The sequence below is a fragment of the Amycolatopsis suaedae genome (genome assembly GCF_004214935.1).
In the GTDB taxonomy this organism is placed as follows: domain Bacteria; phylum Actinomycetota; class Actinomycetes; order Mycobacteriales; family Pseudonocardiaceae; genus Amycolatopsis; species Amycolatopsis suaedae.
In genome coordinates this window covers 55,788-111,926 of sequence record NZ_SFCC01000001.1, presented here as the reverse complement: position 1 = coordinate 111,926, position 56,139 = coordinate 55,788, and the positions used below count along the sequence as shown (strand labels likewise).

57 protein-coding genes (1 of these 57 cut by a window edge) are annotated in these 56,139 nt (G+C 71.3%); 15 read left to right on the top strand and 42 right to left on the bottom strand.

The features are described 5' to 3' along the window. Positions 1 to 18 precede the first annotated feature (18 nt). Genes pyrF through pyrR form a run of 7 tightly spaced genes read right to left on the bottom strand, consistent with a single transcriptional unit; the run spans position 19 to position 8,601 of the window. Positions 19 to 840: an orotidine-5'-phosphate decarboxylase gene (pyrF, locus tag EWH70_RS00585; RefSeq protein WP_130473201.1), complete on the bottom strand. Its 822-nt coding sequence runs from the start codon at positions 838 to 840 to the stop codon at positions 19 to 21. Next, positions 837 to 4,160, bottom strand: coding sequence for a carbamoyl-phosphate synthase large subunit (carB, locus tag EWH70_RS00580; protein WP_130473200.1), 3,324 nt, complete (start codon positions 4,158 to 4,160; stop codon positions 837 to 839). Before carB ends, pyrF begins: the two co-directional genes overlap by 4 nt. Then, positions 4,160 to 5,284 (bottom strand): glutamine-hydrolyzing carbamoyl-phosphate synthase small subunit, encoded by a 1,125-nt coding sequence (gene carA / locus EWH70_RS00575; protein ID WP_130473199.1) that lies wholly within the window; start codon positions 5,282 to 5,284, stop codon positions 4,160 to 4,162. Before carA ends, carB begins: the two co-directional genes overlap by 1 nt. Before the next feature lie 2 nt (positions 5,285 to 5,286). Continuing rightward, positions 5,287 to 5,787, bottom strand: coding sequence for a PH-like domain-containing protein (locus tag EWH70_RS00570; protein WP_130473198.1), 501 nt, complete (start codon positions 5,785 to 5,787; stop codon positions 5,287 to 5,289). Then, positions 5,787 to 7,079 (bottom strand): dihydroorotase, encoded by a 1,293-nt coding sequence (locus EWH70_RS00565; RefSeq protein WP_130473197.1) that lies wholly within the window; start codon positions 7,077 to 7,079, stop codon positions 5,787 to 5,789. The genes EWH70_RS00570 and EWH70_RS00565 overlap by 1 nt, the downstream gene beginning before the upstream one ends. Further along, positions 7,076 to 8,011 (bottom strand): aspartate carbamoyltransferase catalytic subunit, encoded by a 936-nt coding sequence (locus EWH70_RS00560; RefSeq protein WP_130473196.1) that lies wholly within the window; start codon positions 8,009 to 8,011, stop codon positions 7,076 to 7,078. The genes EWH70_RS00565 and EWH70_RS00560 overlap by 4 nt, the downstream gene beginning before the upstream one ends. Continuing rightward, positions 8,008 to 8,601, bottom strand: a complete 594-nt coding sequence (pyrR, locus tag EWH70_RS00555) for a bifunctional pyr operon transcriptional regulator/uracil phosphoribosyltransferase PyrR (protein ID WP_130473195.1) — start codon at positions 8,599 to 8,601, stop codon at positions 8,008 to 8,010. The genes EWH70_RS00560 and pyrR overlap by 4 nt, the downstream gene beginning before the upstream one ends. A 258-nt stretch (positions 8,602 to 8,859) precedes the next feature. Between pyrR and bldD the strand changes: the two genes are divergently transcribed. Continuing rightward, complete coding sequence (bldD, locus tag EWH70_RS00550) at positions 8,860 to 9,348, top strand: transcriptional regulator BldD (protein WP_003096372.1); 489 nt, start codon at positions 8,860 to 8,862, stop codon at positions 9,346 to 9,348. A gap of 43 nt (positions 9,349 to 9,391) precedes the next feature. On the opposite strand, the gene nusB is transcribed toward bldD, so the two are convergent. Genes nusB through EWH70_RS00535 form a run of 3 tightly spaced genes read right to left on the bottom strand, consistent with a single transcriptional unit; the run spans position 9,392 to position 11,548 of the window. Then, complete coding sequence (nusB, locus tag EWH70_RS00545; RefSeq protein ID WP_130473194.1) at positions 9,392 to 9,844, bottom strand: transcription antitermination factor NusB; 453 nt, start codon at positions 9,842 to 9,844, stop codon at positions 9,392 to 9,394. Then, complete coding sequence (efp, locus tag EWH70_RS00540) at positions 9,841 to 10,404, bottom strand: elongation factor P (RefSeq protein WP_130473193.1); 564 nt, start codon at positions 10,402 to 10,404, stop codon at positions 9,841 to 9,843. The genes nusB and efp overlap by 4 nt, the downstream gene beginning before the upstream one ends. A gap of 37 nt (positions 10,405 to 10,441) precedes the next feature. Then, positions 10,442 to 11,548 (bottom strand): M24 family metallopeptidase, encoded by a 1,107-nt coding sequence (locus tag EWH70_RS00535; protein ID WP_130473192.1) that lies wholly within the window; start codon positions 11,546 to 11,548, stop codon positions 10,442 to 10,444. 29 nt (positions 11,549 to 11,577) lie between these two features. On the opposite strand from EWH70_RS00535, the gene EWH70_RS00530 reads away from it, so the two are divergent. Then, the gene (locus EWH70_RS00530) at positions 11,578 to 11,997 is read left to right on the top strand and encodes a B-4DMT family transporter (RefSeq protein WP_205669007.1); all 420 of its coding nucleotides are present in this window, start codon (positions 11,578 to 11,580) and stop codon (positions 11,995 to 11,997) included. On the opposite strand, the gene EWH70_RS00525 is transcribed toward EWH70_RS00530, so the two are convergent. The 10 genes from EWH70_RS00525 to EWH70_RS00480 all read right to left on the bottom strand — a co-directional run bounded on the left by EWH70_RS00525 (position 11,967) and on the right by EWH70_RS00480 (position 20,622). Then, positions 11,967 to 13,493 carry a glycoside hydrolase family protein gene (locus EWH70_RS00525; RefSeq protein ID WP_130473190.1) on the bottom strand — a complete coding sequence of 509 codons (1,527 nt, stop codon included), beginning with the start codon at positions 13,491 to 13,493 and terminating at the stop codon, positions 11,967 to 11,969. The two genes, EWH70_RS00530 and EWH70_RS00525, sit on opposite strands and share 31 nt — an antisense overlap. Before the next feature lie 105 nt (positions 13,494 to 13,598). Next, positions 13,599 to 14,513, bottom strand: a complete 915-nt coding sequence (locus tag EWH70_RS00520) for a GNAT family N-acetyltransferase (protein WP_130473189.1) — start codon at positions 14,511 to 14,513, stop codon at positions 13,599 to 13,601. Further along, positions 14,510 to 14,938 (bottom strand): type II 3-dehydroquinate dehydratase, encoded by a 429-nt coding sequence (gene aroQ, locus EWH70_RS00515; protein WP_130473188.1) that lies wholly within the window; start codon positions 14,936 to 14,938, stop codon positions 14,510 to 14,512. The genes EWH70_RS00520 and aroQ overlap by 4 nt, the downstream gene beginning before the upstream one ends. Further along, complete coding sequence (aroB, locus tag EWH70_RS00510) at positions 14,935 to 16,041, bottom strand: 3-dehydroquinate synthase (RefSeq protein WP_130473187.1); 1,107 nt, start codon at positions 16,039 to 16,041, stop codon at positions 14,935 to 14,937. The genes aroQ and aroB overlap by 4 nt, the downstream gene beginning before the upstream one ends. Further along, positions 16,038 to 16,571: a shikimate kinase gene (locus EWH70_RS00505; protein ID WP_130473186.1), complete on the bottom strand. Its 534-nt coding sequence runs from the start codon at positions 16,569 to 16,571 to the stop codon at positions 16,038 to 16,040. Before EWH70_RS00505 ends, aroB begins: the two co-directional genes overlap by 4 nt. Then, the gene (gene aroC, locus EWH70_RS00500; protein WP_130473185.1) at positions 16,568 to 17,755 is read right to left on the bottom strand and encodes a chorismate synthase; all 1,188 of its coding nucleotides are present in this window, start codon (positions 17,753 to 17,755) and stop codon (positions 16,568 to 16,570) included. The genes EWH70_RS00505 and aroC overlap by 4 nt, the downstream gene beginning before the upstream one ends. Positions 17,756 to 17,784: 29 nt before the next feature. After that, positions 17,785 to 18,429: a prepilin peptidase gene (locus tag EWH70_RS00495; protein WP_240686719.1), complete on the bottom strand. Its 645-nt coding sequence runs from the start codon at positions 18,427 to 18,429 to the stop codon at positions 17,785 to 17,787. Positions 18,430 to 19,103: 674 nt separating this feature from the next. Further along, a complete protein-coding gene (locus EWH70_RS00490) occupies positions 19,104 to 19,733 on the bottom strand; it encodes an anti-sigma factor family protein (protein ID WP_130473184.1) in 630 nt (209 codons plus the stop codon). Further along, complete coding sequence (locus tag EWH70_RS00485; RefSeq protein WP_240686764.1) at positions 19,730 to 20,215, bottom strand: sigma-70 family RNA polymerase sigma factor; 486 nt, start codon at positions 20,213 to 20,215, stop codon at positions 19,730 to 19,732. The genes EWH70_RS00490 and EWH70_RS00485 overlap by 4 nt, the downstream gene beginning before the upstream one ends. A 23-nt stretch (positions 20,216 to 20,238) precedes the next feature. Then, complete coding sequence (locus EWH70_RS00480; RefSeq protein WP_130473182.1) at positions 20,239 to 20,622, bottom strand: hypothetical protein; 384 nt, start codon at positions 20,620 to 20,622, stop codon at positions 20,239 to 20,241. A gap of 116 nt (positions 20,623 to 20,738) precedes the next feature. On the opposite strand from EWH70_RS00480, the gene EWH70_RS00475 reads away from it, so the two are divergent. Continuing rightward, the gene (locus tag EWH70_RS00475; protein WP_130473181.1) at positions 20,739 to 21,152 is read left to right on the top strand and encodes a Rieske (2Fe-2S) protein; all 414 of its coding nucleotides are present in this window, start codon (positions 20,739 to 20,741) and stop codon (positions 21,150 to 21,152) included. Positions 21,153 to 21,156: 4 nt separating this feature from the next. On the opposite strand, the gene EWH70_RS00470 is transcribed toward EWH70_RS00475, so the two are convergent. Both EWH70_RS00470 and EWH70_RS00465 read right to left on the bottom strand, forming a co-directional pair. Next, the gene (locus EWH70_RS00470) at positions 21,157 to 21,612 is read right to left on the bottom strand and encodes a PTS sugar transporter subunit IIA (protein ID WP_130473180.1); all 456 of its coding nucleotides are present in this window, start codon (positions 21,610 to 21,612) and stop codon (positions 21,157 to 21,159) included. Then, on the bottom strand, positions 21,609 to 21,845 hold the full coding sequence (locus EWH70_RS00465; RefSeq protein WP_130473179.1) for a PTS sugar transporter subunit IIB: 237 nt from the start codon (positions 21,843 to 21,845) through the stop codon (positions 21,609 to 21,611). Before EWH70_RS00465 ends, EWH70_RS00470 begins: the two co-directional genes overlap by 4 nt. A gap of 206 nt (positions 21,846 to 22,051) precedes the next feature. On the opposite strand from EWH70_RS00465, the gene EWH70_RS00460 reads away from it, so the two are divergent. The 5 genes from EWH70_RS00460 (at position 22,052) to EWH70_RS00440 (ending at position 28,160) form a co-directional block, all read left to right on the top strand. Further along, complete coding sequence (locus EWH70_RS00460; protein WP_130473178.1) at positions 22,052 to 22,840, top strand: GntR family transcriptional regulator; 789 nt, start codon at positions 22,052 to 22,054, stop codon at positions 22,838 to 22,840. Next, positions 22,837 to 24,078 (top strand): PTS transporter subunit EIIC, encoded by a 1,242-nt coding sequence (locus EWH70_RS00455; protein WP_130473177.1) that lies wholly within the window; start codon positions 22,837 to 22,839, stop codon positions 24,076 to 24,078. Before EWH70_RS00460 ends, EWH70_RS00455 begins: the two co-directional genes overlap by 4 nt. Before the next feature lie 23 nt (positions 24,079 to 24,101). Further along, entirely contained in the window at positions 24,102 to 24,368 is a 267-nt protein-coding gene (locus EWH70_RS00450) for an HPr family phosphocarrier protein (protein WP_130473176.1), read from the top strand. A gap of 1,511 nt (positions 24,369 to 25,879) precedes the next feature. Further along, the gene (locus EWH70_RS36670; protein WP_130473175.1) at positions 25,880 to 27,259 is read left to right on the top strand and encodes a glycosyltransferase; all 1,380 of its coding nucleotides are present in this window, start codon (positions 25,880 to 25,882) and stop codon (positions 27,257 to 27,259) included. An 88-nt stretch (positions 27,260 to 27,347) separates the two neighbouring features. Beyond that, positions 27,348 to 28,160, top strand: a complete 813-nt coding sequence (locus EWH70_RS00440; protein ID WP_130473174.1) for a serine hydrolase domain-containing protein — start codon at positions 27,348 to 27,350, stop codon at positions 28,158 to 28,160. Here EWH70_RS00440 and EWH70_RS00435 read toward each other — a convergent pair. From EWH70_RS00435 to EWH70_RS00385, 11 genes are all read right to left on the bottom strand, one after another. Continuing rightward, positions 28,152 to 28,985 carry an alpha/beta fold hydrolase gene (locus EWH70_RS00435; RefSeq protein WP_130473173.1) on the bottom strand — a complete coding sequence of 278 codons (834 nt, stop codon included), beginning with the start codon at positions 28,983 to 28,985 and terminating at the stop codon, positions 28,152 to 28,154. The genes EWH70_RS00440 and EWH70_RS00435 overlap by 9 nt on opposite strands. A gap of 47 nt (positions 28,986 to 29,032) precedes the next feature. After that, positions 29,033 to 29,974 (bottom strand): D-2-hydroxyacid dehydrogenase family protein, encoded by a 942-nt coding sequence (locus EWH70_RS00430; RefSeq protein WP_130473172.1) that lies wholly within the window; start codon positions 29,972 to 29,974, stop codon positions 29,033 to 29,035. Beyond that, on the bottom strand, positions 29,971 to 31,167 hold the full coding sequence (locus tag EWH70_RS00425; RefSeq protein ID WP_130473659.1) for an endonuclease/exonuclease/phosphatase family protein: 1,197 nt from the start codon (positions 31,165 to 31,167) through the stop codon (positions 29,971 to 29,973). The genes EWH70_RS00430 and EWH70_RS00425 overlap by 4 nt, the downstream gene beginning before the upstream one ends. Positions 31,168 to 31,266: 99 nt before the next feature. Continuing rightward, on the bottom strand, positions 31,267 to 31,851 hold the full coding sequence (locus tag EWH70_RS00420) for a GrpB family protein (RefSeq protein ID WP_130473171.1): 585 nt from the start codon (positions 31,849 to 31,851) through the stop codon (positions 31,267 to 31,269). A 35-nt stretch (positions 31,852 to 31,886) separates the two neighbouring features. Beyond that, on the bottom strand, positions 31,887 to 32,711 hold the full coding sequence (locus tag EWH70_RS00415; protein ID WP_130473657.1) for a shikimate dehydrogenase: 825 nt from the start codon (positions 32,709 to 32,711) through the stop codon (positions 31,887 to 31,889). A gap of 7 nt (positions 32,712 to 32,718) precedes the next feature. Next, complete coding sequence (gene mltG, locus EWH70_RS00410; RefSeq protein WP_240686717.1) at positions 32,719 to 34,281, bottom strand: endolytic transglycosylase MltG; 1,563 nt, start codon at positions 34,279 to 34,281, stop codon at positions 32,719 to 32,721. After that, positions 34,278 to 34,769: a Holliday junction resolvase RuvX gene (gene ruvX / locus EWH70_RS00405; RefSeq protein WP_130473170.1), complete on the bottom strand. Its 492-nt coding sequence runs from the start codon at positions 34,767 to 34,769 to the stop codon at positions 34,278 to 34,280. The genes mltG and ruvX overlap by 4 nt, the downstream gene beginning before the upstream one ends. Then, positions 34,766 to 37,432: an alanine--tRNA ligase gene (alaS, locus tag EWH70_RS00400; protein ID WP_130473169.1), complete on the bottom strand. Its 2,667-nt coding sequence runs from the start codon at positions 37,430 to 37,432 to the stop codon at positions 34,766 to 34,768. Before alaS ends, ruvX begins: the two co-directional genes overlap by 4 nt. Before the next feature lie 82 nt (positions 37,433 to 37,514). Then, on the bottom strand, positions 37,515 to 37,814 hold the full coding sequence (locus tag EWH70_RS00395; RefSeq protein ID WP_130473168.1) for a hypothetical protein: 300 nt from the start codon (positions 37,812 to 37,814) through the stop codon (positions 37,515 to 37,517). Next, complete coding sequence (locus EWH70_RS00390) at positions 37,811 to 38,212, bottom strand: DUF948 domain-containing protein (RefSeq protein ID WP_130473167.1); 402 nt, start codon at positions 38,210 to 38,212, stop codon at positions 37,811 to 37,813. The genes EWH70_RS00395 and EWH70_RS00390 overlap by 4 nt, the downstream gene beginning before the upstream one ends. 117 nt (positions 38,213 to 38,329) lie before the next feature. Next, positions 38,330 to 38,887, bottom strand: coding sequence for a GNAT family N-acetyltransferase (locus tag EWH70_RS00385; protein WP_240686716.1), 558 nt, complete (start codon positions 38,885 to 38,887; stop codon positions 38,330 to 38,332). 71 nt (positions 38,888 to 38,958) lie between these two features. Between EWH70_RS00385 and EWH70_RS00380 the strand changes: the two genes are divergently transcribed. Both EWH70_RS00380 and EWH70_RS00375 read left to right on the top strand, forming a co-directional pair. Continuing rightward, positions 38,959 to 39,582 carry a DUF3558 domain-containing protein gene (locus EWH70_RS00380; RefSeq protein ID WP_130473166.1) on the top strand — a complete coding sequence of 208 codons (624 nt, stop codon included), beginning with the start codon at positions 38,959 to 38,961 and terminating at the stop codon, positions 39,580 to 39,582. A gap of 52 nt (positions 39,583 to 39,634) precedes the next feature. After that, positions 39,635 to 41,719, top strand: coding sequence for a phosphocholine-specific phospholipase C (locus EWH70_RS00375; protein ID WP_130473165.1), 2,085 nt, complete (start codon positions 39,635 to 39,637; stop codon positions 41,717 to 41,719). 463 nt (positions 41,720 to 42,182) lie between these two features. Here EWH70_RS00375 and EWH70_RS00370 read toward each other — a convergent pair whose 3' ends face one another. Next, entirely contained in the window at positions 42,183 to 43,550 is a 1,368-nt protein-coding gene (locus EWH70_RS00370; protein WP_130473164.1) for a replication-associated recombination protein A, read from the bottom strand. 89 nt (positions 43,551 to 43,639) lie between these two features. Here EWH70_RS00370 and EWH70_RS00365 point away from each other — a divergent pair, with 89 nt between their 5' ends. Next, positions 43,640 to 44,374 (top strand): metallophosphoesterase family protein, encoded by a 735-nt coding sequence (locus tag EWH70_RS00365; protein WP_130473163.1) that lies wholly within the window; start codon positions 43,640 to 43,642, stop codon positions 44,372 to 44,374. A 14-nt stretch (positions 44,375 to 44,388) separates the two neighbouring features. After that, positions 44,389 to 45,492 (top strand): hypothetical protein, encoded by a 1,104-nt coding sequence (locus tag EWH70_RS00360; RefSeq protein ID WP_130473162.1) that lies wholly within the window; start codon positions 44,389 to 44,391, stop codon positions 45,490 to 45,492. Here EWH70_RS00360 and EWH70_RS00355 read toward each other — a convergent pair. The 8 genes from EWH70_RS00355 to EWH70_RS00320 form a co-directional block, all read right to left on the bottom strand. Further along, positions 45,458 to 46,261, bottom strand: a complete 804-nt coding sequence (locus EWH70_RS00355; RefSeq protein ID WP_420809027.1) for a GDSL-type esterase/lipase family protein — start codon at positions 46,259 to 46,261, stop codon at positions 45,458 to 45,460. The genes EWH70_RS00360 and EWH70_RS00355 overlap by 35 nt on opposite strands. A 77-nt stretch (positions 46,262 to 46,338) precedes the next feature. Then, complete coding sequence (locus EWH70_RS00350; RefSeq protein WP_130473160.1) at positions 46,339 to 47,556, bottom strand: phosphotransferase; 1,218 nt, start codon at positions 47,554 to 47,556, stop codon at positions 46,339 to 46,341. A gap of 19 nt (positions 47,557 to 47,575) precedes the next feature. Then, positions 47,576 to 48,517, bottom strand: a complete 942-nt coding sequence (locus tag EWH70_RS00345) for a DUF389 domain-containing protein (RefSeq protein WP_130473159.1) — start codon at positions 48,515 to 48,517, stop codon at positions 47,576 to 47,578. Between the two features lie 3 nt (positions 48,518 to 48,520). After that, positions 48,521 to 50,290 (bottom strand): aspartate--tRNA ligase, encoded by a 1,770-nt coding sequence (aspS, locus tag EWH70_RS00340; protein WP_130473158.1) that lies wholly within the window; start codon positions 50,288 to 50,290, stop codon positions 48,521 to 48,523. A gap of 72 nt (positions 50,291 to 50,362) precedes the next feature. Next, positions 50,363 to 51,373 carry an Rv2578c family radical SAM protein gene (locus EWH70_RS00335; protein ID WP_130473157.1) on the bottom strand — a complete coding sequence of 337 codons (1,011 nt, stop codon included), beginning with the start codon at positions 51,371 to 51,373 and terminating at the stop codon, positions 50,363 to 50,365. Positions 51,374 to 51,491: 118 nt separating this feature from the next. Further along, on the bottom strand, positions 51,492 to 52,268 hold the full coding sequence (locus EWH70_RS00330; protein ID WP_130473156.1) for a hypothetical protein: 777 nt from the start codon (positions 52,266 to 52,268) through the stop codon (positions 51,492 to 51,494). A gap of 130 nt (positions 52,269 to 52,398) precedes the next feature. Then, complete coding sequence (locus EWH70_RS00325; protein ID WP_130473155.1) at positions 52,399 to 53,064, bottom strand: permease prefix domain 1-containing protein; 666 nt, start codon at positions 53,062 to 53,064, stop codon at positions 52,399 to 52,401. Beyond that, positions 53,055 to 53,321, bottom strand: coding sequence for a PadR family transcriptional regulator (locus EWH70_RS00320; RefSeq protein WP_130473154.1), 267 nt, complete (start codon positions 53,319 to 53,321; stop codon positions 53,055 to 53,057). Before EWH70_RS00320 ends, EWH70_RS00325 begins: the two co-directional genes overlap by 10 nt. Before the next feature lie 114 nt (positions 53,322 to 53,435). Here EWH70_RS00320 and EWH70_RS00315 point away from each other — a divergent pair, with 114 nt between their 5' ends. The 3 genes in view from EWH70_RS00315 to cydD are tightly spaced (at most 7 nt apart) and all read left to right on the top strand, a layout consistent with a single transcriptional unit that may run on beyond the window. After that, complete coding sequence (locus tag EWH70_RS00315) at positions 53,436 to 54,575, top strand: cytochrome ubiquinol oxidase subunit I (protein ID WP_130473153.1); 1,140 nt, start codon at positions 53,436 to 53,438, stop codon at positions 54,573 to 54,575. Between the two features lie 2 nt (positions 54,576 to 54,577). Beyond that, complete coding sequence (locus tag EWH70_RS00310; RefSeq protein ID WP_130473152.1) at positions 54,578 to 55,546, top strand: cytochrome d ubiquinol oxidase subunit II; 969 nt, start codon at positions 54,578 to 54,580, stop codon at positions 55,544 to 55,546. 7 nt (positions 55,547 to 55,553) lie between these two features. Then, positions 55,554 to 56,139: the beginning of a thiol reductant ABC exporter subunit CydD gene (cydD, locus tag EWH70_RS00305; RefSeq protein WP_130473151.1), read on the top strand. The gene runs 1,004 nt beyond the window's last position; 586 of the gene's 1,590 nt are visible here — the first part of the coding sequence; its start codon is at positions 55,554 to 55,556; the stop codon falls past the right edge of the window.

Here is a 56,139-nt window from a genome sequence, read left to right as displayed (position 1 = left end):
ACCGTTTCCGGCGGTGTTCTAGGGCCGCAGTTCCCGTTGTGCCCGCGACACCGCCGCACGTAGCGCGGCGGGATCGGGACCATGCTTGAGGATATCGCGCGAGGACGCGGGCAGAACCCCCGAAAGACCTGCTCCGAACAGGCGTTTCAGGTCGTCCGCCGTCGCTCCCTGCGCGCCGTATCCGGGGGCCAGCACGGGACCGTTCAGCGCACTCAGATCGAGTTCGCCGGACCCGATCGTCGCACCCACCACGACCCCGGTGTCGCCCAGCGGTGACAGGCCCGCGTTGCGGGCCGAAACCGCGTCCACGATTCCCTGCGCCACACTGGTCCGTTCGGCGGACACGGCGTTCTGCAGCCCCGCCGCCTCCGGGTTGGAGGTGCGGGCGAGCACGATCACGCCGCGCCCGCCTGCCCGTGCCAGCTCCAGTGTCGGCTCCAGGGAGCCGAAACCGAGGTAGGGCGACACCGTGATGGCGTCGGCCGCCAGCGGGGCGCCGTCGGCCAGGTAGGCGGCCGCGTAGGCGGCCATGGTGGAGCCGATGTCGCCGCGCTTGACGTCCAGCAGCACCAGCGTGCCCGCCTGTCTCGCCAGCGCGACGACCCGCTCCAGCACGGCGATCCCGGCGGCACCGTAGGCCTCGAAGAACGCCGACTGCGGCTTGAGCACGGCCACCTCGGGCGCGATCGCCTCGGTGGCGGTCAGCGCGAAGCGCTCCAGGCCGCTCGCGTCGCGGGGCAGGCCCCACGCGTCGAGCAGGCCGGGATGCGGGTCCACCCCGGCACACAGCTGGCCGCGCTGCCCGGTCAGCGCGGCCAGCCGCTGCCCGAAGTGCGTCACGACTCGCCCCGCAGGCCGCCCAGCGCCGCCTGGAGCTGTTGCAGCGACCGGACCCCGATGTCACCCCGGATGAGCGCCTCGATGCCGTGTACGGCCGCGGCGGCGCCCTGGATCGTGGTGATGCACGGGATGTCCCTGGCGACCGCGGCGGTGCGGATCTCGTAGCCGTCCACGCGCGGGCCGCTGTTGCCGTACGGCGTGTTGATCACCATGTCCACGCCGCCGGCCAGGATCAGCTCGACGATGTTCGGCTCGGACTCCGTGCTGCCCTCGAAGTGCTTGCGCACCACGGTGCAGGCGATTCCGTTGCGCCGCAGCACTTCCGCCGTCCCCGACGTCGCCAGCACCTCGAACCCGAGGTCGGCCAGCCGCTTGACCGGGAACACCAGCGACCGCTTGTCCCGGTTGGCCACCGACACGAACACCCTGCCCTCGACGGGCAGCGATCCGTAGGCACCGGACTGCGACTTGGCGAACGCCTTGCCGAACGAGACGTCCACGCCCATGACCTCGCCGGTGGACTTCATCTCCGGGCCCAGCAGGGAGTCCACGCCGTGCCCCTCCGGGGTGCGGAACCGGTGGAACGGCAGCACGGCCTCCTTGACCGACACCGGCGCCTCGGCCGGCAGGTCCCCGCCGTCGCCGTTGGCCGGCAGCACGCCGGAGGCCCGCAGGTCCTTGATCGTGGAGCCGGTCATGATCAGCGAGGCGGCCTTGGCCATCGGCACGGCCGTCGCCTTGGACACGAACGGCACGGTGCGCGAGGCCCGCGGGTTGGCCTCCAGGACGTAGAGCACGTCGTCCTTGAGCGCGTACTGCACGTTGAGCAGCCCGCGCACGCCGACACCGGCCGCGATGGCCTCGGTGGAGCGGCGGACGGCCTCCAGGTCGGTGCGGCCCAGGGTGATCGGCGGCAGCGCGCAGGACGAGTCGCCGGAGTGGATGCCGGCCTCCTCGATGTGCTCCATCACACCGCCCAGGTACAGCTCCTCGCCGTCGTAGAGCGCGTCGACGTCGATCTCGATCGAGTCGTCGAGGAACCGATCGACCAGCACCGGGTGCTCGGGCGAGACCTCGGTGGCCCGGCGGATGTAACCGGCCAGCGACTGCTCGTCGTAGACGATCTCCATCCCCCGGCCGCCGAGCACGTAGGACGGCCGGACCAGCACCGGGAAGCCGATGTCGGCCGCGATGCGCCGGGCGCCCTCGAACGAGGTGGCCGTGCCGTAGCGCGGCGCGGGCAGCCCGGCCTCGCGCAGCACCTCGCCGAACGCTCCGCGGTCCTCGGCCAGGTGGATGGCCTCCGGCGGCGTCCCGACGATCGGCACGCCCGCGTCGGCCAGCCGCTGCGCCAGTCCCAGCGGCGTCTGGCCGCCGAGCTGGACGATGACCCCGGCGACCGTGCCGGACTCCTGCTCGGCGTGGACGACCTCCAGGACGTCCTCGAACGACAGCGGTTCGAAGTACAGCCGGTCGGAGGTGTCGTAGTCGGTGGAGACGGTCTCCGGGTTGCAGTTGACCATCACCGCCTCGAACCCGGCCTCCCGCAGCGCCAGCGCGGCGTGCACGCAGGAGTAGTCGAACTCGATGCCCTGCCCGATCCGGTTGGGCCCGGAGCCGAGGATGAGCACCTTGCGCTTGTCCGTCTGCGCCGTCACCTCGCTCTCGGCGGCGGGGTCGGACTCGTAGGCCGAGTAGTGGTAGGGCGTACGCGCGGCGAACTCGGCCGCACAGGTGTCGACGGTCTTGAACACCGGCCGCACCCCCAGCCGGTGCCGCAGCGACCGCACGCCGTCCTCACCGGCCAGTTCCGGCCGCAGCGCGGCGATCTGGCGGTCGGACAGCCCGGTGCGCTTGGCCCGGCGCAGCAGCGCGCCGTCGAGCACCGGGGCGTCGCGCACCTCGGCGCCGACCTCGCCGATCAGCGCGATCTGGTCGATGAACCACGGGTCGAGGCCGCTGGCGTCGTGCACCTGCTCGACGGTGGCACCCAGCCGCAGCGCCCGCTCGACGGCGTAGAGCCTGCCGTCGTGGGGCGAGCGCAGGCTGTCCAAAGTGGACTCCAGCGTGGCGCCCTCGGGGTCGGGCACCGTCCAGAACCCGGACGCCTTGGTGTCGATCGAGCGCATGGCCTTGCCCAGCGCCTCGGGGAAGCTGCGGCCCAGCGCCATCGCCTCGCCGACGCTCTTCATGGTCGTGGTCAGCGTCGGGTCGGCGCCGGGAAACTTCTCGAACGCGAACCGCGGCACCTTCACCACGACGTAGTCCAGCGTGGGCTCGAACGAGGCCGGCGTCTCGCCGGTGATGTCGTTGCGGATCTCGTCCAGCGCGTAGCCGATGGCCAGCTTCGCGGCGATCTTGGCGATCGGGAAGCCGGTGGCCTTCGACGCCAGCGCACTGGACCGCGACACCCGCGGGTTCATCTCGATGACGACCATGCGCCCGGTGTCGGGGTTGATGGCGAACTGGATGTTGCAGCCGCCGGTGTCGACGCCGACCTGGCGCAGTACGGCGATGCCGACGTCCCGCATGTGCTGGTACTCGCGGTCGGTCAGCGTCATCGCGGGCGCCACGGTGACCGAGTCGCCGGTGTGCACGCCCATCGCGTCGACGTTCTCGATCGAGCAGATGACCACGACGTTGTCGTGCTTGTCGCGCATCAGCTCGAGCTCGTACTCCTTCCAGCCGAGCACGCTCTCCTCGATGAGCACCTCGGTGACCGGGCTCTCCTCCAGCCCGACCGAGGCCAGCCGCTCCAGCTCGGCGTCGGTGTGCGCCATGCCCGAGCCCAGCCCGCCCATGGTGAACGAGGGCCGGATGACCACCGGCAGGCCGAGGTCGGCAACGGTCTCGCGCACCTCGTCCATCGAGTGGCAGACCCGGCTGCGCGGCACCTCGGCGCCGATCTCGCGGACGATGTCCTTGAACTTCTGCCGGTCCTCACCGCGCTGGATGGCGTCGATGTCGGCGCCGATCAGCTCGACGCCGTACTTGGCCAGCACGCCGCGCTCGTGCAGCGCGACGGCGCAGTTGAGCGCGGTCTGCCCGCCCAGCGTGGCCAGCAGCGCGTCCGGGCGTTCCTCGGCGATGACCTTCTCCACGAAGTCCGGCGTGACCGGCTCGATGTAGGTCGCGTCAGCGAACTCCGGGTCGGTCATGATCGTCGCGGGGTTGGAGTTGACCAGGCTGACGCGCAGGCCCTCCTCCCGCAGCACCCGGCAGGCCTGGGTGCCGGAGTAGTCGAACTCGGCGGCCTGCCCGATCACGATCGGGCCGGAGCCGATGACGAGCACGTGCTCGATGTCAGTCCTTTTCGGCATTACCGGGCTTTCTCCATCAGGGTGACGAACTCGTCGAACAGCGGGGCGGCGTCGTGCGGCCCGGCGGCGGCCTCCGGGTGGTACTGCACGGAGAACGCGGGCACCTCCTCGGCACGCACGCCCTCGACGGTGTCGTCGTTGGGGCAGTAGTGGCTGATGCGGGCGGGGCCGTAGGGGGTGTCGAACCGCTGGCCGGGCTCGCCCTCCAGGGCGAAGCCGTGGTTCTGCGCGGTGATGGCCACCCGGCCGCTGTCGACGTCGATCACCGGGATGTTGATGCCGCGGTGGCCGTAACGCATCTTGTAGGTGCCCAGTCCCAGCGCGCGGCCGAGGATCTGGTTGCCGAAGCAGATGCCGAACAGCGGGATCCGCCGCTCCAGCACCGCCTTGGTCAGCTCGGTCGGGTGCGTGGTGGTGGCCGGGTCGCCGGGCCCGTTGGACAGGAACACCCCGTCCGGCTCGACGGCCAGCAGCTCGTCCAGCGACGTGGTGGCGGGCAGGACGTGCACCTCGATGCCCCGCTGGGTCATCAGCCGCGGGGTGTTGGACTTGATGCCCAGGTCCAGCGCGGCCACCCGGAACCGGCGTTCGCCTCCGGCGGGCACGACGTAGGGCTTGCCGGTGGTGACCTCGCCTGCCAGGTCGGCGCCCACCATCTCCGGCGCGGCCAGCACCTCGTCCAGCATCTCCCGCTCGCCGCGCAGCGCGTCGCCGGAGAACACCCCGGCACGCATGGCGCCGCGCTCGCGGATGTGGCGGGTCAGCGTGCGGGTGTCGACCTCGCTGATGCCGACGACGCCCTGCTCGGCCAGCTCACCGTCGAGCGTGCGGCGCGAGCGCCAGTTCGACGGCGTGCGGGCCGGGTCGCGCACCACGTAGCCGGACACCCAGATGCGGGCCGACTCGTCGTCCTCGTCGTTCCAGCCGGTGTTGCCGATCTGCGGCGCGGTCTGCACCACGATCTGGCGGTGGTAGGACGGATCGGTCAGCGTCTCCTGGTAGCCGGTCATGCCGGTGCAGAAGACCACCTCGCCCAGGGTTCGCCCCGTGGCACCGTACGCGGTGCCGGGGAACACCCTGCCGTCCTCCAGCACCAGCGCCGCCGGATTCCGACCACTGCTCATGTTCAGGCACCTCCCTTGATCTGCTTGCCGTTCAGCACGTCCAGCCAGCGCTGGTACTCGCCGATGTCGTCGCCGCGGAAGCCGGTGTCCAGCGTCTGCTCGCCCAGTCGCCAGGTGAACACCAGCAGGCTGTTGGTGCCCATCACCTTCCCGGCGATCGCCCGGTCCCGCCGGACGTCCACAATGGACTCCCGGGGGATCCAGAAGCCGGGGGCGCCGACCCGTTCCACCTCCAGGCCGCCGTCGTACAGCCGCAGGGTGGCCGAGCTGCGCAGCCCCGCTCCCCTGGTGACGATCCGCTCCTGCCAGCGGCCGGCGATGGTGGTGCTGACGTAGAGGCCCTCGGCGGTCAGCCGTGCCTCGCCCGGCTCGGCCGGCACCTCGGGGAACGGCGCGACCCGCACGCTCTGCGCCCGGGCCTTGCGCCGCCAGCCCAGCCACATGCCGTAGCAGCACAGCAGGAAGAAGGCGAGCACGCCCATGGTCAGCAGGAATCGTTCCATCAGAGCGCCACCTTTCCGTCCCGGGCGGTGATCTCGCCGCGCAGCAGCGTCGCGGTCACCACACCGGGCAGTCGCATTCCCTCGTACGGGGTGTTCGCGGCGATGCTGGCCAGCTCCTCGCCGCGCACCGTCCACTCGGCGTCCGGGTCGACCAGCGTCAGGTTGGCCGGCTCGCCCACCGTCAGCGGGCGGCCGTGGTCGGGCAGCCCGGCGATCTCGGCGGGCCGCTCGCTCATCACCCTGGCCACGCCGCGCCAGTCCAGCAGGCCCGGCCGCACCATCGTCTCGGCCACAATGGACAGCGCGGTCTGCAGGCCGAGCATGCCCGGCCGGGCTGCGGCCCATTCGCAGTCCTTGTCCTGCGGGGCGTGCGGCGCGTGGTCGGTGGCCACGCAGTCGATGACGCCGTCGGCCAGCGCCTGCCGCATCCGCTCGGCGTCGGTGCCGGTGCGCAGCGGCGGGTTGACCTTGTTGACCGGGTCGTAGGTCGCCAGCCGCTCGTCGGTGAGCAGCAGGTGGTGCGGGGTGACCTCGGCCGACACCCGCGTGCCGCGCTGCTTGGCCCAGGCCAGCACGTCGACGGTGCCCGAGGTGGACACGTGGCACACGTGCAGCCGGGCGCCGGCGTGCCCGGCGAGCAGGCAGTCGCGGGCCACGATCGACTCCTCGGCCGACGCCGGCCAGCCGGCGTAGCCCAGCCTGGCCGCGTGCTCGCCCTCGTGGGCCTGCGCCCCGGCGGTCAGCCGCGGGTCCTCGGCGTGCTGGGCGATCACCACGTCCAGCGCCGTCGAGTACTCCAGCGCGCGGCGCATCAGCAGCGGGTCGGACACGCAGTGGCCGTCGTCGGAGAACACCCGCACCGCCGCGGCCGAGCGGGCCATCGTGCCCAGCTCGGCGAGCTTCTGCCCGGCCAGGCCCACGGTGACGGCTCCGACCGGGTGGACGTCGACCAGGCCGGCGGCCCTGCCCTGCCGCCACACGTGCTCGACGACCACAGCGTTGTCGGCCACCGGGTCGGTGTTGGCCATGGCGAACACCGCCGTGTAGCCGCCCAGCGCGGCGGCGGCCGAGCCGGTGGCGATGGTCTCGGTGTCCTCGCGGCCCGGTTCGCGCAGGTGGGTGTGCAGGTCGACGAACCCGGGCAGCAGCACCTGGCCGGCGGCGTCGATCACCTCGGCGCCGCCCGGGTCGATCCCGGCGCCGATCTGCGCGATCGCGCCGTCGTCGACCAGCACGTCGACGGGGTCGCCCTCGCCGTAGGGCCGGACGCCCTTCAGCAGTACCCGGGTCACGCTGCCTCCTCCTCGGCCGCTGCCAGCAAGTGGTAGAGCACCGCCATCCGGACGTGCACGCCGTTGCGGACCTGCTCGGTGATGGCCGACGCCGGTGAGTCGGCGACGGCCGAGGCGATCTCCATACCCCGCAGCATCGGGCCGGGGTGCAGGACGACCGCGTGCTCGGGCAGCAGCCGCTGCCGTGCCGCGTTGAGGCCGTAGGCGATCGAGTACTCCCGTGCCGAGGGGAAGAACCCGCCGGTCATCCGCTCGGCCTGCACGCGCAGCATCATCACCGCGTCGACGGCGGGCAGCTCGGCGTCCAGCTCGTGGGAGACGGTGACCGGCCAGGCCCCGACGCCCGTTGGCACCAGCGTCGGCGGCGCGACCAGCACCACCTCGGCGCCCAGCGTCGCCAGCAGGTGCACGTTGGAGCGGGCGACCCGGCTGTGCAGGACGTCGCCGACGATGGCGATCCGCCTGCCGTCCAGCGGCCCGAGCCGCTCGCGCAGGGTCGCGGCGTCCAGCAGCGCCTGGGTGGGGTGCTCGTGCATGCCGTCCCCGGCGTTGACGACGTGCGTGCCGGCGTCGGCCAGCCAGCCGGCCAGCCGGTGCGCGGCGCCGGACGCGGGGTGGCGCACGATCACGCAGTCGGCTCCGGCGGCGGCCAGGGTGAGGGCGGTGTCGCGCAGCGACTCGCCCTTGTTCACCGACGAGCCGCTCGCCGAGACGTTGACCACGTCGGCGCTCATCCACTTGCCCGCGATCTCGAACGACACCCTGGTGCGGGTGGAGTTCTCGTAGAACATCGTGATGACCGTGCGGCCGCGCAGCGTGGGCAGCTTGCGGACCTCGCGCCCGAGCAGCGTCTGCTTCAGCTCGTCGGCGGTGTCGAGGATCGCCGTTGCCTGCTCGCGGCCGAGGCCCTCGGTGGCGAGCAGGTGCCTCACGAGTCTTCTCCGTTCCGGCTGCGCAGCAGCACCGCATCCCTTCCGTCGGTTTCGGACAGCAGCACGGCCACCTCCTCGGACCGGGAGGTCGGCACGTTCTTGCCCACGTAGTCGGCCCGGATGGGCAGTTCCCGGTGGCCGCGGTCGACGAGGACGGCCAGCTGCACCGCGCGCGGCCTGCCGTGGTCGCGCAGGGCGTCCAGTGCGGCGCGGATGGTGCGGCCGGAGAACAGCACGTCGTCGACGAGCAGCACGACCCGGTTGTCGATGCCGCCGTCGGGCAGCTGGGTCTGCTCCAGGGGGCGGGTGGGCCTGCGACGCAGATCGTCGCGGTAGAGGGTGACGTCGAGTGCGCCGGAGGCGACCTCGACGCCGGAGAACTCGGCGATGCGCTGGGCCAGACGGGTGGCCAGTGGGGTGCCCCGGGTGGGAATGCCGAGTAGCACCGGTGGGTCGGACCGACCAGCACCGAGTGCGGTCTTCTCGATGACCTGATGGGCCATTCGAGCGATGGTGCGCGCGACGTCACCGGCGGAGAGCAGCTCCCGCTCACCGACCGGTTCCGTCGCGCCACGGGGGCGTGGCGCCACGGTGGACCTCCTTCCCCGCCTCGCTGGACGGGTCCTTAAAGGACGTCGATTCCGCTGGTTGATGCGGTAATCAAGAGCGACATTAGCAGGGTGGCGCGCTCAGCCTTACGGGTGGTATGGCGCGCGCCGGAACCACCCTGGCTGGATCATCTGCTTGACCTGGTGACGACAACGCGTAACCATTACTCTGAGTATTCGACTCGGGAAGGCCCCCTGACGTCCTCCGACCGACGGGGCGAAGAAACGGAGAACCACCAGATGGGCGATTACGCCAAGGCGCTCGGGGCGAAGCTCCGCGGCATCCGCCAGCAGCAGGGGCTATCCCTGCACGGTGTCGAGCAGAAGTCCGGCGGGCGCTGGAAAGCCGTCGTCGTGGGGTCGTACGAGCGCGGCGACCGGGCGGTAACCGTCCAGAAGCTGGCCGAGCTCGCCGATTTCTACGGTGTGCCGGTGGTCGAGCTGCTGCCGGAGGGCCGCGTGCCGTCCGGCGCGGAGCCCGCCACCAAGATCGTGATCAACCTGGAGCGCCTGCAGCAGCTGCCCGCGGAGAAGGTCGGGCCGCTGGCCCGCTACGCGGCGACCATCCAGAGCCAGCGTGGCGACTACAACGGCAAGGTGCTGTCCATCCGGACCGAGGACCTGCGGTCGCTGGCGATCATCTACGACATGACGCCCGGCGAGCTGACCGAGCAGCTGATCGACTGGGGTGTGCTGCCGCCGGAGGCCCGGCCCTCCAAGGAGGACTGACGACGACGGCGGCCCGGTTGATCCCGGGCCGCCGGTGTTTCGTCTAGAGAACGGCGCGCAGCCGGTCGGCAATACTGCCGATGCGTCCGAGCACGCCGTTGACGAACCGTGGCGAGTCGTCGGTCGACAGCTCCTTGGCGATGCCGACGGCCTCGTCGATCGCCACCGGGTCGGGCACGTCGGCCGCCCACAGCAGCTCGTACACCCCGACCCGCAGCACCGCCAGGTCCACCGGCGGCATGCGGTCCAGCGTCCAGCCCTGGGAGTGCTCGGCGAGCAGCTCGTCAATGGCCTCCCGGCGGGCGCCGACGCCTTCGACCAGGGCGATGGTGTAGTCCGCGATCGGGTCGACCTCGACCGAGCCGACGCGGTCGGCCAGCAGCGTGACCGGGTCGCTCTCCCGCTGCGCGGCCTCGTACAGGATCTCCACCGCGCGCCTGCGCGCGGCGCGGCGGCTGATCGGGCCGCCGCGCCGGGGTGGATCGGCTGGGCTCAACTCGAGACCCGGCCGAGGTAGCGGCCGTCGCGGGTGTCGACCTTGACCTTCTCGCCGGTGCTGACGAACAGCGGCACCTGGATCTCCGCGCCGGTCTCCAGCGTCGCCGGCTTGGTGCCGCCGGTGGAGCGGTCGCCCTGCAGGCCGGGGTCGGTGTGCTGGATGACCAGCTCCACCGAGGTGGGCAGCTCGACGTAGAGCGGCACGCCCTCGTGCACGGCGACCTGGACCTCGGTGTTCTCCAGCAGGTAGCCCGCGCCGTCGCCGACGATCTCCGGCGACACGGTGATCTGGTCGTAGGTGTCGCCGTCCATGAAGACGAAGTCGGTGCCGTCGTTGTACAGGTAGGTCATGTTGCGCCGGTCGACCGTCGCGGTGTCGACCTTGGTGCCGGCGTTGAACGTCTTGTCCACCACCTTGCCCGACAGCACGTGCTTGAGGGTGGTGCGCACGAACGCGCCGCCCTTGCCCGGCTTGACGTGCTGGAAGTTCACGACGGACCACAGCTGGCCGTCGAGGTTGAGAACCAGACCGTTCTTCAGGTCGTTGGTGGTGGCCACGAGTACCGAATCTCCTGTAGATGTGTCGAAGCGCGGCCTAGACGACCACGAGTTCCTTGCTGCTCAGGGTGAGGACCTCTCCCCCGCCGTCGCGGACGACCAGGATGTCCTCGATGCGCACACCACCGCGGCCGGCGAGATAGACGCCGGGCTCCACGGTGACGGTCATACCGGCGGACAGTGTACCGGCGCCCGTCGTGGCCAGGCTCGGTGCCTCGTGGACCTGCAGGCCGACGCCGTGGCCGAGCCCGTGCGGGAACTCCTCGGCGTGGCCTGCCCGCTCGATGACCTCGCGGGCCGCCTTGTCGACCGCGGAGACCTCGGCGCCGGGCAGCACGGCCGCGCAGCCGGCGGCCTGGGCGGCCGCGACCAGGTCGTAGAGCTCCCGCTGCCAGCCGGCGGGCTCGCCCAGCACCACGGTGCGGGTCATGTCGGAGTGGTAGCCGTCGACCGTGGCGCCGAAATCGAGCTTGACGAAGTCGCCCGCGGCCAGCACGGCGTCGGTGGGCCGGTGGTGCGGGATCGCCGAGTTCGGGCCGGTGGCGACGATGGTGTCGAACGACGGGCCGGTCGAGCCGTGGTCGGCCATCCGGTTCTCCAGCGCCCTGGCGACCTGCCGCTCGGTGCGGCCGACGGCCAGCTCGCCGTGCTCGATCAGCTCGGCCAGCGCGGCGTCGGCGGCGGCGCACGCGGCACGCAGCGCGGCGATCTCGCTGGCGTCCTTGACCAGCCGCTGCCGCTCGATCAGGCCGGGTGCCCTGCGCAGCTCGACGCCGGTGGCCAGGTCGGCCAGCGCGGCGTGCTGCTCGACGCTGACGTGCTGGCTCTCGAAACCGGTGCGGCGGTAGCGGGCGGCCTCGGCGCCGGCGTGGCCGGCCAGCGCGGCGGCGCTGGCGCGCTCCAGGACCAGCCGCAGGTCGGGCACCTCGGCGGCGACCTGGGTGGCGTAGCGGCCGTCGGTGCAGAACACCGTGCCGTCGTCGCCGTCGGCGTGCAGCAGCAACGCGGCGTTGGAGCCGGTGAAGCCGGTCAGGTAGCGGATGTTCAGCAGGTCGGTGACGAGCAGCGCGTCCAGCTCGGCGTCCCGGATGAGGGAGCGCAGGGTGTCGCGGCGGCTGGCGAGGGTTTCCCTGGTCTCAGGCACCCGGACAGCTTAGTTAGGCTTGCCCGATGATGTACGCCTGGCTGGTGCGCGCGTTCGGGATGGCGCTGCTGCACGCGGCCGCCGCCGTCGTGCAGGCGAAGATCGCCGTCTTCTCCCCCGACGACGCCGACCTGGCGCGGATCGTGGCGGTCGCGCTGCTGGTCGGCGCCGCGGCACTGTGGAGCGCGCTGGACGGCTGGTGGCGCAGGCCGGACCGGGGCAAGGTGTGGTTCATCGCGTCGCTGGTGGCCGGGCCGGTGTCCGGGCTGCTGTCGGTGATCGGCCGGGCGGTGTTCGTCGACCAGACCGGCATCTCCGAGCTGGGCAACGCGCTGACCGGCGGAGCGGCGTTCACCGCGTTGCTGATCCTGCTCCCCGCCGGGCTGGGCCTGTTCGTCGGCGGCAAGCTCGGTTCCGATCAGCGGCCCAAGGCCGAGCCCGCCGGGTAGGTCCGCCAGCGCTCGTCGGTGATGGCCTGCGGAACGGAACCGTTGAGCTGCAAGGCTTTCGCCGAGCGCACCGGCCACAGCCTGCCGTCGTCGAGCACCACGCCGAGGCCGAACGCCGTGGAGCGGAAGGCTTCCGCGCCGGAGCGCAGGTGCGCGGCCACCGGTGCCCGGTCCAGCTGCGGCAGCCGGGTGTCCAGCACCCGCGCGGCCAGTTCCCCGGCCACCGAGCGGCGGTCGACCCGCACGACGGTGCCGCCGGTGACCAGGTCCATGGTGCGCAGCGGGGAGGGCATCGCGAAGCCGTCCAGGACGGCCAGCATGCGCGGCACGTCGCCGCAGCCGTCGATGCCCTTGAGGTCGATGCCGAAGTGCCGCAGGTTGGTCGGCGCGCCGGCCTCGCCGATGACCGTGGCACGCACGACGTCCAGCGGTACCCGGCCGCACGGGTCGGTTGCCGAGACCGGGGCGTGGCCGTCGGGCTGGCGCAGCAGGCCGGGGCCCTCCTGCCAGGGGCCGGGGATCAGCGCGGGCAGGTAGGGGTTGGTGCGGAACTCGCGGTCCCAGAAGGTCAGCGTGGTGCCGTGCTGGGTCTCGTGGGCGATGGCGAACGCGGCCAGCGCGTCGACCCACATCAGGTCGGCGCTGAACGCGTCGACCAGCGACCGGGTGCGGGGTGCCTGCGTGTTCTGGACCTGGAGGAAGCCGTCGGGCCCGACCGTCTCGATGCCGCCGGCGAACGCCGGGTCGCGGGAGCGGACGATGAACTGGCCCGCCCCGTTCCAGCCCGCCGCCTTGCCGGTGGTGTCGGTGAACATCAGGTAGAACCAGCCGTCGAGGAAGACCGCCGCCGGCTGGCCCGCGCCATAGGTGTTGTCGCGGTGGACGTCGTGGGCCGGGTTGAGGATCGGCCTGCCGCCGTTGGCACGGGTCCAGGTGAGCCCGTCGGTGCTGGTGGCCAGCCCGATCGAGTTGCCCAGCGCGTGGTCGCCTGCCGCGCCGGTGTAGTACAGGTAGTAGGTCCCGCCGACGCGGAGCACCGACGGGTCGCAGGTGTGGACGCCGTCGAACCCGCCGGGGGCGCCGGACAGCACGGCGCGGGGCGGGGCGCCGCCGGGGGCGCGGAACGGGCCGTCCAGGCCGGCGGCCTCGCCGTAGAGGATGTCGTCGCCGGGCGGTGCCGCGCCGGGGTACTGGCTGCACCACCACATGCGGTTCAGCGCGCCGTCGCGCATGAGGGCTGGGCCGTAGTTGTACGGGGCTCCCGGGCCGCCCGCGGCGACCGTGGCGCCGCTTTCCCGGCCGAGGTCGGTGGTCAGCGGCTGGTTGCTGGGGCGCGGCGGCGGTGGCGGCGCCTCCGGCGCGGGCTGGTCGCCGCCGATGCCGGGCCGGTTCGGGCCCGCGCCCTCGGCCTGCGGCTGCGCCGCGCTGGATGTGCAGCCCGCGACGGCGATCGCGGCGAAGGCGAGGGCGGTGGCGCCACGCAGTGCTCGCACCATCGGTCCGCCGTGTGGTCGCCGCAATCCCGCTCCCCGAGCCGTGCCGTTCACTCACGGCCGAGGGACACGCCTTCGGCCAAGGACCTGCTCAGTGTACGGAGTGACTCACCCGTTCGGGTGGAGGGGCGTGGCGACGAGTTCCACCTCGAAGCCCTGGCCGTTCACCAGGAACGCGGCGTAGTGGTCCGGCCCGCCCGCGTGCGGGTAGCGGTCGGCGAACAGCGGTGTCCAGCCGTGGGCGGCGGCGTCGGCGGCCAGCGCGTCGACCCGGTCGCGGCCGGACACGTGCAGTGCCAGGTGGTTCAGGCCCGGGCGCAGGCGGTCGTGCTCGGCTGCGGTGAGGGCGGGCGACTGCTCCAGCACGAGGTAGGTCGGCCCGAGCCGCCAGCTGACGCCGTGGCGCCATTGCTGGAAGCGGCGCCAGCCCAGGCTGCCGAGCAGCCAGTCGAAGCCGGGCAGCGCGGCGTCGAGGTCGCCGATCCACAGCTCGACGTGGTGCAGGCGCCCGTGCGTGCCCGGCAGGGCGACGTGCACGCGGTGCTCGGCGCCGTAGTGGAAGCCGCCGCCGACCTCGAGGAATCCCAGGCGCTCCACCAGTTTCCGGCTGGGCACGTTGTCCTCGCGCACCAGTGCCCAGATCGCGGGCAGGCCCAGTTCGCCGAGCCCGTAGCCGAGCAGGCGCGCGGCGGCCTCGGTGGCCAGGCCGCGCCCGCCGACGGCGCGGGCCAGCGCGTAGCCGATTTCCGGGACGCCGCCGGGCAGTTCCCACGAGGGGCGCAGGTGCGCCACCCCGACGGCGGCGCCCTCGTACTCGATGGCCCAGTGGCCGAGCCCGGCCGGGCCGTCGTAGGACAGCCTCCTGGCCATCATGGCGTCGAACTCGGCCGGGTCGCTCAGGTCGGCCTCGAAGTACCGGCTCATCTCCGGGTCGCGGTAGTGCGGCCGCAGCACCTCGGCGTCGGCGGGTTCCAGTCCGCGCAGGGTGAGCCGCTCCGAGCGCAGGACCGGGACGCCGGTCACGTCCGTTCGGCCAGCCAGCGGATGGCCAGCGGGTAGCCCTCGACACCGAACCCGGCCATGACGGCGGTGGCCACGTCGGACAGCACGCTGTGGTGGCGGAACTGCTCGCGCCGGTGCACGTTGCTGATGTGCAGTTCGACGAGCGGCGCGGTCAGCTGGCTGGCCGCGTCGCGTACGGCGATCGAGTAGTGGGTCCAGGCGGCGGCGTTGAGCACGACCGGCACCCCGGCGTCGGCGGCCTCGTGCAGCCAGCCGATCATCTCGCTCTCGTCGTCGGTCTGGCGCACCACGACCTCGCGGCCGAGGGCCTTGCCGGTCTCCTCGCACAGGGCGACCAGCTCGTCGTGGGTGGTCGCGCCGTAGATCAGCGGCTCGCGGGCGCCGAGCCTGCCCAGGTTGGGGCCGTTGAGGACGTGGATGGTCACAGCAGCACGCTCCCGGTGGAGGTCGTGTCGTCGGCGATGGCCGAGTAGGCGGCGGCCAGCAGGGCCGGGTCGGGGCCTTCCAGGCGGCCCGGCTTGGCCAGGCCGTCGAGGACGACGAACCGCAGCATCCCGGACCGGGTCTTCTTGTCCGAGCGCATGCCCTCCAGCAGCTGGGGCAGGGCGTCGGGGTCGTAGGTGACCGGCAGCCCGAGCAGGCGCAGCACGGCGGCGTGCCGGTCGGCGGTGGCGTCGTCGAGCCGGCCGGCCAGGCGGGCCAGTTCGGCGGCGAAGACCAGACCGACGCTGACCGCCGCGCCGTGCCGCCAGCGGTAACGCTCGCGGCGTTCGATGGCGTGGCCGAGGGTGTGGCCGTAGTTGAGGATCTCCCGCAGGCTGGACTCCCGCAGGTCGGCGGCGACGACGTCGGCCTTGACCTGGATGGCCCGGCGCACCAGCTCGCCCAGGACGTCGCCGGCCGGGTCGGTGGCGGCCGCCGGGTCGGCCTCGATCAGCTCCAGGATGCGCGGGTCGGCGATGAAGCCCGCCTTCACGACCTCGGCCATGCCGGCGATCAGTTCGTTGCGCGGCAGGGTTTCCAGCGTGGCCAGGTCGACCAGCACCGCGTTCGGTTCGTGGAAGACGCCGACGAGGTTCTTGCCGGCCTCGGTGTTGATGCCGGTCTTGCCGCCGACGGCGGCGTCGACCATGCCCAGCAGCGTGGTGGGGACGTTGACCAGGCCGACGCCACGCATCCAGGTACCGGCGACGAACCCGGCGAGGTCGGTGACCGCACCGCCGCCCAGGCCGACGACGACGCCCTGGCGGTCGAGGCCGATCCGGCCGAGCACCTCCCAGCAGAAGCCGGCGACCGACAGTGCCTTGCCGTCCTCGGCGTCGGGGATCTCCACGCGGTGCGCGTCCAGGCCGGCCTCGGTGAGCGACTCGCGGACCGCCTCGGCGGTGGTGGTCAGCGTCGGCGGGTGGATCAGCGCCACCTTCGAGGCGCCCGCGAGGACGTCGGTCAGCTCGCCCAGCAGGCCCCTGCCGACGATGACCGGGTACGGCCTGCCGGTGGCGACCTCGATGCGGACCGGGTCGGTCATGACACTCCGTTCTCGGTGGGAATGGTCAGGTTCAGCTTGGCGACCACCTGCTCGACGATCTCGGCGGGCCCGTGGTGGTCGGTGTCGACCTCGACGGTGGCCACCTCGCGGTAGAGCGGCAGCCGGGCGTCCAGCAGCTGCTTGTAGGTGGCGCGCGGGTTCACCCCGGCCAGCAGCGGCCGGGCCGAGGACAGCCCGACCCGGCGCACCCCCTCGGCCATGCCGACGTTGAGGAACACGACGGCGTGCCCCGCGAGCCGGGCCCTGGTCGCGGCCGACAGCACCGCGCCGCCGCCCAGCGACAGCACGCCGGGGTGCTCGGCGAGCGCGGTGGCGATCGCCGACTCCTCCAGCGCGCGGAACGCCGGCTCGCCGTCGTCGGTGAAGATGTCGGAGATCGGCTTGCCAGCTCCGGCGACGATGTCGTCGTCGCTGTCGCGGAACGGCACCGCGAGCCGCCGGGCCAGCAGCGGCCCGACGGTGCTCTTGCCGGAGCCGGGCGGGCCGACCACGACCGCCGCCGGTGTCACCACCGCTCCTCCAGGGCACGCAGGTAACCCTCGACGTTGCGCCGGCTCTCGGCCAGCGAGTCGCCGCCGAACTTCTCCGCCGCCGCGTCGGCCAGGATCAGCGCGACGACGGACTCCAGCACCACCCCGGCCCTGGGCACCGCGCACACGTCGGAGCGCTGGTGGATGGCCACCGCGGGCTCCCCGGTCACGACGTCCACAGTGGACAGTGCTTTGGGGACGGTGGAAATCGGCTTCATGGCGACGCGCACGCGCAGCGGTTCGCCGTTGGTGATGCCTCCCTCCAGTCCGCCCGCGCGGTTGGACCGCCGGGTCACCCCGACCGGCCCGGATCCGCGGTCGATCTCGTCGTGTGCCTGGCTGCCCCACCGGGTCGCCGTGGTGAAGCCGTCGCCGACCTCGACGCCCTTCATGGCCTGCACGCCCATCAGCGCGCCGGCCAGCCGCGCGTCCAGCCTGCGGTCCCAGTGCACGTGGGACCCGAGGCCGGGCGGCAGCCCGTAGGCGATCACCTCGATGACGCCGCCGACGGTGTCACCGGCCTTCCGCACGGCGTCGACCTCGGCCACCATCGCCTCGGTGCCCTCGGCGCTGAACGCCCGCACGGGGCTCTCGTCGATGGCCGCCAGGTCGCCCGGGCCGGGCAGCGGCCCGTCCGGGGCCGCCGCGCCGCCGATCGACACGACGTGGCTGATCACCTCCACCCCGAGCAGCTGCCGCAGGTAGGCCCGCGCGACCGTGCCCAGCGCCGTCCTCGACGCGGTCTCCCTGGCGCTGGCGCGCTCCAGGACGGGACGGGCCTCGTCGAAGCCGTACTTCTGCATGCCGGGCAGGTCGGCGTGGCCGGGCCGCGGGCGGGTCAGCGGCTCGTTGCGGGCGAGCCCGGCCAGCTCGGCCGCATCGACCGGGTCGGCCGCCATCACCTTCTCCCACTTGGGCCACTCGGAGTTCTCGATGCGCACCGCGATGGGGCCACCCTGGGTGAGGCCGTGGCGGACGCCGCCGAGAAACTCGATGTGGTCGGTCTCGAAGCCCATCCGGGGACTCCGGCCGAACCCGAGCCGCCTGCGGGCCAGCTGTTCGGTCACCTCGGCGGTGGTGATCTCGACACCGGCCACCATGCCTTCGAGCACGGCGGCCAGGGCGGGACCGTGCGATTCACCTGCGGTTATCCAGCGCAACACGCGTCGATCCTGTCATGGGCGCGCCACGGTCAGTGCAGCGGCATCACCCCCGGCGCGGAGGACACCAGCACCGTGGCGCCGAGCATCCCCGGACCGTGTGGCACGCCGTCGCGCCAGCCCCGCAGCCCGCGTAGCCGCGCGTAGCCCACCAGCGCCAGCGTGACCACCGCCGCGAGGACCGCCGCCAGCGCCGGAGCCGTCCAGCCGACCGCGCCCAGGACGCCGCCCAGGCTGCCGGAGAGCTTGACGTCGCCCGCCCCCAGCGCGCCGGGTGCGGCCAGGCACACCACGCCGTGCGCGGCCGCGAACAGCACCGCGGTGGCCAGCGCCCGCCCGGCGAGTCCCGGACCGCCGCCCAGCGCGGCGGCACCGACCGCGACGCCCAGTACCGGGTAGGCCGTCAGCGTGAGCGGGTTCGGCAGCCGCCGGTACCGCAGGTCGGCGGCCACCAGGGGCACGGCGAGCGCGGTGAGCAGCAGCGGCACCGGCAGCCACCACGGTGGCCACCAGTCACCGGCACACAGTCCGAAGACGGCCCAGCACAGCCCGGTGACGAGTGCGCAGCCGCACTCGCTCACCACCGCGGGCGGGCTGGCCGCCCGGGACAGCCGGGCCGCCGCGAAGCCCGCTGCCGAGCCGGTGAGCGCGAGGAGGGGAACGAAGATCGGGTCCACGGGACAAGCCTGTGACCAGGCACTTCACCGGCGCAACCCCTCCGGCGCGAGTGGGCGGGTCGTGCGGCGCCGGGTGTCCGAACGGGCCGTTGGCGGGCGCACGCGGCCGCCGCGAACGGCACTTCCCGCGCGGCGCCGCCGCGGCAGGCCCGGGTGCCAGGCGCACGGCGAAAGCACGTGAAGGGAGCCTTCATTACGTGAGACGTCAGGGTCCCGGCAAAGTCGGTGTCCAGCGGGGTGGGTGGTGGTCCTGAGCGCAGGACTCGCGGGCCGGAATGCAGAACTCGCGTGCGTGAGCGCAGAACTCACGATGTGGACGCCGGTTCTCCCGTGGCGCCGGTCGCCCCGCGTGAACGGCCCGCTCGCGCGAGTCGTCCGTTCCGACCCCGCGAGTTGTCCGTTCCCGCCCGGCTGGTTGCACTGTCCGGCGCGCCGGTTGCGGATCGCGAGACGTGGCCCGGCCCAGGCTCGTGAAGGCCACCTTCATTACGTGTGACGTGGTGATGGTGGCCTTCACGAGCTTCGGCACCGCGCCCGCGGCGAAGCCGACCCGCACCGGTCGGGCCGTCGGCGTCTGGACTGACGAGCCCCAAGCTCGCGCAGCGAGCGACGGCGAGGAGGGAAGACGCCGGCTGAAGGGCCCGACCGCGCACGCCGCGAAGCAAGGGCAGATATTACGGCTGCCAGCGCATCAGGGGACGGCCGCTGGCGCTGCGGATCTCCAGGGAGTCGATGTCCGCCCGGCGCAGCGGGGTGCCGACCGAGATGCGCGCGGTGTCCTGGGGCACGGCGTGCCAGGAGGCGAGCTGGTCGACCGCGCCGTCGGAGCGGACGGCCACCAGCACGTAGTCGCCGACCCTGCCGCCGCGGTAGCTGCAGGCCATGTCGATCTGCGAGCCCCAGTCGCGGTCGGCGAGCTCGACGCTGGCCTGCACGGGGAACTCACCGAGCGGGGTCATGGCGGTGCCCACGGTGTCGTCGCGCGGCGGCAGCACGACCAGGCTTACCACCAGCGCAGCGCAGGCGGCCGCCGCGGTCACGCCCGAGGCGACGGTCAGCCACAGCCGCCTGCGCCGGTAGCGGCGGACGCCACGCATCAGCGACGGCCGCAGCTGCGGCGGGGGCTCCGCGGCGAACGCCGCCGGATCGACCTGGGACAGCAGCCCGGGCAGGCCGGCGATCTCCCGCACCGCCTGGGAACACTCCCGGCAGGTTTTCATGTGGGTCTCGTAGGCGTGCCGGTCCTCCGGGGACAGCGAGCCCAGCACGTACGCCGCGTCGTAGGTGGCGAACGGGTCCCTCACTGGCTCACCCCCCGTTCCTCCAGCGCCAGCCGCAGGGCGCGCAGGGCGTAGTGGGTGCGCGACTTGACGGTCCCCTCGGCGATGCCCAGCCGGCGCGCGGCGTCGGCCACGGAGAATCCCTGGAAGAAGCACAGCACGAGCACCTCACGGTGCCGTTGCGACAGCTGCTCCAGCGCCTCGGCCACCAGCCAGCCCTGGACGGCCCGCTCGGTGTCGTCCGGGACGGCCTGCTCGGGCGGCAGATCGGTGCTCACCTCGGACCGCGACGCGGCCGAGCGCCAGCCGTCGATGGCGATGCGCCGGGCGACGGTGAACAGCCACGCCCGCGCCGAGCCCTGCGACTGGTCCAGCACCTTCGGATGCCGCCAGGCCCGCAGCAGCGTCTCCTGCACGACGTCCTCGGCCCGGGCGGCGTCTCCCCCGGTCAGCGCCAGCGCGTGGGACCACAGCGCGCCGGCATGGTCGTCGTGCAGCGCGCGCATCAACTCGTCTTCCGGCGCGTCGTTCACGCGGCGGTGTCCGCTCGCCGCCCGTCGCGCATCACCAGGCCCGCGAGGCCGAACACGACGCAGGCCGCCTCGGCGACCGCGGCCCACACCTGGGGCGAGCCCCAGGACAGGTCGTTGCGCATGCCGAACAGCCCCACGGTGACCGAGAGGAAGAACGCGGCGAGCGTGGCCGCGCCGAAGCCGGCCGCGGCCAGCATCGGCAGCCAGTGCTGCCAGGTCAGCACGGCGATGGCGATGATCGCTCCGGCGGCGACGTTGACCAGGAACAACGGCCCGATCACGTCGATGTCGCGGTAGCCGACCAGCCACAGGTCGAGGTGGACCCAGGCCGACCCGAGCAGGCCGGCGACCACCAGAATCCGCAAAACCCAACCGACCATGGCGCGCTCCCTGTGCCGTGCGGCAGACCCTACCTCTCAACACGAGACAGACCGCCGTTCGGTTCACATCGGCGCCCGGATTGAACCGAACCGGTTGCCGTCTCGTGTCGCACGGTATGACTGCCGAACTGCACACCCGCCGCACCGCCCTGACCGCCGGAGCCGCCGTCGCCGCGGGCGCGGCCGGAATGGTCACGCTCGCCGCCTGCGGGAGCGACGAACCCGCCACCGGGCCGAACGCCCCGCTGGCCGCGCTCAACGACATCCCGGTCGGCCAGGCGAAGATCGTCGCCGGGCCGGGCGACGAGGAGGTCGTGGTCGCCCGCCCGACCGAGTCGACGGCCGCGGCGTTCAGCGCCACCTGCACCCACCAGGGCTGCAAGGTCAAGGCGGAGGGCGCCAGCCTCACCTGCCCGTGCCACGGATCGGTGTTCGACGCCCTCACCGGCGCGGTCCGCACCGGTCCGGCGGACAAGCCGCTGCCCGCCGTCCCGGTGAAGGTGGAGAACGGCCAGATCCTCAGCGCCTGAGCTGTCAGCCGCCCCAGGTGAACAGGTCTTCGCCGGGGGCGACGTCCACGTCCACGTTCAGTCCGGACAGCACCTCGGCGGTGGCGTCCAGCGCCACGACGGGCACCACCGCCGAGAAACCGGCGGCGGTCACCGCCTCCGGGTCCCAGCTGACCAGCGGCTGTCCCGCGCGGACGGACTCACCCTTGACCACGTGCAGGGTGAAGCCCTCGCCCTTCTGCTTCACGGTGTCGATGCCGAGGTGCACGAGCACCCCGCGGCCGTCCGCTGTGGACACCACGAAGGCGTGCGGATGCAGGGTGACGACCGTGCCGTCGACCGGCGCGACGGCGTCGGACCGCCCGCCGGCGGGCTGCACCGCGATGCCGGGGCCCACCATCGCCTGCGCGAACACCGGATCGGGCACATCGGACATCGCCACGGTCCGCCCGCTGACCGGGCTCAGGATCCGCAGGCTCACATCAGGTCCTCGATGTCGCTGGCGATCGTGTCGGCCTCCGGGCCCACGATCACCTGGACGACCGAACCAGCCTTCACCACGCCGATCGCACCGGCGGCCTTGAGCGCGGGCTCGTCGACGAGGGAGCCGTCCTCCAGCTCACACCGCAGGCGCGTGATGCAACCCTCGATCTCGATCACATTGTCCGCGCCGCCCAGCGCCGCGAGAATCTTCTCCGGCCTCTCGTCCGCCACCGGTGACCTCCTGTTTCGTCGCACCTGCACCCTGTGTGCCAAACATTGTTACGCCGATCGCCGGTACCCCGCGCCGCTCCCGAGCACGAACTCGTAACGGCTGTTGACACCTGCTCCGATCGGGGAGCATCCTGCCCCATCAATGAATGGTCTAGACCGGAACGTACCACTACCGGCGGGCCGGCGGCAGGACCGGAGGTGATGGGGTGAGCGCGGCGGCGTTTCCCACACCCTCCGACCGGGTGGTCGACGGCCCGACGCCGAAGCACGCCCAGCTCAGGGAGATCCTGCGCAAGGCCGTCGAACGCGAACTGCCTCCCGGCTCGCCGATTCCGTCCGAACGGGAACTCGCCGAGCGCTACCAGGTGTCCCGGCTCACGGTACGGTCCGCCATCGGCAAGCTCGTCGAGGAGGGCCTGCTCTCGCGCGTACGCGGCAAGGGCACGTTCACCGCGACCCGCCGGATCGACCTGCAGCTGTACCTGATGTCGTTCACCGACGACATGCGGCGGCGCGGGCTGGTGCCGACCACCGAGATCCTCGGCACCACCAGCGAGATCCCGCCGACCACGACGGCGAACGCGCTGGGACTCGGCGAGGCACAGGCCGCGTTGCGGCTGCGCAGGCTCCGCCGGGCCGACGGCGTCCCGCTGGCCGTGGAACGCGGCTGGTACCACCCCGACCGCCTGGCCGGGCTGTTCGAACTGGATCTCACCCAGTCGCTCTACGCGCAACTGGCACAGCACTACGACGTCCGTCTCGACCACGCCTGGCAGACCGTCTGGGCGGAGTCGGCGGACAGGGAGACCGCGCGGCTGCTCGGCATCAAGGCCGGCAGCCCGCTCCTGGTCTTCCGCAGGGTCGCCAGCATGAACGGCGATCCGCTGGAGGACATGACGTCCTGGTACCGGGGAGATCACTACCAGGTGACCATGCAGTTGGACCGGAGTTCCCCGGATTCCGGTATTCCTGCCAAACATGGAGGTACCCGATGAGCGCCACCGACGTGGGGGCGAAGGGTAAGGGCAAGGGGCTCGCGGGGCTGCAGCGGTTCGGCCGCAGCCTGATGCTGCCCATTGCGGCACTGCCCGCGGCCGGTCTGCTGTCCCGGCTCGGTCAGGACGACCTACTCGGTAAGGACGGGCTCGGCTGGGACAAGGTCGCCGCCGTGCTCGGCGCGGCCGGCGGTGGCCTGTTCGACTGGCTACCGCTGCTGTTCGCGGTCGGTATCGCGGTCGGTTTCGCCCGCAAGGGTGACGGCTCGACCGGTGTGGCGGCCGTCGTCGGTTTCGTCGTGTTCAACAAGGTCGTGCAGGTCTTCGCCCCGATCAAAGAACTGGAGGGCTTCAAGGAAGGCTGGTTCCTCGCACCGATCTACTGGCCGTACAGCGTGCTCGGCGGTGTGATCGTCGGCCTGGTCACCGCGGTGCTGTGGCAGCGGTTCCACCGCATCAAGCTCCCGCCGTACCTGGCCTTCTTTGGCGGCCGCCGGTTCGTGCCGATCATCAACTCGCTGGTCCTGCTGGTTCTCGGCGTCATCTTCGGCCTGGTGTTCGAGTATGTCAACGCCGGCATCCACAACCTCGGCGAGATCGTCACAGGCAACGCGGTGGTCGGCGGCGGCATCTACGGCTTCCTCAACCGCCTGCTGATCCCGATCGGTCTGCACCAGCTGCTCAACGTGCCGGTGTGGTTCATCTTCGACGGTGGCGACCTGACCAACTTCATGGTCAAGGCCGACCCGACAGCGGGCACGTTCATGACCGGGTTCTTCCCGATCTTCATGTTCGCGCTGCCCGCGGCGGCGCTGGCGATCTGGCAGAGCGCCCAGCCGAGCCAGAAGAAGGTCGTCGGCGGTGTGATGATCGCTGCGGCGTTCACTTCGTTCCTCACCGGCGTCACTGAGCCGATCGAGTTCGCGTTCATGTTCGTGGCCTGGCCGCTGTACCTGATCCACGCGCTGCTCACCGGTATCTCGTTGGCACTGGTCAACGCACTCGACATCCATCTCGGCTTCAACTTCTCGGCGGGTGCGATCGACTTCGCGCTCAACTCGACAAGTAAACAAGCGAGTTCCAACGTGTGGCTGCTGCTGGTGATCGGCGTGATCTACGCGGCGATCTACTATGTGCTGTTCCGCTGGGTCATCACAAAGTGGAACATCCGCACGCCAGGCCGTGAGGACGATTCGGTCGAGCAGGATCTCGAAGCAACCGCGGCGAAGAACCGCTGAAGTTCAGTACGGAAAGGACGGTCATGCCGGAACGACGTGTCACGGTCGCCAGCAAGGTGGGGCTGCACGCCCGCCCCGCCGCGCTGGTCGCCAAGGCGGCAGCGGAACAGCCGGTTCAGGTCAGCATCGCCAAGGACGGCGGGCCCCCGGTCCCGGCGGGCAGCATGCTGAACCTGATGACGCTGGCCGCCGCACACGGTGACGAGGTGGTCATCTCCGCCGAGGGCGAGGGTGCCCAGGCCGCGGTGGATGCCATCGCCGACCTGGTGGCCAGCGACCTCGACGCGTAACCGCAGCACAGCGCAGAGCCACGACGCCCGCGTGTGGTGGCTCTGCGCTGTGGCTCGTAGGCTGTCCTACGGGCAGCCACTTCACCAGGTGACCAACGACTCGACGAGATGGCGCTCGCTAACAACAGGTCGCCAACGAGCACCTCGAGGCGTAAGTAACCACGTTCAGGTCGCGCCACTGGAGCGACGACAGCCGTCGGATTTTTGCCCACTTCGGGCTCCATGGGACAACGCCCCGTTCCACCAATGGCGCTCACACCTAAAGCCAAGCGCCTCCGGACCGCCACGCTATCGGCTCCGGCCCACCGATCGAACACCCACAGCGCGCCAAGGCCGTGAGCCTGGAACCCCGCAGCCAACATTCCTACGACTGAGCCAATCGCCTTCCGTAGTCTTTCTTACGACCAGTATCGGACTTCAGGCTCTGACACTTTAATCCATTCCCACTTTCCTTCACAAAGCCGCAAAATCTCCTGTGAACCATCTCTACGGGTCAGCTGGCTTTGATCGCTAGGATCTTCCAGGGCGCGTGCTGTCGCACAAGATCAGGCACATACCCCCTCCGAGCGGCAACAGCGTTGCCTTTAGCAGCGAGAAGCTCGGTGAACTCGATAGCCCGCCTCCTGCGGCGCCGTCGTAGGACGGGATTGACTGCGTACGCCGCGACGACCCTCGCCTCCTCGGTCGACTACACCTGGATGTGCGGTACTTGTTGAGTCGCCGAGCACTGTGCCGTCAGTGGTGTCGAGCACGGAGACAATGCTCGTAATGCCGAGCGAACGTAGTTTCCGCTGCGTCGTCCGGCCAACCTGGCGCCATCAACAGCACCGCCAGAGTCACGCAGCGCCTCGAACTTCGCTTGTTCGACACTAGGACCAGGCTTCAACTGCCACAAACGGCAGTTTCCAGCAGCCCTCCTTCTATATTTCTATAAGCTGGCGGCAACATGCGCCGACCAAGCATTCGTTCACCCAGATAGCGGTACGAGTTCAATCGCACATCGGTATAGCTTAAAATCGCTAGCACTAATCGACGACAATTGTCGTACTTTTCACGACAATCAGATCATCTTTCACTTTTAAGATCACAGAAAGAAGTTTCACAAAGAAGAGGGGTAGCAGCAGTATGAAAAACGAGCAAAGATTCTTTCTTCAAGAACTTGAATCGGACTTGATTGGCCAGCAAGTTAACCAATCTCTCACCCACCGCAAGCATACGGCAAAGATTGGCAGTCTCGCCGCAGTACTGCTCGCAACAGCGTCCTTCTTCGCCATATCAGCAGGAACCGCAAGCGCTACCCAGTCCGCCGACTCGTCAGTCCGTAACGATTGTCACACTTTGATGCGACCCAATTTCAGGGCCAGTTCGCATACAAAGTCTTGCGGAGCCGCCTGGAGCGAGTTTCGCTATATCCGAAGCCACAGGCCTAACCATGTCACACTATGTCACGTATTCCACCATACCTTCACCGGCGCCTGCGGCACCAAAGAAGATTTGGGCTATAAAGAGGCATGCGGGCAAGGGTTCTAGAACCTAGGTTTCCGACACTGGCCGCGGATTCTTGCCAGGTAAACACGGCAGGAATCCGCGGCATTACCTATGTGATCAGTAAGGGTCAAATGCCTCACAGTGCACCTGACAACAGCTCCGTAGATAGCTTAGGGCCTTGGATCTCTCAACTCTTCACACCAACCCTCGACCTCAATGTCAACAGTGAGCACCGTAACGACTGTACAGTTAGCATTGTAATTCTGAGCAGAAATGAAGAGCGGTGCATCTCGCGCTGTCTCGACAGTATCATCGGACATCAATTCGATTACGTCCTCGTAGTGGATACCGGATCAACTGACAACACTATCCAGATAGTAGAGGGTTACAAGGATGGAGGGGTTGAGTTAATTGAGACACCTTGGCAAGATTCATTCAGCAACGTACGAAATCTTGCCCTAGAAGCGCTCACTTCTAAATGGGTTGTATTCGTCGACGCAGACGAGTGGGTATCCGAGAAATCTGGACCATATCTCAAGAAGTGCCTTTCGTCGATCGACCGAATCGAAGACGTAAACCAGCTCGTCTTCGCGCCCAGAATACACGACGTGGATAATCACATAACAACTACCGACGTTCCACGTATCTTTCGAGCAGATGCCAGCATTAGATTCAAAGGACCAGTGCACGAGTACCCTTACAATACGACTGACGGCTCACCACTCGGTGTGGTCGGCTTAAACATCGACTTCTTACACGACGGCTACAACCAAAGCGTCGTTCAAGATAAGGCCAAGCGCGAGCGAAACCTTCGCCTACTTTCCGATGCGCGCCGCATCGAGCCCACAAATCCACGGTGGCTGTATTACACAATTCGGGACTCTCTGCCCACACTCGATGGCCCAAGTATTGGAAAGCTATGTGGCGCCCTTTTCGAATTGTTGGATACACGGGAAAGCAATGGGGATTGGAGAACTGTCCATGAATACTACGCGCTCGCACTAGTTCAGACATGTCAACGTCTTGCCAATCTAGAACTATGGTTTGCAGTACTCGACCATTGCGACAAGCTGGAACAACTGGCCGGGGGAAGACATCCCGACGCACACTACTTTCGTTCAGTCTTCGCCCTACTAGATGGAAGCGCTGACGAGCACGATCTACTAGACACGATTAGGGTAAGACAAGACGAACAGCTAGTCGCCAGCAGTTCACTCTCCCGCGCGGGAGGACATCTGGACGCTCTAATCGCTGAACTACTATCCGAGTTGCGCGGCAGAACGGAAGGCGCCCGATACCGTGAGCTGTGCTCCCCTTGGACCGACGCATTGTTCGACCGCTCGGTTCTGCGAAGGGATAATGACCACGAATTGCCGCCCGCCTCTTTAGATCCAGCTGGATGATTACCTCAATGTTGGACTTACACGCCCGAGTCACCTCTCATGCCGCGCCCGCAGCGGGCGCAAGAGCACGGGTCCGTAAGGTGAGCGTATGGAAAGCCTGCTCCCTCTCGAGACTTGGCCAGTTGACAACGTGGCGGCCGCGGTGGTGCTGGCCGACGGCACCGTGGCCGGCAGCCACGGCGACACCGCCCGGCCCTACCCGCTGGCGTCGGTGACCAAGCCGCTCACCGCCTACACCGCGCTGATCGCGGTCGAGGAGGGCGTGGTCGAGCTGGACTCGCCGGCCGGTCCCGACGGCGCGACGATCCGGCACCTGCTCGCGCACACCTCCGGCCTGGCGTTCGACGCGCACAAGGTGATGGCACCGCCCGGCGAGCGCAGGCTGTACTCGAACGCGGGATTCGAACAGCTCGCCGACGCACTGGCCGAGCACTCGGGTATCGCCTTCGCCGACTACCAGGCCGAGGCCCTGTTCGGCCCGCTGGGCATGTCGGCGACCAAACTGGACGGTTCCCCCGCGGCGGGCGCTGTGTCCACTGTGGACGACCTGGTGCGGTTCGCCGCCGAGTTGCAGGCACCCACCCTGCTCGACCCGTCGACACTGAGCGCGGCCACCGAGGTCCAGTTCCCCGGCCTGACCGGCGTGCTGCCCGGCTTCGGTCACCAGAAGCCGAACGACTGGGGCCTCGGGTTCGAGATCCGCGACCACAAGAGCCCGCACTGGACCGGCGCGAACAGCTCGCCCCGCACGTTCGGCCACTTCGGACAGTCCGGAACGTTCCTGTGGGTGGACCCGGACGCCGGGGCCGCGTGCGTGGCGCTGACCGACCGCAAGTTCGGCCCGTGGGCGGCACAGGCCTGGCCGGAGTTCACCGACGGCGTGCTGGCCGAGCTAGCCTAGCCGCGACTCCAGCCAGGGACGCAGCACCGGCAGGACGGCACCGGGCTGCATGGCCTGCACGTGATCCAGCCCGTCGAGCACCTCGACGTCCCATCCGGCCGCCGCCAGCTCGGCCCGGCGGGCAACGACCATCCCGCCGATGTCGACGTGCATCCCGCCCCAGCGCTCGCTGTAGTCGATCACGTCGGCCGAGCCGGCGAAGCACAGCCGCGGGCAGGTGAGCCGGGCCTGGGCGGCGGCGTCGTCGAAGCCCTTCAGCGCCTCGTACAGCGTCATGAACTGCCGGGTCTGGCCGGGAGTCATCGTCATCGGAGCCGTGTCCCAGTCGAACTCGCCCTCGGGTGCCGGGTCCTGCCGGGGCCGCAGTGCCAGTTCGTGGGTGGCGGTGGTGCCGGCGAGCATCTCCGCGTACGGCCCGCCCAGCGGCGGGAACCCGCCCATCACCAGCGCCGACAGCCTGCCGGTGCGGATGGCCAGCTGCAGGCCGCTCATGGCCAGCCAGGAGTACCCGTAGAAGGCGAACCGGTCCACCCCGGCGGCGTCGGCGACCGCGAGGATGTCGGCGGTGGTCGTATCCGGGGTCAGCGTGTCCGGCTTGGGGACGGCCAGGCAGTGGCCCTCGTAGTCGAACGCGGTCACCCGGAAGTCCCTGGCCAGGTCCTCGACCAGGGTCGCCCCCAGTGAGGGGTCCACTCCCCACTTGCGCATCTCGTCGGCGGCCGGGCCCTCGACCGGGTCGGGCCGCACAGCCAGCAGCACGTCGGGGCCACTGCCCCGGACGGCGACCTCGATCGTGTTCCCGTCGTGCAGCGTTGCCGTGGGCATGCACGTCCTCCCTATCTCTATACGTTGTAAAGAGATAGGGTACCCGGTCAGGGCCGCATCACGCGGATCGGGTTGCCTGCCTGGTAGGCGGCGATGTCCTCCACCGCGTCGCCGTAGAACACCTCGTACAGGTCGCGGGTGACGTAGCCGATGTGCGGCGTGAGCACGGTGTTCGGCGCCGAACGCAGCGGATGGTCGGCGGGCAGCGGCTCGACGTCGTAGACGTCGACCGCCGCGCGGATGCGGCCGGCGTGCAGGGCCTCCAGCAGTGCCCGCTCGTCGACGATCGGCCCGCGCGAGGTGTTGACCAGCAGCGCGCCCGGCTTCATCAGCGCGAGTTCACCCGCGCCGACCAGGCCGCGGCTGCGGTCGCTGAGCACCAGGTGGACCGACAGCACGTCGGCGCGCCGGAACAGGTCCTCCTTGCTCACCGCGGTGACGTCGTGCTCGGCGGCGCGCTCGGCGGTCAGGTTCTGGCTCCAGGCGATCGTCTCCATGCCGAACACCTGCCCGACCTCGGCCACCCTGGCGCCCAGCCTGCCCAGTCCGAGCAGGCCCAGTGTCTTGCCGGCCAGGCCGGTGCCGAGGGTGGTCTGCCAGCCGCCCGCGTGCATCGACGCCACCTCCGCGGGAAGGTGCCGTGCGGCGGCCAGGATCAGCGCCCAGGTGTGCTCGACGGTCGGCGTCGGCTGGTAGCCGGTGGAGCAGACCACGATCCCCCGCTCGTGCGCGGCGGCGAGGTCGATCGCGGCGTTGCGCCTGCCGGTGCTGACCAGCAGCCGCAGGTCGGTCAGCCGGGCCAGCAACTCGGCGGGGAACCGGGTGCGCTCGCGCATCGCGACGACCACCTCGAAGCCGGCCAGCCTGCGGACCAGCTCGTCGGGATCACCGATGTAGTCGGTGAACACCTCCACCTCGGCGTCGAGCGAGGCCCAGTCGGCCAGGCCCAGCGCCACGTTCTGGTAGTCGTCGAGAATCGCGATCTTCATGCACCGAAGACTAAGGCGTCCACCCGGACCAGGTGGTGGTCGCTGGTGTCGTTCAGCCGCGCCAGCGGCGAGCCGGGCACCGGCCAGAACACCTCGGCGCGCCACGGGACCAGGCCCCACGACGGCAGCACGTAGTCCACGCGCATGTTGCCCGGGGTGGTGTCGGCGAAGTCGCCGGTGTCGAGCCGGGCCGGCCCGCAGTGGGTGGTGTTGGCGCCGCCCTGCTCACGGGCTGCCACGACGGCACCGCGGCTGTCCGGGCGCGGGTCGATCACCCGGGGCGCGTGCAGCAGCCGCTCGATCCCGCCGGGCACGCCGTCGCCGTCGTGCGGGTCGGCGTTGTAGTCACCCGCGACGACGAACTTCGCACCGGACGGCAGCCCGCCACGCCGGCCGGCGTCGTCGTAGACGTACCCGGCCCTGCCGGGCGTGACGTAGTCGGCCCAGAAGCGGGTCTCGTCGTGGTTGCGCCTGCCGTTGCGGTCCTCCGGGCCGTCAAACACCGGCGGTGTCGGATGCGCGACGAGGAAGTGGACGACCTGGCGGCCCACCCGCACCGGCAGGTCCCAGTGGGACTTCGACGACAGCCGCAGCACGTTCAGCGCATCCGGCCCGTACCAGTCGGCGGGCGCCGGGGTGGCCGGGTCGTCGGGCAGCAGGGCGCCCGGCATGTCCTTCCAGCGGAAGTTCCGGAACGTCCGGATGCCCGCGGTGTCGATCGGGAACCGGGACAGCACCAGCATCCCGTACTGCCCCTCGAATTCGCCGAACCCGTGCGCGTCGTTGCCGCCGCCCACCGTGCCGTTGCGGTCCAGGTCGAACCCGGTGGGGACACCGGTGTTGGACGGCGCGGTGTAGACGTACGGGTAGTCGATCGGCTGCGCGCCGCGCTGCCCGACGCGCAGGTAGTTGGCCCGGAACGCGTCGGCGGCGGCGTTGCCCGCGACGTAGTCGAACTCGTTGACCAGCAGCACGTCCGGCCGGTTGCGCTGGATCACCTCGGCTGCCTTGGCCGCCTGTTCGTTGCCCGGTGCGGACAGGTCGGCCAGCAGCTGCCCGGCGCGGGCGCGGTTGAGCGAGGCGTTGAACGTCGCGAACCGCACACTCCTGCCGAAGCCCTCCGGCTCGGCGTGGGCCGCGGCCGGGGTCAGCAGGGCGGCGGTCGTCAGGGCCACCAGCGTGGCCGCGGTCATCCGTCGAGTCACCCGGACACCCTAAACCGGGCGGGTGCCCGACAGGTGCCAAGCACGTGAAGGCCACCTTCATTACGTGAGACGTAATGAAGGTGGCCTTCACGTGCCCTGGGCGGCCCGGGCGCGGGCGATGATGGCGTCGATGACCTCGTTCTTGGCGTCCGCGTAGTTCTGCATGTACCGCCAGGTGCGGGCGGCCAGCTCCCGCTTGGTGGCCGCGTACAGCTCCCGTTCCTCCGGGTGTTCCCGCAGCCGCTGCCGGAACAGCCGGTACCGCTCGATCTCGCGGCTGCCCGGCGAGTAGACGTGCAGGTTCACGTCGTCGTCCGGGCCCCGCAGGCAGCGGTGCTCCTCCCAGTCGGGCTCGCGCACCCGCAGCTGGTAGCCGGCCGCCTCCAGCGCGGGCAGGTAGCGGGGCTCGTCGGACGAGTCGGGCACGACCAGCATGATGTCGATGACCGGCTTCGCGCACAGCCCGGGCACCGACGTCGACCCGACGTGTTCCAGCTCGACGACCTGGTCGCCCAGCGCCGCGCGGATCCGGGCGGCCTCCCGCTCGAACCGGGCGGGCCAGCCGGGATCGTACTCGGCGAGAGTGACGGTCGAGTTGAGTTCCACCGGGCCGTCCACAAAGGACTCCCGCAGTTCCTCGTCGGTGTACGGCACGCGTTCGGACTTGGCCACGCCGGCTCCTTTCCTCAAGGCAGCGGGCCAGATTATCAGTCCAGCGGCAGCGGCAGAATGCCTCCGGTCGCCTCGTGCAGCGCGTCGCGCATGGCCTGCCTGGGCGCCTGCCGCCCGGTGAACTGCTCCACCTGGCCGAACGCCTGATGCAGCAGCATGTCCAGCCCGGTCGCCAGGCGGCCGCCGCGGGCGGCGACCGCCTCGGCCAGCGGCGTGGGCCACGGGTGGTAAATGACGTCGAGCACGCACCCGGCCGAGGCCAGCGCGTCCGCCGCACCGGCGACGGCCGCCGGCGGCACGGTGCTCACCAGCACCGCCGCCCCGGCCGGCACCGCGGCCAGATCGGCCCACGGCCGGACGTCCACCGCGAGCCCGGCCCGGTCGCAGGCCGCCACCGTCTCGGCCGCCCGGGCCGGGTCCCGGACCACCAGTGTCACCCCGGACAGGCCCAGCGCGGCGAACGCGACGACCACCGCCGCCGCCGTGCCACCGGCACCCAGCACGACACCGGCGTCGCCCGGCGACGGCCGGTACCCGCCCGCCGCCCGCAACGCACCGAGGACGCCGTCGACGTCGGTGCAGTCGGCCAGCCAGCCCGCACCGGTGCGCACCAGTGTGTTGGCCGCGCCGACGGCCGCGGCACGGTCGGTCACCTCGTCGGCGACGGCCAGCGCGGCCCGCTTGCCCGGCATGGTCACCGACAACCCGGCCCACTCCGGCCCGAGCCCGGCGACGAACGCGGGCAGGCCCTCGGCGTCCATCTCCACCCGGTCGTAACTCCACCCGGACAGGCCCAGCGAACGGTAGGCGGCGCCGTGCAGCACGGGCGAGAGCGAGTGCTCGACCGGCTTGCCGAGCACCGCCGCCCTAGTAGGCACCCCGGGCCCTGGCGTCACGCTTGTTCTGCTCGTGCTCGTCGTTGGTCACCGCGAAGCAGGACAGCCCGTTCTTCTCGCACTTGACGAAGAACAGCCACTCCCCCTCGGCCGGCTTCAGCGCGGCCTCGACGGCCTCCTCGCTGGGCGCGGAGATCGGCGTCGGCGGCAGGCCCTTGTTCAGGTAGGTGTTGTACGGACCGGCCTTGGCGCGGTCCTCCGGCGTCGTGGTCACCACCGGGCGGTGCAGGACGTAGTTGATGGTGGAGTCCATCTCCAGCTTCATGTCCTTGCCCAGCCGGTTGAAGATCACCCGGGACACCTTGCCGAAGTCTGTCTTCACACCCTCGCGTTCGATGATCGAGGCGATCGTCAGGATCTGGTACGGCGTGCGGCCGGTGCCGTCGGCGGCCTTGGGCAGGCCGGTGGCCTGCAGCCGCGTCGCCGACTCCTTCAGCACCGCGCCCAGCAGTTCCTGTGCGTTCCAGCCGGGCTTGACGTCGTACACCCCGGGGGCGACGAGCCCTTCGATACGGCGGGCGGGTTCGGCCTTGGCGGCCTGCTCGGCCGCCCACGGTGGCACGCCGAACGCGGTCAGGTCGGCGGTGCCCGCGGCCTGCCGCAGCGCATCCGGCGGCACGCAGGTGCTCTGCCCGTTGAGGTCGGCACACGACGCCTTGGACAGCAGCGCGTACACGCCGTCGGTGACCTTCTTGTCCGGCTGGATGATGTCGTCGAGCTGGGTGCCGCCGCGGATCTGCAGCACGCCCTTGCGTGCGGCCGGGTCGACCAGCCTGGCCACCGCGCTGGCGCCGGACATCTTCGTCTTCAGCACGTAGTAGCCGGGCTGCACGCTGCGCACCCGGTCGTCGTCCTCGCTGGCCTCGACGAACGCCTTGGCACTGGCGACGACACCGGCCTCCTGCAGCTTGGCGCCGATCGCGTTGGTGGAGTTGCCCTCGGCGACCTGCACGACGATGTCGGCCTCGCCGCTGCCCTCGTAGTCGTCGTAACCGAAGCCGAGGAACTCCTGGGCACCGTAGAACGCTCCGGCGGCGAGCAGCCCGATCACCGCGAGCGCGGCGACCCAGCCGAGCACCCGGCGGCCGCGGCGCCGCTTGCGGGGCGGCGGTTCGTCCTCGTACTCGTCGTCGTAGTACTCGTCGTCGTAGTACTCGTCCTCGAGCAGGTCGTCGTAGTAGTCGTCCTCGGGAACGGGTTCCGGTTCCGGCTCGGCACGACGGCTCCGCGGCCTCGGCGGGGGCGGCGGCGGGCTGTCGATCACCTCGGTCGGCGGCTCCTCCTCCAGGTGCCGCCTGCCGCTGGGACGGGGCGGTTCGGCCCGGCGGGGCGGCCGTGCCCGCGGCGGCGCCGGCCGTCGCACGGGCTCACGCGGCTCGTCGGGTTCCCAGGCGGGTGGCTGCTCGGCAGAGGGCCGGGCGCGGCGGGGGTCGCCGGGACGCCGGGTGCGGGGTACCGGGCCTGGCTGCTGCCTGGGGTCACGGGGTTGACGCGGCCGCCGGGCCGGTCGTTCGCCGTAGGGGTCGTCGGTCACGACTCACCTTTCCGCGCACGCAGGGCGGCTCGTCCGTCCAGCCAGCCCTGCAGGATCTCCACGGCCGCCGCCTGATCGACGACCGCCCGTTGCTTGCGACCCTTCACCCCGCGTCCGGACAGCATGCGTGCCGCGCTGACCGTGGTCAGCCGTTCGTCGGCCAGCCGCACCGGCACCGGGGCCACCCGGCCGGCGAGCGCCTCGGCATACTCGACGGCGATGGCCGCGGCCGGACCGTGCCGGTCGGCGAGCGTCCTCGGCAGACCCACGATCACCTCGACCACCTCGTGCTCGGTGACGAGTGCGGCGAGCTGGTCGAGATCGCTGTCCTGGGTCGCATCACGCGACAGGGTAACGAGCGGGGTAGCAAGAACGGGTGAGGGATCGCTCAGCGCGATCCCCACCCGCACCGCACCGACGTCGACACCCAGACGACGGCCCGGCCCGGGATCGTCCTCCCCGGGCCGGTCCGCTTGCGGGGGCTTCACCCAGCCGCCTCCCGCACGGCCGTCCGCACCGCGGTGATGGCCTCGTCGATACCGGCGGGGTTGGTCCCGCCGCCCTGCGCCAGGTCCGGCTTGCCGCCCCCGCGGCCGCCGACCGGCCCCGCGAACGACGGCACCAGCTTGCCCGCGGCGATGCCCTTGTCCCTGGCCGCCGCCGTGGTGGCCACGACGAAGCTCAGCTTGTCCCCGGACGGCGCGAACAGCACCACGACGCCGGGCCGGCTGCCGAGCCGGCCGCGCACCTCGGCGGCCAGTGCCCGCACGCCGGCGGCGTCGACGCCGTCGGCGAGCTTCTCGGCCACCACCGCGACACCGTCGACGTCGGAGGCCTTCGCGGCGAGGTCGCCCGCGGAGCCGAGCACCTGCTGGGTCTTGAGCTGCTCGATCTCCTTCTCCGCGGCACGCAGCCGGGACAGCACGTCGTCGATCCGCGACGGCAGCTGCTCGGTGGGCACCTTCAGCGTGCCGGCCAGCTGGGAGACCAGCAGCTGCTCCTTGCGGACGTACCGCAGCGCGTCCGGGCCGACCAGCGCCTCCACCCGGTGCACGCCCGACCCGATCGAGGCGTCGGCGACCAGCTTGACCAGGCCGAGCTGGCCGATGCGCTGGACGTGGGTGCCACCGCACAGCTCGCGGGAGTACTCGCCCATGTCGACCACGCGGACGTCGTTGCCGTATTTCTCGCCGAACAACGCGATCGCGCCGAGTTCCAGCGCCTTGTCCTTGGTGGTGACGTAGCTCTGCACCTCGACGTCGGTGCGCAGGTAGTCGTTGACCTCCTCCTCGACCTCGGTCAGCACATCGGCCGACACACCGCCGGAGCTGGTGAAGTCGAACCGCATGCGGCCGGGCGAGTTCAGCGAGCCCGCCTGCGCGGCGCGCTTGCCGTAGGCACCGCGCACCGCGGCGTGCACGAGGTGGGTGGCCGAGTGGGAGCGCTCGATCGCCGACCGGCGCGCGGCGTCCACCGAGCCGGTCAGCTCGGTGCCGACGCCGACCTCGCCGGAGACGACCTCGACCCGGTGCACGAACAGTCCCGGCACGATCTTCTGCACGTCCAGCACGGTCAGCTCGACACCCGAACCGACCAGCACACCGGTGTCGGCGACCTGGCCACCGCTCTCGGCGTAGAACGGGGTGCGGTCCAGCACCAGCTCGGCCTTCGTGCCCGCGGCCGCGCTGCGCACCGGCGTGCCGTCGACCAGCAGGCCGACGACGTTCGCGGTGGCCTGCAGGTCGGTGTAGCCGAGGAACTCGGTCTCGCCGTGGGCCTCCAGCACGTCGCGGTAGACCGACAGGTCACCGTGGCCGCTCTTGCGCGTCGCGGCGTCGGCCTTGGCCCGCTGCCGCTGCTCCTCCATCAGCGTGCGGAAGCCCGCCTCGTCGACCTCCAGGCCCTGCTCGGCCGCCATCTCCAGGGTCAGGTCGATCGGGAAGCCGTAGGTGTCGTGCAGCTGGAACGCCTTGTCCCCGGCCAGGACGGAGCCACCGGACCGCTTGGTCTGCTCGGCGGCGAGGTCGAAGATGCGCGACCCGCTGGTGAGCGTGGCGAGGAAGGTCTCCTCCTCGGCCCGCATGACGTCGCTGATCCGGTCGAAGTCGCGTGCCAGCTCCGGGTAGGACGGCGACATCGCGTCGCGCACCACGGCGGCGAACTCGGGCAGCACCGGCTCGTGCACGCCGAGCAGGCGCATCGAGCGGACGATGCGGCGCAGCAGGCGGCGCAGCACGTAGCCGCGGGCCTCGTTGCCGGGGGTGACGCCGTCGCCGATCAGCAGCATGCCGGAGCGGGCGTGGTCGGCGATGACCCGGAACCGGACGTCGTCGGCGTGGTCGCGCCCGTAGTGGCGGCCGGAGAACTCCTCGGCCCTGGCGATCACCGGGCGCACCAGGTCGGTCTCGTAGACGTTCTCCACGCCCTGCAGCAGGCAGGCCACGCGCTCGACGCCCATGCCGGTGTCGATGTTCTTCTTCGGCAGCTCACCCAGCACCGGGGCGCCCTTCTTCGGGCTGACCTCGCCGCGGATGTCCTGCATGAAGACCAGGTTCCAGATCTCCAGGTACCGGTCCTCGTCGACGGCGGGGCCGCCGTCCCGGCCGTGTTCGGGGCCGCGGTCGAAGTAGATCTCCGAGCACGGGCCGCCGGGACCGGGCACGCCCATGTCCCAGTAGTTGTCCTCGGCGCCGCGGTACTGGATGCGCTCGGTCGGGATGCCGGTGGCCCGGCTCCACAGGCCGGCCGTCTCGGCGTCCTTCTCGTACACGGTCACCCACAGCCGGTCCGGGTCGAAGCCGAGGCCGCCGGAGTCCTGGGAGGTGGTGAGCAGCTCCCAGGCGTGCGCGATCGCGCCTTCCTTGAAGTAGTCGCCGAACGAGAAGTTGCCGGCCATCTGGAAGAACGTGTTGTGCCGGGTGGTCTTGCCGACCTCGTCGATGTCGCCGGTGCGCACGCACTTCTGGATGCTGGTCGCGCGCGGGTACGGCGGCGGCACCTCGCCGAGGAAGTACGGCTTGAACTGGACCATGCCGGCGTTGACGAACAGCAGGTTCGGGTCGTCCAGGATCAGCGAGGCGCTGGGCACCCTGGTGTGCCCCTGCTTTTCGAAGTAGCCGAGGAAGCGGTTGTTGATCTCGTGTGTTTCCACTGGTTTTCCTTGTGCTGGAAGCGGTCGGGGGCCTGCTCCGGCGGAAGGTTCGCTGCGGCGTCTCGCGCGACGGCCGGCTGCGTCAGCCTTCCGCCCGGCGAGCTCGCCGCGGGCGCGGTGCGGCGTGACGGCCCTCGGGCCGCCGCGACACCTCGACTCCGGCGCGCTGCTCCACCATGTCGGCCAGCTCCTGTTCCCGCTCGCTCATGCCCGCCCGGACGTCGGCGCCGAACGAGCCAACGGCGCCCGCCAGCTCCCGCACGGCGTCGCCCAGGTTCGAGGCTAACCCCGCCGGCGTCGCCTGACGAGCGGTTTCCGTGGCCTTGCGGGAGATCGCGACGCCGGCGACCACGCCGACGCCGAGCCAGAACAGCCGCCTCATGCCCTGCCCCTCCGCCTGACCTTGGTGGCGACGGCCCTGTCGGCCTTCGCGGACTTGCGCCTGCGGATGGCCTTGCTCAGGCCGTAGGACAGGGCCGCGGTCTTCACCAGCGGACCGCCGAGTGTCGCGGTGAACACCGAGGACAGGGCGGAGACGTTGCCGCTGACCGCCTTGGCGTTGGCCGTGATGCCGTCCACCCGCTCCAGCTGGGTGTTGACGTGCGTGATGGTCTCGTTGGCGCCGTCGAACAGCGGGTCGGTGTTCTCGTGTGCCTTGCGGATCGCGATGGTGGCCTCGTCCAGCGTCCGGCCGAGCTTGACCAACGGGATCGCCAGCAGCAGCACCAGCAGTACGAACGCGCCTGCGGCGATGAGTGCGGCGATCTGCCCTGCCGACACGGGCCCTCCTCGGCTCTTTCGATTCCGGTCTGTGATTGCCGGTCAGGCTACCGTGCCCGGCCACGGCCTACCGGGCAGGCTGGCCGTACCCGTCCGGGTCAGACTATTCGGGTTCGGCTACTCGGCTCCGAATGAGCTTTCGGTGAGCGGCTTGGCGAACTGGGCCACGTCGCACGGCGTGGCCAGCAGCGGCGCCAGGTGCGGGTGCGCCTCGTCGACGCGGCCGGTGCCGGTGCGCCGGTAGCCGATCCGGGTGTACCAGCCGATCAGGAACTCCTTGCTGGGGTGAGACCACTCGCGGGGCACCAGCACCTCCAGCCGCATCGTGGTGACGCCGTCGGCCGCGCTGACCCGCTCGACGTGGCGCACCAGTTCCCGCCCGACGCCGACGCCACGCCGGGCGGGGTCGGCGGCCAGCACGCCGAACTCGGCGGTCGTCTCGTCGATGCGCCGCAGGCGCACGCAGCCGACCGTCTCCCGGCCGAGGGTGGCCACGACGATCTCGCCCGCGGCCGTCATCGACGCCATCTCGGTGGTGCTGGTGCGTGCCGCGCCGTCGTTCCACATGCCTTGCTCGGACTCGGCGTAGACGACGTTCACCAGGTCGGCCAGCCGTTGCATCAACGCGGTGTCGGCGCCGGCGCTGCCCGGGAGCCGTCGAGTCGAAACCTCCACGCCGCCGACCGTAGCCCGTCACCCGCCGAAGTCGATCGGTTACGATCACCGGCGCAGAGGGGAGGCTGCGAATGTGGATCCGACTCGTCGCCGCCGTGGTGTTCGTACTCGGCGCCTCGGCATGCGGTCCGGAGTCCGACGTGCCGGAGTGGCTGCGCAACCTGCCGACGCCGGTCCCGGCCGCGACCGGCGCCCCGGTGCCGGTCACCCCGGTGAGCAACCCGCTGCCGCTCGACAGGTTCGTCGCGAACCCGTGTTCCGCCCTCGGCAAGGACGAGCTGGCCCAGCTCAGCATCGTCGACGATCCGCTCGGCCCGATCGACACGGACTCCCACTCCGCCGACGGCCCGTCGTGCTCCTGGTTCAGGTTCACCTCGGCATCGGTGCTGGCGTTCCTTCCGGGTCCGGCGACCGTGAACCTCAGATCCCTGGCCCACCTCGTCGACCTCCATCGGCGCCAGCCTGAGCTGTACACCCGGTGGACCGAGACCTCGATCGACGGTCTCCCCGTCATCATCTCGATCCCCGGCGACCTGCCCGAGCGCTCCTGCAACGCGTCGATCGGCGTCGCCGACGACACCATGCTGGTCGTGAACTACGAACTCGAAAGCGAGAAGCCGGTACCGCACTGGGAGAACGATCCGTGCGGCGCCGCCGCCAAGGCGGCCGAGCTGATCATCCGAAACCTGCGCTGATCAGCTACCAAGGGTTCTTGCGCCGTTCACGTCGCTCGGCGAGTGTTCCGGCATGCCCGAACTCTCCCGCCGCCGCATGCTCGGCGTCTCCGGCGCCGCACTCGCCGGATCACTGCTCCCACCGTCCCTGCACACCGCCATGGCCCAGCCGATCCGCGGCGGCGGCCTGCGGGCGATCGAGCACGTCATCGTCCTGATGCAGGAAAACCGCTCGTTCGACCACTACTTCGGCACCCTGCGCGGCGTGCGCGGGTTCGGCGACGCCTCGCCGCTGGAGCTGCCGGGCGGCGGCACGATCTTCGAGCAGCCCAACCCCGCGGGCGGCACCGTACTGCCGTTCTCACTGCGCGAGCAGGCCGCCGCGGCCGGTCGCGATCCGTCGGACATCCAGTACCTCGGCGACCTCGACCACAGCTGGGGCGGCAGCGGCAGGGCGTGGGCCAAGGGCTGGAACAACGCCTGGATCGCCGCCAAGACACCGGCCACGATGACCTACTACGACCGCACCGACATCGCGCTGCAGTACGAGCTGGCCGACACGTTCACCATCTGCGACGCCTATCACTGCTCGGTGTTCGGCTCCACCAACCCCAACCGCAACTACCTGATGACCGGCACCATCGGCACCGAGGCCGACGGCCGCCGCGCAGTCACCAACGCGGCCTACTCCTACGACCACCCCGGCTACACCTGGACCACCTACCCCGAGCGCCTCGACGCCGCGGGCGTGTCCTGGCGCATCTACCAGGAGTGGGACAACTTCACCGACAACGCGGTCGAGTACTTCGTGCCGTTCAAGCGGATCGGCCGCCGCATCCTGGAAGCCGTCAACACTCCCACGACGAAGTTCCGCACCACCGAGGAGTTCTACTTCGCCCTGTTCGACCGCAGCGCGGACGAGCGGGCCGAGCTGCTGCGGCGCTTCGAGGCGGGCGTCGCCACGCTCACCCCGGCCGAGCGCAACCTGTTCGAACGGGCCATGCGCCGCACCGAACCCGAGTCGCTGGTACCGCGCCTGCGTGCCGACATCGCCGCCGGCACGCTGCCGAAGGTGAGCTGGCTGGTCCCGTCGGCCGCAGACTCCGAGCACCCCGGCGCGTCCACCCCGGTCGGCAGCGCGAACCTGATCTACGACGTGCTCGACGCCATCGCGTCGGACCCGGACACCTGGTCGCGTACCGTGCTGCTGCTCAACTTCGACGAGAACGACGGCTACTTCGACCACGTGCCACCGCCGGTGCCGCCCGCGGACGACGCCGCCGAGCACTTCGAGGGACAGCCGATCGGGTTCGGGCCGCGGGTGCCGATGACCGTCGTGTCGCCGTGGTCGGTCGGCGGCTTCGTCGACTCACATGTCTACGACCACACCTCGGTCCTGCGGTTCCTGGAGCGCTGGACCGGCGTCGCCGAACCGAACATCAGCCGCTGGCGGCGCACCGTCGCGGGCGATCTGACCGGGGCGTTCGACTTCACCCGGACCGGCAGGCCGCCGCTGCCCCGCAAGCCGGGCCCGGTGCCGCGGCCCATCGACCGCTGGCACCCCAAGCCCCCGGTCCGGCAGGCCCTGCCCGCCGTCGAGCCCGGCACCCGCCCGGCCCGGCCGCTGCCCTACCGGCCCACGGTGACCGGACACGTCGCGAACGGCCACCTCGTGCTGACGCTGGCCAACGACGGGACGTCGGCGGTGCACTTCGCCGTTTACGCCTACGCCGGCGTCGAGCTGCCCCGTCCGGCACACCACGACGTCACCGGCACCCGGGAGATCCGGCTGCCGCTGACCGGCGAGGACTACCGCGTGGTCGTGCAGGGGCCGAACCGGGCGTGGTGGGAACTGCGTGGCAGGCGCAGCGGCGCCGCGGCCGGTATCGAGGTACGCAGCCGCACGCTGCCGCTGCGCTCGGGTATCGAGCTGTCGGTCACCAACCCGGGCGACCGGCTGGTGCTCATGCGGTTCACCAGCAGCCGCTACGCGCACACCACCCGCGTCCTGCCCGCGCCGCCGCGCGGAACGGCACGGCTGCCGTGGCGGACGGAACAGGGCTGGTTCGACGTCCGCGTCACCACCGACGCCGACCCCGCCTTCCTCAGCGCCCTGACCGGACGGGTCGAGAATGGCCGCCCTGGCGTGAGCGGCTGAACGGCCACACCGTATAGGTCGTTATACAGTCCGCGTGGGGCCGGATACCTGGCGTGAGGTTGGGTTCACAGGCTGGGACCCTGCCGGGCACGCGAGCACGGGCTGGGTCTCGCGATCTGGAACAAGCGTGCCGGGCAGTGGGACCGGGTAGGCGGGAACGTGCAACTCGCGGGTCCGGAACGGACAACTCGCGCGTCAGAACCTACGACTCGCGCCCCAGAACGTACGACTCGCGCGAACGGGCCGTTCACGCGGGCGACCGGCATCACGTGAGAACCGGCGTCCACATCGTGAGTTCTGCGCTCGCGCACGCGAGTTCTGCGTTCAGGACCGCGACTTCTGCGTTCCGGTACACGAGTTCCACGCTCGAGACCAGCCACCCCGCCTGCCCGCGACCGGACTGTGCCGGGGCCTTGCTGTCTGATGCCGTGAGGGCCCCCTTCACGGCAAAGTCAGCCCGGGGTCAGCCGCCGCGGATCGTGCGGCGCAGCTTCGGGACCCGCTCGGCGAGGGTGCGCTCGGCACCCCGCTGGGTGGGCTCGTAGTAGTCGACCCCGACCAGGCCGTCCGGCGGGTACTGCTGCGCCAGCACGCCCTCCGGCACGTTGTGCGGGTAGCGGTAGCCCTGCGCGTGCCCCAGCTTCTCCGCACCGGCGTAGTGACCGTCGCGCAGGTGCGGCGGCACGGTACCGATACGGCCTGCCCGCACGTCGGCCAGCGCCCCGTCGATGCCGGTGATCACCGCGTTCGACTTGGGTGCGGTGGCCAGGTGGATGGTGGCCTGCGCCAGCGCGAGCCTGCCCTCCGGCATGCCGATGAACTGCACCGCGTGCGCTGCCGCCACCGCCGACTGCAGCGCCGTCGGGTCGGCCATCCCGATGTCCTCGCTGGCGTGCACCACCAGCCGCCGCGCGAGGAACCGCGGGTCCTCCCCCGCCTCGATCATCCGAGCCAGGTAGTGCAGTGCCGCGTCGACGTCGGAGCCGCGGATGGACTTGATGAACGCCGAGATGACGTCGTAGTGCTGGTCGCCGTCCCGGTCGTACCGCACCGCCGCCTTGTCCACAGTGGACTCGACGGTGGGCAGGTCGATGGTCTTCGCCTCGGTGGCCGACGCCGCGTCGGCCGCGGCCTCCAGCGCGGTCAGCGCCCGCCGCGCGTCGCCGGAGGCCAGCCGCACCAGGTGGGCGCGGGCGTCGCCGGTCAGCTCCAGCTCACCGGCCAGCCCGCGCTCGTCGGCCAGCGCCCGGTCGATCAGCTCCCGCACGTCGTCGTCGGTCAGCGGCCGCAGTTGCAGCACCAGCGACCGGGACAGCAGCGGCGAGACGACGGAGAACGAGGGGTTCTCCGTGGTCGCGGCCACCAGCAGCACCGTGCGGTCCTCGACCGCGCCCAGCAGCGCGTCCTGCTGGGTCTTGGAGAACCGATGCACCTCGTCGATGAACAGCACCGTGTTCTCGGCGTTGTACCGGCGGCGCCGCCGGGCCTCCTCGATGACCCCGCGGACCTCCTTCACCCCGGCCGACAGCGCCGACAACGCCACGAACCGGCGCCCGGTGGCCGTGGACACCAGGTTGGCCAGCGTGGTCTTGCCGGTGCCGGGCGGGCCGTAGAGCAGCACCGACGCCGGAGCGGCGCCCTCCACCAGCCGCCGCAGCGGGGCGCCCTCACCGAGCAGGTGCTGCTGCCCGACGACCTCGTCCAGCGTGCGCGGCCGCATCCGCACGGCCAGCGGCGACCCCGGCGGCACCGCGATCTCCCTCGGCGCCTCCGGCTCGTCCGGTGGCGGGCCGACGTCGGGGTTCACCGTGAAGAGCTCGTCCTGCTGCACCACCTCACGGTAACCGCCCCCACCGACGGTGCGTGCGCTGGCCGCGAACACCACTGGCCCGGCGGTGCGCCACGCGGCAGGCTGAGCCGATGACCGAGCGTGTCGCCGTCCTGTCCGACATTCACGGGGTGCTGCCCGCGCTGGAGGCGGTTCTCGCCGAACCCGACGTCGCCGCGGCCGACCGCGTCGTGCTCACCGGCGACCTGGCGGCCGGGCCGCAGCCCGGCCCCACCCTCGACCTGCTGGTCTCGCTGGGCGAGCGGGCCGTCTGGGTCCGCGGCAACGCCGACCGCGAGCTGGTCACGCTGGCCAGCGGCGGCGACACCGCGATCCCCGACCCGATCGCGCCATGGGCCGCTGCGCGGCTGCGGCCGCACCAGGTCGAGCTGCTGGCCGGCCTGCCCACCACCGTCCGCCTCGGTGACACCCTGTTCTGCCACGCCACTCCCCGTGACGACGAGGAGATCGTGCTCGTGGACAGCTCCTACGAGCGGTGGGCCGAGGTCCTCGCCGGTGTGCCGGACGAGGTTCGCACGGTGGTCTGCGGCCACACCCACATGCCGTTCGCCCGGCTCGTCGACCGCAGGACGGTGGTCAACCCGGGCAGTGTCGGCATGCCCTACGGCAGCACCGGCGCGTGCTGGGCGCTGCTGTCCGGCGGCGAGATCCGGTTGCGCCGCACCGAGTTCGACGCTGAGGCGGCCTGCCGGTCCATAGTGGACACCTCGGGTTACCCGGACGTCGAGCGGTGGGTGGACTTCTTCGTCCGCTCCCCCGCCTCCGACCGCGAGGCCCACGGCGTGTTCGCCCCCAGGGCGCGGTAGGCGAAGATGTCGCGGTGACCGAGCTGGACTTCTTCGCCGGGCTGGCGATCACCGGAACGGTGCTGGGGATCGACCACACCAGCGACCTCGCCACCGTCCAGGACGTGCTGGGCGACGGCCGGCTCTACGAGCAGCACGCCCCCGCCGGATCGGAGCACACCTATGCGCTGAGCGGCTACGGCCTGGTCGAGATCGGCTGGATCCGGCACGCGTCCGGCGACTGGGAGGCGACCCACTACGGCACGCAGAACCACCGGCTCACCGGCCGCGGCCGCCTGCACAGGCGGCGCATCGTGGGCCCGGTGCTGCGGCGCCGCCACGGCCGGTTCCGCGAACGGCTCGACATCGCCGACCTGCGGTCGGCGGTGGAGGCACGCGGGTTCACCATGGACAGCGCCACCCGGTGGCACGACCCCGCGTGGAGCGAGCACTGGGTACCCGGCGTGCCGCTGTCCGCACTGGTCGTCGGCTCGCCGGACGAGGCGGACTGGGGCCCGCCCGGCACGGTGGTCAAGATGCTCGGCGGCGCGGGCCGGAAGGAAACGCTCAAGGCACAGCAGCGCTTCGGCGGCCAGCGGCAGGAGTTCCGCCGGTACGCCGAGTCCCTGCTCGGCGTCCCCGCGGCTCGCCGGGCGGACTGGCTCGACGACCACCAGCCCGGCGCGGGCCCGGACCGCGTGCTGTGGTGGGACTTCCTGCGGCTGACCGTCGGCAACGAGAGCCACGACGGCCCGCCGTCGTGGACGCGGCTGCGGATCGCGCTGGACGCCGACGCCGGTGACCGCGGGATCGACCCGCCCGGGCAGGCGGCGGTCAACCTCGCCGGCTGGCGGCTGAGCCACCCGCGGGACGTGGCGGCCCTGCCCACCATGGACGAGCTGGTCCGGCGGTGGCTGGCGACCGCGCCTGCACTCGACGAGGGGCGCGGACTGGCCGGCGGGCAGGCGTTGTCCCCCGGCGACATCCGGCTGTCCCGGCGGCTGCGCGATCAGCTCCACGCGTTGCGGGACTGCCTGCCACACCTCGAATCGGCCGAACTCGCCCGCACCCTGGCACAGTGGCTGGAGCTGCGCCCGCGGCTGCTCAGCGGCGCGCCTCCCACGCCGAGCGCAGGATGATGCTCACCGCGTAGGGGACCAGATCACTGCCCCGGCGCCACAGCCAGGGAATGCCCTTCACGACGAGCCACGCCACGTGCTGGGCCGTGCTCGGCCGGACGCCGCCCGAGCAGACCAGGCTCACCGGCCGCGGCACGTCCCGGCCAGCCGCCGCGATGATGTCGGTGAATCCCTTGGCCAGCAAGCGATGCCCGAGTTCGGACGGGTGCAGCCGGTCCACGCTCCAGGTGCTCAGCTCGTAGGCGCCGGGGATCGCCATGAGGTCCAGGCAGGGCACCCCGCGCGCCGCGACGACCGAGTCGATCGCCGCGTTCAGCTCGTCGATCCGCGAGCGCAGTGCCCGGTAGAGCGCGCCGGGCAGCCGGAAGACCTTGCCGTGGTCGTGGAACCGCACCGGGACGACCAGCGTCCCGATCGCGGTCAGCTGGGTCACCACGGCGTCCAGGTCGGCGGCCATCGCGGCCGCGTCGAAGTCCGAGCGCAGCGTGTCGTTCATCCCGACGACGACGAGCGCGACGTCCGGCCGCTGCCGCAGCACGGCGGGCAGCTGGTCATCGAGCACGCACCGCATCCGGGCGCCGGTGAACGACGCGTTCAGGTAGCCGTCGGCCGGTACGTCCAGCGCGTCGGCGACCAGCGGACCCACCCCACGCCAGCCACCGCCGGGCAGCGGATCGCCGAGACCGACGGCGGTCGAATCGCCCAGGACGGCGAGCCGGCGCACGGGAACGGGGGTGGTGACGACTGGGGTTGCTTCTTCACGCAGCACGGTCACGTGCTGACGATCGGGCACGCACACTCACCGGCGGTGATGCCTGAGTGACCAGCCGGGGACGGCTCGGCTAACTATCGGAAGGCGGGGTACAGGGCCAGCCGCAGGCCGGGACCGTAGCGGGCGTCGAGCGTCCCGGCGACCAGCCCGGCGTGCTCGGCGACGTCGGTCAACCCGGCCCGTTCGGCGTGCGTGGCCAGGTCGGCCCACCAGGTCACCAGCGCGGCGGCGCGGCCGGTCGGCGCCGCGGCGCCGGCCCCGCCCGCGAGCACCCTGGGCAGCGACTCCCAGGTCGCCAGCCACACCCGCAGCAGCTGCGAGTCCAGCAGGTGCGCCGACAGCAGGTCGTCGTCGACCAGCGCGGGCCACACGCCGGCGACCTCCGCGCGCCACGCCGCGATCATCGCCTCGCTCATCCCGACCGGCAGCGCCAGCGGCTGCTCCGCGGAGATGAACGGCACCCGCAGGCAGGCCGCGTCGACCAGGGCACTGCGTACCCGGCCGCGCTCGAAGTCGAGGAACCGCACCCCGCTTCCGGTCACCAGGTTGTTGTCCGGCGACAGGTCGACCGGGCTGAACGCCCGGTACCGCGCCGACCGGGCCTGCTCGGCGACGGCGTCGACCCTGGCCCGCACGGAGTCCGGCGTGGCGACGCCGAGGACGTCCTCCAGCAGCGCGGGAAGTTGTGCGGTCGCGACGACGAAACCGGTGTCCTCGCCGTGCACCCTCCGGCCGAGCCTGCGCAGCAGCGCGTTGAAGTCGGCCTCCCGGCCGGCGGTGCTGGCGTGCAGCTTGCCCAGCACCCGCGCCCAGGACAGCAGGGCCCGTTCGGCCGCCCGGGCGTCGGAGCGGTAGAGGGTGTCCTCCAGCGTCGGTGCCCTGCCCAGGTCGTCGATCACCAGTACCCGGTGCTCGCTGCTGTGCGCGAGCAGCTCCGGGCAGACCCGCTCCTCCTGCGGGAGTGCGGTGAACAGCTGATAGCTGACCGCCTCCTGCGCGAAGGGGTCGATCGTCGACGGCTCGGCGCCGTCCGGCGCCGGTGGATAGCACTTGATGACCAGCGTGCGCGGCAGCGCGAACGGTGACGTCGCCACCTTGGCCCGCACCACCGTCGCCGGGCCGCTTCCGGCCAGATCCTCGGGCTCGACCAGCGTGATCGCACTGCCGAACCGGTGGGCGAGCACCGCCTCACCCGCGCTGACCGCCTCGTCGACGCTCGGGCATCCGATGGTGGTTCCTACGGATCGCCTGGCTGCCGAGTCACTTCCGTCTTCAGACGTGTCCACAGTCATTGTCCCCGACCCTACTCAATTATCCGCGTGAGAGTGGACGTTCCGTCGCCGCGTTCCGTTGCTTTCGACGGCGCAACAACAAAACCGTCGCGGCGGCCAGCACGATGCCGACCAGGTTGACCAGCAGCTGGAGGGTGGAGTAACCCACCTTTTCCCACTGGCCGAGAATCGCCGCCACCGCGGCATACCCGGCGGCGGGCACGGTGGTCACCGAGATGAACACACCCACCAGCGCCGCCGACTTCGCCGACGTCATCGACAGCATGCCGGCGGCTCCGGCCAGCAGCGCCACGATGAACGAATACGGCCCCACGTCGAACACGAAATCCACCTGGTGTTCCCCGGCGAGGGCGGCCACGTCGAGCAGACCGGTGGACTCGGCCAGTGCCGAGGCCCCGGCGGTGATCGCCATGGCGACCGGGAACCCGACGGCCAGCGCGACCGTCGCCCGGCCGACCAGGTCCCACCGGCGCAGCACCAGCCCGACGGCGATCGCGGCGAGCGGGCCGAACTCCGGGCCGACGACCATGGCACCGACGATCGTGACCGGGGAGTCGGTGACGACGCCGACCGCGGCCAGCAGGCACGCGATGACAAGGAATGTCAGGAACGTGACGTTGAGCCGCGACTCGTCACCGGTGCGGCCCAGCAGTTCCTGCCACACCACCGCGTCGGCGCCCTCGCCCGGCGCGTCCTCCTCGGCCCGGTCGGCCGCGTCGGACAGCGCGGTGTCGATGACCTCCAGTGTGATGCCGCCGGTGTGGTCGAGGTCGAGCAGGCACAGCGACTCGATGATCTCGTCGGCGGCTTCCCTGGCGACGTCGGCCTCGATCACGTCACCGGCCGGCTCCACGGCGGCACCGGGGATCACCACCAGGTGGGTGGCGCCCCGGTGCCCCCGCAGCAGTTCGATGACCTCGGCGGTCCGGTCGGGCGGCGACACCGCCCGCAGGTGCAGCATCGCTTACGCCGGCTTGGTTTCCGGCTTGGCGTCGACGCCCGCCTCCTTGCGCTGCTCCGCGGTGATCGGCGCGGGCGCACCGGTGAGCGGGTCGTACCCGCCGCCGGTCTTCGGGAACGCGATGACGTCCCGCAGCGACTCGGAACCGGACAGCAGCATGGCGATCCGGTCCCAGCCGAACGCGATGCCGCCGTGCGGCGGCGGGCCGTACTGGAAGGCGTCGAGCAGGAAGCCGAACTTCTCCTGGGCCTCCTCGGCGGACAGGCCCATCAGGTCGAACACCCGCTTCTGCAGGTCGCTCTGGTGGATACGGATGGACCCGCCGCCGATCTCGTTGCCGTTGCAGACGATGTCGTAGGCGTAGGCCAGCGCGTTGCCCGGGTCCTGTTCCAGCTTGTCGATCCACTCCGGGGTGGGCGAGGTGAACGCGTGGTGCAGCGCGTTCCACTTGCCGCTGCCCACGGCGACGTCGTCGGACTCCTCGGTGCTGACGAACATCGGGAAGTCCACGACCCACACCAGCGACCAGGCGTCCGGGTCGATCAGGCCGAGCCGGTGGCCGATCTCGACGCGGGTGGCGCCGAGCAGGGCGCGGGCGTCGGCGGGCTTGCCTGCGGCGAAGAACACGCAGTCGCCCGGCTTGGCGCCGGTCGCCTCGGCCAGGCCAGCGCGCTCGGCCTCGGACAGGTTCTTGGCGACCGGGCCACCGAGCGTGCCGTCCTCGGCGAACAGCACGTAGGCAAGGCCGCGGTGGCCGCGCTGCTTGGCGAACTCCTGCCAGGCGTCCAGTGTGCGGCGGGGCTGGTCGGCGCCGCCCGCCATCACCACGGCGCCGACGTAGGGAGCCTGGAACACCCGGAACGGCGTGTCGGCGAAGTACTCGGTCAGCTCGGTGATCTCGAGGTCGAAGCGCAGGTCCGGCTTGTCCGAGCCGTACTTGGCCATGGCCTCGGCGTGGGTGATCCGGCGGAACGGCCTGGGCAGCTCGACGTCGATCAGCCGCCACAGCGCGGTCACGATGTCCTCGCCGAGCGCGATCACGTCGTCCTGCTCGACGAAGCTCATCTCGATGTCGAGCTGGGTGAACTCCGGCTGCCGGTCGGCGCGGAAGTCCTCGTCGCGGTAGCAGCGGGCGATCTGGTAGTACCGCTCCAGGCCGCCGACCATCAGCAGCTGCTTGAACAGCTGCGGCGACTGCGGCAGGGCGTACCAGGAGCCGGGCCGCAGCCGGGCGGGCACCACGAAGTCACGCGCGCCCTCTGGTGTGGACCGGGTCATGGTCGGGGTCTCGACCTCGACGAAGCCCTGCGCGTGCAGCACCTCGCGGGCGGCGCGGTTGATCTCGCTGCGCAGGCGCATGGCACGGGCCGGGCCGTTGCGGCGCAGGTCGAGGTAGCGGTGCTTGAGCCGGACCTCCTCGCCGACGTCGACGCGGTCGTCGATCGGGAACGGCAGCACCGCGGCCTCGGACAGCACGTCCAGCTCGGTGGCCAGCACCTCGATGGCGCCGGTGGGGATCTCCGCGTTCTCGTTGCCCTCGGGCCGGGTGGCGACCTCGCCGGTGACCTTCACGCAGAACTCCGAGCGCAGCTGGTGGGCGCGCTCGGCCATCTCGCCCTCGCGGAAGACCACCTGCGCCACCCCGCTGGCATCACGCAGATCGATGAAGATGACGCCGCCGTGATCGCGCCGCCGCGCCACCCAGCCGGTGAGGACTACGGTCTGGCCGGCATGCTCGGCACGCAGGGTGCCGGCGTTGTGGGTGCGAAGCACAGCGGTTGCTCTCCTTGACAGCGGACTGGGTTGTCCGTAAAGGCTAGCGAACCGGCTCCAGCGCTTTTCGGGTCACCGGTCGAACAGCGTCTGCTGCACGGGCCGCGCCTCCTGCCGTGGCCGTGGCACCTCGGGTGCGCGGTTGCCCGCTCCGCTGTCCAGGCCGTGACGGCGCATCAGGCGGGCCAGCCGTTCGGACAGCCAGTGCCGGTAGCCGCGGGTGGCGTAGCTGCCCCTGGCGTACAGCTCGCGGTAACGCGGCACCAGTTCCGGGTGCTCCTGCCGGAGCCAGCCTGCGAACCACTCGCGGGCACCGGGACGCAGGTGCAGCGGCAGCGCCGTGACGCCGGTGGCGCCCGCCTCGGCGATCTCGGCGAGCAGCGTGTCCAGTGCCTCCTGCGAGTCGGTGAGGCCGGGCAGCACCGGGGCGATGAGCACGCCGCAGGGCAGGCCGGCGTCGCGGATGCGGCGGATCATGTCCAGCCGGGCCCTCGGGCTGGGCGTGCCGGGCTCCAGGCGGCGCTGCAGGTCGCGGTCGAGCAGCGCGACCGACACGCCGAGGCCGACGTCGACCCGTTCGGCGGCCTCGGCCAGCAGCGGCAGGTCCCGGGTGAGCAGCGTTCCCTTGGTGAGGATGGAGAAGGGGGTCGCGGCACCGGCGAGCGCGCCGATGATGCCGGGCATCAGCCGGTAGCGGCCCTCGGCGCGCTGGTACGGGTCGGTGTTGGTGCCCATGGCGACGTGCTCGCCGGTCCAGCTGGGCCTGCGCAGCTGTGCGGCCAGCACCTCCGGGGCGTTGACCTTGACCACGACCTGGCTGTCGAAGTCGGCGCCCGCGTCGAAGTCGAGGTAGGTGTGGGTGTTGCGGGCGAAGCAGTACCGGCAGGCGTGCGAGCAGCCGCGGTAGGGGTTCACCGTCCACCGGAACGGCACCGCGGACCCGCCGGGCACCTTGTTCAGCACGGACCGGGCGTGCACCTCGTGGAAGGTGACGCCGGCGAACTCGGGCGTGGTGACCGACCGGACCAGCCCGGGAAGGCTGAGCTGGGGCCGGCAGTCCTCGCGTTGTGCATCCCACCGCATGCCCGTCAGTCGAACACGTGTTCTATCGCGGTGTCAAACGCGGCCCGGCTCTCCCTCCGGAACGCCGCGAAGCACGTGAAGGCCACCTTCACCGCGTGAGACGTCAGGGCACCGCCGGTCAGCCGCGCACCTGGTCGTCCGCCGGCTTGGCGATGTCGATCTGCGCGCCCCAGCGCTGGTAGAGCAGGTTCACCACCGGCTTCGGCTGGCCGGCAGTGGCCGGCTCCGCCGAGGGCACCGTCAACTGGACGAGCCGGCCCGCGTCGTCGACGCCCAGCTCGACCGGCAGCACGGGCGCCTTCGCCTTCGTGCGCTCGGCCAGCGCGGCCCGCAGGTCCTGCGACACCGGCGCGCCACCGCCCGCGTACTCGGCGAACCGGGCGACGTCGAGGTCGACGGTGTACCGCTTGGCGGCGGTGGCCGTGCCCGGCAGCTCGCCGGTGAGGGTCCCCGCCCGCTCGACGACACGCAGGATGTTCTCCGGTTCGGCACTGTCGACGATCCGGACGAACACGGCGCCGAGCAGGTCGTCACCGGCCTTGTCCCTGGGCAGCCGCAGGTACGGCTTGCCGCCGGCCTTCTCGTCCTCGTCGGCCTCGCGGTAGAAGGCTCCGCCGGAGTAGACGAACTTCGTCTCCGGCATCCCGCCCGGGCTCAGCGTCGCGCGCACCTCGAACCCCTGCTCGCCGATGCGGAACAGCCCTTCCGCGTGCCGGCTGCCCTCGGACGAGTTCAGGTACAGCGTGAACGCACCGGTCTTCGCCTGCGCACCGGCCGTCCGGATCGCCGCGGCCAGGCCTGCGGCGTCGAGCTTCTTCACCTCGGGTTCGGTGGCCGCGCAACCACCGGCCATCATCAGCGCGGCAGCGACCACCGCGACAGCACGAGTCAGCAACTGGATTCCCCTCGAATGGCCGAGCGCGACCGTACGCACACCCGGCGTGACGAGGGGTCAGCCTGCCAACCCCGGCCGGCCGCCCGGAAGCGGCCGACCGGATGAACCAGCTAGCCCGGACTGGTGGAAACTAAGCAACCCTCGCCCGCCAGGAACGCGCCGCCAGCATCAGCAGGCGCAGGCTCACCAGGAACGACATCAGCCCCACCACCGCGGTCGACGGCGACAGGAACAGCAGGCCCAGGTCGTGCGACCCGGCCACGGTCATCAGGACCATCCGGACGGCCAGGTCGCCGACCGCTCCGGTCAGCGCCAGCACCGCCAGCCAGCGGGCCAGCCCGGTGACGCGCCCGTACCGCGACAGCAGCCGGGTCGCCAGCAACGCCAGCACCGCCAGACCCGCGACCACGTAGCCACTGCCGTCGGACAACCGCGACAGCTGGCCGAACCACTCCGGCAGCACCGCGCCGACCCTGCTCCACTCGCCGAACGAGGTGATCCGGGTCAGCTCCCAGATGACGTGCATCAGCGGTAACGCCAGCGCCAGCGACCGCAGCACCTGCACCCCGGCCGCGACGCCCAGTTCGGCCTGGAAGTCCCGGCGCACCTGCGCGACGGTGCCGAAGTCGGCCACCGCGCGCCGTTCCGCCTCGGCCGGGTCGAAGCCGCGGGCGCGGTAGGACTCGGCGGCGTCGTCGAGGCCGTCCCTGGCCTCGGCCAGCAGGTCCGCCTTCGCCGCGGGCGCGCCGCGCAGCGTGCCGGCCAGCTCGTCGAGATAGCCCTCGATCACGCCCACGCCAGGCCTCCCCGCGCGGCCGTCCTGGCCGTGGCCAGCGACCGCTGGCCGGCGCCGGTGAGCCGGTAGACCCGCCGCGTCCGCTCCCCCACCCGTGCCCACTCCCCCGTCAGGTAACCGGCGCGCTCCAGCCGCCGCAGCGCCGGGTACACCGCACCCGCCGGTCCCGGCCCGCCGAGCGCCTCGACGACGGCGTGGCCGGACAGTTGCCGTCCCTCCAGGACGGACAGCAGCCGCATGTCCAGGTCCACCCGCATGCCGGACACCGTACGAAGCACGCGGAGCCGGACCCACCGGGAACAACCCTGAGTTTTCCCTGAACCCGGCAGTACCGGCACTACATGTAGGCGCGCTACATGTAGCCTCCCAACATGGATTCGATCGATCTGGCCCGGCTCCAGTTCGCCACCACCACGTCGTTCCACTTCCTGTTCGTGCTGCTCACGCTGGGACTGGTCACGATGGTGACGATCACGCAGACGCGGTACGCGCTGCGCGGGCACGAGGTTCTGGGCCGGATGACCCGGTTCTGGGGCAGGCTCTACGTCGTCAACTACGCGCTGGGCATCGTCACCGGCATCGTCATGGAGTTCCAGTTCGGACTGAACTGGAGCGGGCTGTCGACCTACGCTGGCGACATCTTCGGGGCACCACTGGCCATCGAGACACTCGTCGCGTTCTTCCTGGAGTCGACGTTCCTCGGGCTGTGGATCTTCGGCTGGGGCCGGATGAACAAGTGGCTGCACCTGGCGACCATCTGGATCGTCATGCTCACCGCCTACGCCTCGGCGTTCTGGATCATGGCCGCCAACTCGTTCCTGCAGAACCCGGTCGGCTACCGCGAGGAGGGCGGCGTCCTACGACTCGCCGAGTTCGGCGCGCTGCTGACCAACCCGCTGTTCGTCAACGCGCTGCCGCACGTCCTGGGCGCGGCGCTGCTCACCGGCGGGGTGTTCGTCGTCGGCGTCAGCGCCCACCACTTCCTGCGGCGCTCGGACGAGGTCGACTTCTTCGCCCGCTCGATGCGGACCGGGGTGGTCGTGAGCACCGCAGGCGCTCTGGTGACCGTCGCGTTCGGAGTGGCGCAGTTCCCCGCGGTGACCCGGTTGCAGCCGGACAAGCTGGGGACGCCCGCCACCGGCAGCGCGCTCGGCTTCATGATCATGATCGGCTACTTCTACTTCTTCGCCGCCCCGTTCGCCCTGCTGTTCCTGCCCCGCCTGCGGATCGCCCGGGCTCGCTGGCTGCTGCGCCTGATGGTGTGGGCGATCCCGCTGCCGTTCCTCGCGGCCATCCTCGGCTGGCTGGTGCGCGAGATCGGCCGTCAGCCCTGGCTGATCTACGGCAAGCTCACCACCGCCGACGCCGCCACCAGCCTCGACCCGGTGCACGTCGCGGTCTCCTTCGTCGCGTTCCTCCTGCTGTTCGCCGCGCTCGCCGTCGCCGACTGGACGCTGCTGTCCCGGCTGGCCCGCCGCGGCCCCGAACCGTCCGTCACGCCGGGAGTCTGACCATGGAACTGTTCTTCTGGGCCGTGCTCGGCCTGCTGTCGGCCGGGTACTTCGCCCTGGCCGGATACGACTACGGCGCCGGGATGCTGCTGCGGTTCCTCGGCCGCGACGAGGCGGGGCGCCGCCGCGCGCTCGGCGCGGTCGGGCCGTTCTTCCTCGGCAACGAGGTGTGGCTGGTGGCCGCCGTCGGCCTGCTGTTCGGCGCCTTCCCGCGCTGGGAGAGCAAGGTGTTCGCCGGTGCCTACCTGATCGTGGTGGTGTTGCTGCTCGGCCTGGTCTCGTTCACCGCCGCGGTGCAGTTGCGCAGTCGCCGGCCGGACGCGGGCCGGGGTGCGTGGGACGGGCTGATCACCGTGGGAGCGCTGGTCACCACGGTCTGCTGGGGCCTGTTCCTCGGCGTGCTGGTGCGCGGGCTGCCCGCCGACGGGCCGGTGCCGCTGGCCGACCCGTACCTGGCGGTGTGGGGCCTCGGGTTCGTCGCGCTGCTGCTGTTGCACGGGGCGACGTTCCTCGCCGTGCGGGGCGACGCCGCGCTCGCGGCGCGGGCGCGCCGCATCGCGTTGCGGCTGGTGCCGGTCGTGGCCGGGTTCGTCGCCGCCGTCGCACTGTGGACCGGGCTGTCGCCCAGCATCACGTCCACTGTGGACTCGGCACTGCCCGGCCCCGCGGTGCTGGGCGTGGCGGTGCTCGCGCTGGCCGCGACGTTCACCGGGCTGCTCACCCGGCGGCCCCGGCTGGCGCTGCCCGCGACCATGGTGCTCAGCGCGCTGCCGGTGACACTGGCCGGGACGCTGCGGTTCCCCGACCTGGTCGTGTCGATGGACCTCTACGAGGCGGCGGCCGCGGACGCGACCCTGGACGTGCTGGCGGTGGTCACCCCGCCGGCCGTGCTGCTGGTCGCCCTCACCCAGTGGCTGACCTGGCGCTGGCAGCGGCGCCCGGTCGACCAGCGCACGCTGCTGCACTTCTAGGAGCGGCATGCGTCCCGTCGACCCGCGGCTGGCCGGTGAACTGCCCGGCCTGCGCCGCTATCTCGCCGTCCTCGCCGTGCTGGGCACGGCGACCGCGGCCGCGATCCTCGTGCAGGCGGAGTTCCTGGCCGGCCTGCTCGCCCACGCCGCCGGGCAGCCCGCGCCCGGCACGCTCGGCACCGCCGTCGCCCTGCTGGCCTGCGCCGTGGCCGGCCGGGCCGCGCTGACCTGGGCTGGCGGCCTGCTCGGCGACCGGTTCGCCGCGCGGGCCAGGACGACGCTGCGGGCCACCGTGCTGGCCCGGGTGCGGCCCGGCGCCGATCCGGGCCGGACGGCCACGCTGGTCACCCGTGGTGTCGACGGGGTGCGGGCCTACCTCGCCGACTACCTGCCCCGGCTGGTCGCCTCCGTCGTCGTGCCGCTGGCCGTGCTGGCCCGGCTGGCGGTGGCCGACCTGACCGCGGCGCTCACCATCGCGGTCACCCTGCCGCTGGTTCCGGTGTTCGCGGCGCTGGTCGGTGCGCACACCAGGGACCGGAACCGGCGGCAGTGGCGGCTGCTGTCCACAGTGGGCGGTCACTTCCTGGACATGG

What these genes read in the sequence shown, in the direction of transcription:
- carB (WP_130473200.1), bottom strand. Translation starts at nt 4,160, where the DNA reads ATGCCGAAAAGGACTGACATCGAGCACGTGCTCGTCATCGGCTCCGGC.
- carA (WP_130473199.1), bottom strand. Translation starts at nt 5,284, where the DNA reads ATGAGCAGTGGTCGGAATCCGGCGGCGCTGGTGCTGGAGGACGGCAGG.
- EWH70_RS00570 (WP_130473198.1), bottom strand. Translation starts at nt 5,787, where the DNA reads ATGGAACGATTCCTGCTGACCATGGGCGTGCTCGCCTTCTTCCTGCTG.
- bldD (WP_003096372.1), top strand. Translation starts at nt 8,860, where the DNA reads ATGGGCGATTACGCCAAGGCGCTCGGGGCGAAGCTCCGCGGCATCCGC.
- EWH70_RS00530 (WP_205669007.1), top strand. Translation starts at nt 11,578, where the DNA reads ATGTACGCCTGGCTGGTGCGCGCGTTCGGGATGGCGCTGCTGCACGCG.
- EWH70_RS00525 (WP_130473190.1), bottom strand. Translation starts at nt 13,493, where the DNA reads ATGGTGCGAGCACTGCGTGGCGCCACCGCCCTCGCCTTCGCCGCGATC.
- aroB (WP_130473187.1), bottom strand. Translation starts at nt 16,041, where the DNA reads ATGACCGACCCGGTCCGCATCGAGGTCGCCACCGGCAGGCCGTACCCG.
- EWH70_RS00485 (WP_240686764.1), bottom strand. Translation starts at nt 20,215, where the DNA reads ATGCGCGCGCTGCACGACGACCATGCCGGCGCGCTGTGGTCCCACGCG.
- EWH70_RS00480 (WP_130473182.1), bottom strand. Translation starts at nt 20,622, where the DNA reads ATGGTCGGTTGGGTTTTGCGGATTCTGGTGGTCGCCGGCCTGCTCGGG.
- EWH70_RS00475 (WP_130473181.1), top strand. Translation starts at nt 20,739, where the DNA reads ATGACTGCCGAACTGCACACCCGCCGCACCGCCCTGACCGCCGGAGCC.
- EWH70_RS00455 (WP_130473177.1), top strand. Translation starts at nt 22,837, where the DNA reads ATGAGCGCCACCGACGTGGGGGCGAAGGGTAAGGGCAAGGGGCTCGCG.
- EWH70_RS00450 (WP_130473176.1), top strand. Translation starts at nt 24,102, where the DNA reads ATGCCGGAACGACGTGTCACGGTCGCCAGCAAGGTGGGGCTGCACGCC.
- EWH70_RS36670 (WP_130473175.1), top strand. Translation starts at nt 25,880, where the DNA reads ATGCGGGCAAGGGTTCTAGAACCTAGGTTTCCGACACTGGCCGCGGAT.
- EWH70_RS00440 (WP_130473174.1), top strand. Translation starts at nt 27,348, where the DNA reads ATGGAAAGCCTGCTCCCTCTCGAGACTTGGCCAGTTGACAACGTGGCG.
- EWH70_RS00435 (WP_130473173.1), bottom strand. Translation starts at nt 28,985, where the DNA reads ATGCCCACGGCAACGCTGCACGACGGGAACACGATCGAGGTCGCCGTC.
- EWH70_RS00430 (WP_130473172.1), bottom strand. Translation starts at nt 29,974, where the DNA reads ATGAAGATCGCGATTCTCGACGACTACCAGAACGTGGCGCTGGGCCTG.
- EWH70_RS00425 (WP_130473659.1), bottom strand. Translation starts at nt 31,167, where the DNA reads ATGACCGCGGCCACGCTGGTGGCCCTGACGACCGCCGCCCTGCTGACC.
- EWH70_RS00395 (WP_130473168.1), bottom strand. Translation starts at nt 37,814, where the DNA reads ATGAGGCGGCTGTTCTGGCTCGGCGTCGGCGTGGTCGCCGGCGTCGCG.
- EWH70_RS00380 (WP_130473166.1), top strand. Translation starts at nt 38,959, where the DNA reads ATGTGGATCCGACTCGTCGCCGCCGTGGTGTTCGTACTCGGCGCCTCG.
- EWH70_RS00375 (WP_130473165.1), top strand. Translation starts at nt 39,635, where the DNA reads ATGCCCGAACTCTCCCGCCGCCGCATGCTCGGCGTCTCCGGCGCCGCA.
- EWH70_RS00365 (WP_130473163.1), top strand. Translation starts at nt 43,640, where the DNA reads ATGACCGAGCGTGTCGCCGTCCTGTCCGACATTCACGGGGTGCTGCCC.
- EWH70_RS00350 (WP_130473160.1), bottom strand. Translation starts at nt 47,556, where the DNA reads ATGACTGTGGACACGTCTGAAGACGGAAGTGACTCGGCAGCCAGGCGA.
- EWH70_RS00345 (WP_130473159.1), bottom strand. Translation starts at nt 48,517, where the DNA reads ATGCTGCACCTGCGGGCGGTGTCGCCGCCCGACCGGACCGCCGAGGTC.
- EWH70_RS00335 (WP_130473157.1), bottom strand. Translation starts at nt 51,373, where the DNA reads ATGCGGTGGGATGCACAACGCGAGGACTGCCGGCCCCAGCTCAGCCTT.
- EWH70_RS00320 (WP_130473154.1), bottom strand. Translation starts at nt 53,321, where the DNA reads ATGCGGGTGGACCTGGACATGCGGCTGCTGTCCGTCCTGGAGGGACGG.
- EWH70_RS00315 (WP_130473153.1), top strand. Translation starts at nt 53,436, where the DNA reads ATGGATTCGATCGATCTGGCCCGGCTCCAGTTCGCCACCACCACGTCG.
- EWH70_RS00310 (WP_130473152.1), top strand. Translation starts at nt 54,578, where the DNA reads ATGGAACTGTTCTTCTGGGCCGTGCTCGGCCTGCTGTCGGCCGGGTAC.